Origin of the sequence: Chitinimonas viridis (assembly GCF_030409555.1) — a bacterium.
Lineage (GTDB): Bacteria > Pseudomonadota > Gammaproteobacteria > Burkholderiales > Chitinimonadaceae > Chitinimonas > Chitinimonas viridis.
The window spans coordinates 1-55,460 of sequence record NZ_JAUFPU010000023.1 but is presented as its reverse complement, the minus strand read 5'-3'; the positions used below and the strand labels follow the sequence as shown (position 1 = coordinate 55,460).

Sequence of the window (55,460 nt, the reverse complement as noted above, 5' to 3'; positions counted from 1 at the left end):
CCGGGGGCATGGGCAGGCACAGCAGCCGCCAGCCGTGTCCTTGTCGCTGTAGCCGCAGCGAACTGGCATGTGCTTGCCCCAGCAAGCCTGATGCAGCAGCCAGCGCGACCCGCAAGGCGGTATTCATCTCCGGTGCATGCAGCCTACCATCGACCTGGCTCAGGCCACTGTCGAGGCGGAATACCACGGCGGCTGCCGCATTGCTGTATAGCACCCTGCCATCAATGCTCACTACGGCCAGAGCAGTGTCGGGATGACTGGGTTCGGCGTGGCGCCGGACGATTGGGGGGCGCTGAAGGCGGGTATGCGGCCTGCGCGGTGGGCTTGCGGTATTGGGCAGATACAAGTGGGCTAGTGTCATGCTGGCGCTCCTCCAGTGATGGAAGATAGGCCAGTGTCCGTGCCCGGTAATCACCCGGATGGAGGATAGGGCAGTGCCATTTTTACCATGCCGACAAGCGGTCAGCTTGATTGTGCCGCCAGCCAACCATACAGCCGGCTATTGTCTGCCCAGGCGGCGTTGAAGCGGAAGTGCCGGCTGCTACCGCCGTCCGGCAGGTAGAAACGCCCTGGGGCGAGGGCGATGCCCACGGTGGCGGCCGCTTCGGTCAGGCGGCTGACATCCATCTGTGGCGGTGCCTCTGCCCACAGGAACAGCCCGCCTGCGGGTTGGTGGAAAACCTGCCAGCCCAGTTCAGCCAGGCGGCCGCAGACGCGGGCCTGGGCCTCACCCAGGCGGTCGCGCAGGCGATCGAGATGGGTGCGGTGGTGGCCGTCGGTGAGCATGGACAGGGTAGCGGACTCCATGATGCCAGAGCCGGTCAGCCCCGCCACCATCTTGAGTTGTGTGGCGCGGGTCAGCAGGTCGGCACGGGCCAGCAGAAAGCCCACGCGCAGGGCTGGCGACAAGGTCTTGGAGAAGCTGCCCAGGTAGATGACGCGCTCCAGTCCATCCAGGCTGGCCAGGCTGGGGCTGGGGTGCAATTGCAGGTCGGCAAAGGGGTCGTCTTCCACGATATGGAAATCATGCCGGTCGGCCAGCTTGAGCAACTGATGTGCCGTGGCGGCCGTGGTGCTGGTGCCGGTGGGGTTGTGCAGGGCGCTGTTGGTGAACAGGGCGACCGGCTGGTGCCGGGCTGCTGCTTGCGCCACAGCGGCGACGTCCGGCCCAGCCAGGGTGCGGGGGATGCCGACCAGTTTGGCGCCGTGCAACAGCAGCGCGGCGATCAGGGTGGAGTAGCCGGGGCTGTCGATCAGCACGGTGTCGCCGGGCTTGACCAGCAGCCGCACCGCCAGATCCAGGCCCTGGCTGGCGCCGTGGGTCAGGACGATGCGCTCGGCCGGCGCTTCCAGTCCCCGCAGGGCCAGCCGCCACTGCAGATGGCTGCGCAGTGCAGGCAGGCCTTGCGGATGGCCATAGCGGGTCAGCAGGTCACCCGGTGCCTTGGCCAGATTGCGCAGCGCAGCCCTTACACCGTCCTCGTACAGCCAGTCATGCGGTAGCCAGCCGCCACCGGCCTGCAGCTCTAGTTCAGCGTCCTCATAGACGCGGCGCAGCAGCCAGGCGTCATCCACCGGCGAGCGTACCGGCGCCGCCGGTGGGCGCTGCCGTGTGGCCACGAAGTAGCCGCGTGCCCGCTGCGCCATGATCCAGCCACCGGCTACCAGCCGGTTATAGGCTTCGGCCACGGTAAACGGGCTGACGCCCGTAGCCTGGGCCAAACCACGCACCGATGGCAGTCGGGCGCCTTCACTGAGCAGGCCGCGTTCTATCTTGCCTATCAGGCCCTGCACGATCTGTTCGGTAAGCGGACTGGTGGCGCTGGGGTCGAGTTGCAACATGACTGTACTGGCCTGGGTATCTGTACATCTGGCTGCCGGATGGCAGGGCTTGTATATGGCGGTATAGCTGAATTCTCACCGATACTGGCGGCTAGTGACAAATGGCCGGAGAGTGCAGCGGCCAGTACATGACCAATACAGATCAGCCCCCAGCCACGGAGACCACCATGGGCCACAACGATAGCGAGCAACTGAATCTCAATCCCTACTGGATGCCTTTCAGCCATAACCGCTACTACAAGCAGGATGCGGCCCACCGGGTACATCGCATGCTGGCCCGGGCGGAAGGCAGCTATTACTGGACCACCGAGAACCACAAGCTTTACGACGCGCTGTCCGGCCTGTGGTGCTGTGGCCTGGGCCACCGGCACCCGCGCCTGGTGGAGGCCGTCAAGCAGCAGCTTGATGTGCTGGACTATGGTACGGCTTTCCAGATGGGCACGCCGGGCGTGTTCAAGCTGGCCGAGCGCATTGCCGAGGCGGCGCCGGCAGGCTTCGAGCATGTGTTCTTCTGCAATTCGGGTTCCGAAGCCGTCGATACGGCGCTGAAGATGGCGCTGGCCTATCACCGTGCCCGGGGCGAAGCCCATCGCACCCGCTTTATCGGCCGGGAGAAGGGCTATCACGGTGTTGGTTTTGGCGGCATCTCGGTAGGGGGCATGGTGGCCAACCGCAAGATGTTTGCCGCGGGTATGCTGCCGGGGGTGGATCATCTGCCGCACACCCACAACCTCAAGGAAATGGCATTCAGCCGGGGCGAGCCGCAATGGGGTAGCCACCTGGCCGATGAGCTGGAGCGGCTGGTGGCCTTGCATGATGCCTCTACCATCGCTGCCGTGATCGTGGAGCCCATGCAGGGCTCGGCCGGCGTTATCGTGCCGCCGCAGGGCTATCTCAAGCGCCTGCGTGAGCTGTGCACCAAGCATGGCATCCTGCTGATCTTCGACGAAGTGATCACCGGCTTTGGCCGCATGGGCCAACCCTTCGCCGCCCAGTACTTCGATGTCACCCCCGACCTCATCACCTTCGCCAAGGGCGTGAACAATGGCCTGGTGCCGATGGGCGGCGTCATCGCGACCAAATCGATCTACGACACCTTCATGACCGGCCCGGACCATATGGTGGAGTTCTTCCATGGCTACACCTACTCGGGCCACGCGCTGGCGGTGGCGGCAGCCCATGCCGCACTGGATGTGATCGCCGAGGAGCAGATCTACCCTCGGGTCAATGCACTTAGCAAGACCCTGGAAGAGGCTGTGCATGGCCTCAAGGGCGAGGCCAATGTGATCGATATACGCAACTGCCAGCTGGCAGCGGCGGTGGAGCTGGCGCCCATGGAGGGCAAGCCCGGCCTGCGTGCCATCCGAGTGTTCGAGGAGGCGCTCAAGCGCGGGGTGCTGTTCCGGTTTACCGGCGACATCATTGCCATGGGGCCGACTTTTGTTTCCACGCCCGAAGAGATAGGCCATATGGCCGAAGTCTTGCGGGAGTCGATCCGGGCGGCAGGCTGAGGCGCGCTCGCCATCGGTCATCTAATCCGTTGCCGTCGCCTATGCTGGCGTGACGGCCGCATCTGAATTACCCATACGCAGGGCAGGCATCATGGCAAATACCATACATCACTGGATCAACGGCGCCGAAGTGGCAGGCACTTCCGGCCGCTACAGCGAGGTTTACAACCCGGCACAGGGCGAGGTCAGCGGCCGCGTGCAATTGGCCAGCAGCGAGGAACTGGATCAGGCTGTGGCCGCTGCCAAGGCGGCGTTCCCGGCCTGGGCCGCCACCCCGCCGCTGCGGCGGGCGCGGGTGATGTTCAAGTTCAAGGAGCTGCTGGAGCGGCACGCCGATGAAATCGTGGCGGCCATCTCGCGGGAGCATGGCAAGGTCAGGGCCGATGCCCACGGTGAGCTGGTACGCGGCCTGGAAGTGGTGGAGTTCGCCTGCGGCGCGCCCCACCTGCTCAAGGGCGAGTTTGCCGAGAATGTGGGGACGGCAGTAGACAGCTACAGCCTGCGCCAAGCGCTGGGGGTAGTGGCCGGCATCACCCCGTTCAATTTCCCGGCCATGGTGCCCATGTGGATGTTCCCACTGGCCCTGGTGGCAGGCAATACCTTCCTGCTCAAGCCCAGCGAGCGCGATCCATCCACCGCCCTGATACTGGCCCGCTTGCTGAAGGAGGCGGGCCTGCCTGACGGCGTGTTCAATGTGGTGCAGGGCGACAAGGTGGCGGTGGATGCCATCCTGGCCAATGCCGATGTCCAGGCAGTCAGCTTTGTGGGCTCCACCCCCATTGCCCAGTATATCTATGCCACCGGTACGGCACGCGGCAAGCGAGTACAGGCTTTGGGCGGTGCCAAGAACCATATGGTGGTGATGCCCGATGCCGATCTCGACCAGGCAGTCGATGCCCTGATGGGCGCGGCGTATGGATCGGCGGGGGAGCGCTGCATGGCCATTTCGGTGGCGGTGGCAGTGGGCGACGAGGTGGCGGATGCCCTGGTGGCCAGGCTGGCGCCCAAGGTGCGTGCCCTCAAGATAGGTAGCTGGGATAGCTCGGCCGATGTGGAAATGGGCCCGCTGGTGACACGCGAGCATCGCAACAAGGTAGCAGGGTACATCGATGCCGGCGTGGCCGAAGGGGCCAGCCTGGTGGTGGATGGACGCGGCCATGTGGTGCAGGGCTGCGAAAGCGGCTTCTTCCTGGGGGGCTCGCTGTTTGATGGCGTCACCACCAGCATGAAGATATACCAGGAGGAAATCTTTGGCCCGGTACTCTGCGTGGTGCGTGTCGCCAGCTACGAAGAGGCCATACGGATTACCAACGAGCATGCCTACGGCAATGGCACCGCCATCTTTACTCGCGACGGAGACGCGGCGAGGGACTTTGTCGCCCGGATACAGGTGGGTATGGTGGGGGTAAATGTACCCATACCGGTACCCATGGCGTTCATGAGCTTTGGTGGCTGGAAGCAGTCGCTGTATGGAGATCATCATGCCTATGGTGCCGAAGGCATACGTTTCTATACCCGCCTGAAAACCGTAACTGCGCGCTGGCCGCAATCGATACGCTCGGGCGCCGAGTTCGTGATGCCTACCATGAAGTAGCCTGAGCGATGCCACCGCCTGCCAGGTGGCGCATGCCTGGCAGGTGGGCGATGGGCGGGGCGGCAATCCGCACGGCAAGGGCTAGACTGGGCTTATCTGCAGGCCGACTGCCGACGGAGCACTATCATGGACCAGCAACGCAGAAAGACACTGCGGCTACTGGGCGCCTCGCCCTTGCTGCTGGCTGCGGCCACACCGCCTGAGCGCTTTGTGGTCAGCTACAACGATGACTACGCGCCGTACTCCTATATAGACAGCGCCACCAGTACCAGCCGGGTGCTGGGGATACTGCCCGATGTGCTCGACCCCATTCTGAGCGAGCTGAACGGCCTGGTGCCGTCCAACGTCGGCCTGCCTTGGCGACGGGCACAGATGATGGTGCAGCAGGGGCTGGCGGAAGCCCTCTGTACTTTTGCCTCGGACGAACGCAAGCAGTACGCCCTGTTCCATAGCGTGCCGGTGGTACAGCTGCAGCCACATCTCTTCTTCAATGCCTATCACCTGCGCAGGGCAGAACTGGAGCGCATCAAGACCCGCGATGAACTCAAGGCTTTTTACCTGGTGGACCAGAAGGGTAACCAGTGGGCGGAGCAGGCGCTGAAGGATTTTCCGCATGTGGAGTGGACGCCGGGGCATGACGCCATCTTCAGGATGGTGATGGCTACGCGGGGGGATGTGCATGTTTCCCTGAGCCCCATCGTCACCAAATGGCGCTTGCGCAAGTTGGGCATATTGCAGGAGATCGTCTCCATCCCCGCTCCCTATATAGCGCCCAACGTGCCTTTCCACCTGGGGGTACGCAAGGATCACCCCCGTGCTGCCGAGATACTGGGGCATGTCGACGAGGTGCTGAGGGTGCCCGCCACCCAGCGCCGCATAGAGGATGTCGTGCGGCGCTATGCCTGAACCCTGGCAGGACCTGTAAATATTGACCGGATCGCCCCCGAAAAATGCCGACAGTCAGCTGCTGGCTTGGTGCTATATTGCCGCGCACTGCGAAACTGATGCGCCGCATACGCGGTAACGTAAGAGCCTGTTCACGATCTTTTCGTCCCGGCGCCGGGGTGAAGAAATCGTGAACAGGTTCAAAGACCCTGTTCAATACATTCAAGGTATGCACGTGATAAAAATTTCCCGCCTTACCTCCCTGGCTGCGGCCTGCCTGTTGCTGGCCCAACCCGCTTATGCAAGCGACCAGCCCGCCGTTGATCCCGCTGCACCGCCAGTTGCCGAGCCTGCTGCAAAGAAGACTGACGCGGATATGGCTGCCGAAGCCATGCGCGAGATGCAGGAATCGGAACTGTTCCAGACCTATATGGGCATTGTGGGCGAGCTTAGCCCCCTGGTAAGCAGCGAGTTGGACCTGGAGACCAAGCTGGAGCGTATCGAGAAGTTCGACTTCTCCGAGCCTACCCAGCAGCGCCTGAAGAAGCTGTTTGGCAACGCCAGGCCCTTGCATTTCAGCAAGCAGAAACTGGCCGACGGCGACATTGCCGTGGATTTCAAGCTCGACCCACTCAATTACCACGACGAGCCTGCTGCCAGCCTGATGAACTGGTCCGGCATGGCTGGCCGTGCCCTGGTGAAGTCCGACATGCGTCGGGTCACCATGGCCGCCAGCTCCGATACGCTGGACATGGACAACAAGGAGCTGACGCTGAAAGCCACCGGTCTCACCATGGCGAGCAGCCAGGTGCAAGGGCCGCTGGATTTGTGGTTTGGCAACGGCGAAGCCAAGGTCGAGCAGGTGACCGTCACCCCCAAGCGCTTGCCCATGACGGTTCAGCTGCAATCCTTGCGCTATGGCTTCGATATACAAGCCAAGGGCACGACGGCTGTCATCGGCTATACCGGCTCGATCAAGGCCATCAAATGGGGTGAGGATAGCGTAGAAGATGCCAATCTGGCCGTGCGTATCAGTGGCCTGCAGCTGGAAGCCCTGGCGGCCATGAACAAGGACGCCAAGGTACTGGCTGCGCAGAAGCAGGCGCCGGATGCCCAGCTTAACGCTACCCTGTCCATGGTGATGAAGCATGGTATGGCCATGGTGAAGCAGGGCGTGGTGCTGGATGTTGACGATATCTCCGCCCGCTATCACGGTCACAAGGCCCAGATCAAGGGCCAGGTCAAGCTGGCCAAGCTGACCGACCGCGACCTGCAGAACTTCGACCGTATCATGAAGAAAGTGCAACTGCGTTTTGATGCCAGCGTGCCTCTGGGCATGGTTCGCGAATTATCGCGCACCATGATGGGCAAGCAAGGGGGCGAGGGCGTGGACAAGCAGCAACTGGACGAGGCCAGCGAGCAGATGGTGCGCAGCGGTATAGATACGCTGAAGCAGAACAACTGGGCTCGCCTGGAAGGCGACGTGCTGCGCAGCACCTTGGTGATGAACCAGGGCAAGCTGTTGCTGAATGGCAAGCCGCTGTCGCTGTCTGGTGGCAAGAAATCGGCCAAGCCGAAGAAGACCGCCAAGCGCGCAAAGAGCTAGGCTAGTCTGGCGCCGAGCACCCGCAAAAGGCCGCCGCAAAGCGGCCCTTTGTGTTTTACGGGCCGACAGCAGCTGGGTGGGACGTGCCTTTTACGCGACAGGCATGCGCTTGAGGGCGCTGCCGGACACTCCGCTTGCGTCGCCATGCGGACTTGCTCTCTGGGCATATTTCCCTTGGATATCAAGCCTGTGCCGCGTCGATGTCCAGGCGCGTGCCGTGAGTGGCTTGGTGGTGGAGTTTGCTTGCGGCGCCCTTGCGTGTGCGGGGCCTTAGCCGGCGCTGGCTGGCTATGGCATGCTGCGCCGCTGACCCTAAGACGGAGAATGCCGTGACTGCGCTGACTGTTCGTGTTTCCCTGGTGCTAGGGGCTACTGCCGCCCTGGCTTGCTCGCATGCCGTGTCCGCTGCCGCGCAGCGCAGCCCTGCCGATATCATCAAACAGTCTGCCGCCAGCGATTGGCGCCCTCTGGATGGGCAAAATACCGTGGTGATGGAGCTGAACGGCGGGCAGGTGATCTTTGAACTGGCGCCCCGTTTTGCGCCGCGTCATGCTGCCAATATCCGCAAGCTGGCGCGCAATGGTTATTACGACGGCCTTGCTGTGATACGGGTGCAGGATAACTTTGTCACCCAATGGGGCGACCCGGTGGACGAGGAGAAGGAGCCTGCCAAGGTCAAGCCACTGGGCGATGCCGAGGCCAAGCTGCCGGCGGAGTTCTCCATTGCGTACCGAGGATTGCCGATCGCCCGGCTGAAGGATGCGGATGGCTTTGCGCCGGTCACCGGCTTTAGCGAGGGCATGCCGGTGGCGGCCGACCCGAAGAAGAACCGTGCCTGGATACCACACTGCTACGGCGTGATCGGTGCCGGCCGTGGCAATACGGTGGACAGCAGCAACGGCAGCAGCCTCTACGTCATTATCGGACAGGCGCCGCGTGCACTGGATCTGAACATCACGGTGGTGGGGCGCGTGCTCAAGGGTATGGAGTTGCTTTCCGGCTTGCCGCGTGGCGGCAGCAATATGGGTTTCTATGACAAGCCCGAGCAGCATGTGCCCCTGCAGCGGGTACGCTTGCTGGCCGATATCCCTGCGGCCGAGCGCCCCGCGCTGGAGGTACTGCGTACCGATACGCCCACGTGGCAGGCACTGGTGGAATCGCGCCGCCATGCCAGTGGTGATTGGTATGTGCATAGCGCCGAGCACACCAATGTCTGCAATATCGGCATTCCTACCCGCCCGCTGGTGCCTGCAGCCAGCTGACGGACGCTGGCGGCCCGCAGCACCAATAGGACTACGGTAACTGGGCAGGGCGGTGGCTAGCCAGTTCACGCAAGCCGGCCGCCAGGATGGGGTCGTCGGTATTGCTGGCGGGCTGGGTCAGGTCTACCCGTATCGGTGGCTGAAAGTCCTCGCGCGGCGTGCCACGGACATGGAACAGCCGTTCGGCGGGGACATTGGCGCTGATGCCGCTCTGCGGCAGAGGGATAGTGTAGGTGGCGCCCAGCAGCCCGGCCATGGCAGTGCCGACCACCTGGGCACGGCCCAGGCTGTGCAGGCCTATGGCCAGGCCTTCTCCCATGCTGCCGGTCCAATGGTCCACCAGTACGACCAAGGGGCGGGTGTACTGGAATGGCCCGCGTGGCTGTACCAGCTCCAGCCAGGCTCGGGCTATGCCGGTTTGCTGGGCCTCCAACGGCAGATCGTGCCGTTGATAGGCGGCTTCCACTGCAATAAAGCGGCTCATGATGGCGCGGGCTATCTTGCTGTTGCCGCCGCCAGGGGTGTCGCGCAGATCCAGGATCAACCCCTGGCTGTCGCCTAGCTCGGCCAGGGCTGCATCAAAGGCCGTAATCAGCGCGTCCTTGCCCAGACTGTTGTTGAGCCGGATATAGCCGGTGCTACCGATACGCTTGTGGCTCAGGGGCGTGCTGGCCTGTGTGCTGACACCCGCCAGCGTGACCTCCAGCGGCTTGCCGTCTGCCAACAAGCGCAGCTGGCGTGGCTGGTCACGCCTGCCTGCCAGCAGTGAGCGCAAGGCCCAGTCGCGGGCCCGTTGGCTGGTCTGCGGCGCTACCCGCCCAAGTTTTTGCGCCACGGCTACGGCAATGGGCTGGCCCTGTATATGGGTCATCACCATGCCCGCTTGCAGGCCTGCCTTGGCGGCAGGGCTATCTGGCCGCACCTGGACCAGCCGGGCGGTATCGCCCTGCCAGGCCGCCCACAGATCGGTGCCCGAGGGAACCAGCCGTGGCGAGCTGGGGGTGTTGCGGTTGAGCTGGGTGTGGTCGTCGTGCAGCTCTTCCAGCAATTGTTCCAGCACCGTGATGAAGGCAAGCTGATCGCGGGCCTTGGCGGCCAGGGGGCGGTAGTGCGCCACGGCGGCCTGCCAATGCTGTGGCCCGTCGGTGAAATAGGCGTAGTTGGCCGTGACTTCGGTGGCCAGGGTGTCGAAGTCGGCCAGGTAGTCGCTGGCAGGCGGGGTGGGGGCGGCCTTGCTGCAAAGGGTGCTGAGCAGCAGGCCCAGGGTGCAGAATAACTTTCTCATGCAGATAGGGGCTTGGTGTAGGTGGATGCCACATTCTCGTCCCCATGCGGCGTTGTGCGTAAAAAATTTCTCCTCGCACAGGCCTGCCTGGGCACCGCAAATTCTGGCATGTGTGCTTTGGAGGCGGTGAGGGCGTGGTAGCCGGCAAGCCCGCTACCGAAAATAAGGGGCAAGGTGCCGGTCCAGCTCAGCGATCACATCGTTGGCCAAGGTAATGCCCCGGCCATCGCGATTGACCAGGGTGTCGCTGGCGCAGCCATGCAGGCGGGTGGCCAGGCAGGTGGCCTGCCAGGCAGTGAGGCCTTGTGCCATCAGTGCGGCGATCAGGCCACTCAGCAAGTCGCCTTGGCCCGCATTGGCCAGTGCGGCGCTGCCGCTCTGATTGACCGCCATGAGGGCGCCGTCGACGATGACGGTACCTGCGCCCTTGAGCACGATGGTGGCATGGTAGCGGCGGGCCAGCGCTGCCGCAGCGTCGTAGCGGTGCTGCTGCACCTCGGCTGTACTGCAGGCCAGTAGCCGGGCGGCTTCGGCCGGATGGGGCGTCAACACGGTAGGCGCCTGGCGCGGGCGGGCGGCCTGGGTGAGGCGTGGATCGCTGGCCAGCAGGTTGAGGGCGTCAGCATCCAGTACCAGTGGCTGCTGGCTGCTCAGCGCATGGTGCAACAGATCGGCAGCCGGCGCGCCTTGGCCCAGGCCTGGCCCCAGCAGTATCAGATCGGCCGCATCCATCAGCAGGGTATCGGCCGGACGCAGCATCAGCTCGGGACGAGCTAGGTCTGCACTGGGTACCGGCCCCAGCAGGCCGGTAAAAACCTTGCCGGCGCCTGCCTGCAGTGCCGCCCTGCCGGCCAGCAGGGCGGCACCGGTCATGCCCTCTGCGCCGCCTATGATGCAGATGGTGCCATAGCTGCCCTTGTGGCTGTCGGCCGCACGCGGTATGCGGATGGTTTGGGCCACGGTGGCTGTATCCGGCAGGGCGGCCTGATCCAGCGTGGGGGCGGACAGGCCCAGCTTGTCCAGCAGGCAGAGCCCGGTATAGTCGCAGGCTGCGCCGGTTGCCAGCCCACGTGCCTGACCGATGAAGCTCAGGGTCCAGCGGGCCTGTATGGGGGCGCCCAGCAGTGCGCCGCTGTCGGCGTGTACGCCGCTGGGCACATCGAGCGCCAGTATCGGTTTGCCCAACTGGTTGACTTGGGTAATCAGCGCCTGCCAGTTTGGCTCCAGCGGGCGGTTCAGGCCCAAGCCGAACAGGCCGTCGATGATGACGGTGCAGGTCCCTGTCGGCGCCTGGGTGCTCTCGGTGCCGCCGCAGCGCTGCCAGTCGAGGTAGGCCGTGGCAGCGTCAGCGGGCAGGTTGCCTGGCCCGGCTGGCATGCAGACTGATAGGGTATAGCCCAACTGTCTCAGCAAGGTGGCGGCAACCAGTGCGTCGCCACCATTGTTACCCGGCCCTACCAGCACGCCGATGGGTGCGGCCTTGCCGAAGCGACGCGAGATAAAATCGGCGGCGGCGCGCCCGGCACGTTGCATCAGGGGCAGGCCCAGCTTGCGGGCCTGCTGTTCTATCTGGCGTAGCTGCGATACGGTATGGAACATGGCGGCTGGATACGGTCATAGCAAGAAGGGGCGATGTGTTCTGGATCATAGACTGCCCAGCGCGGCGCTTGTTGATGTAATACCTGCGGCGAGTGTGAGATAGGCAATGAAACAGCTGCTGATACTGCATGCCGGGCAGACCGAGGCCGGCCATACCTATGCGCTGGCGCAATCGGCGCGGACCGGTGCTGCTGCGCTGGCGGACGAGGTGGCAACTGTCATGCTGCCAGCGTTGCAGGCAGATCTACCGGACTTGCTGGCGGCACAGGGCCTGTTGCTGGTGACGCCAGAGAAGTTTGGCTATATGGCGGGCGCGCTGAAGGATTTCTTTGACCGTACCTTCTACCCCGCCCAGGGCAAGATAGCGGGCCTACCCTATGCATTGGTGGTGGTGGGCGGCAATGACGGCAGCGGGGCGGTCATGGCGGTGGAGCGTATTGCCCGGGGCTACCCGCTGAAAGCCATTGCCGAGCCACTGGTGGTCAAGGGCGCGCCCACCAAGGCGCAATTGCAGCAGGCCTGCGAGCTCGGTGAGGCCATGGCGGGCGGCATCGCCATGGGCATATTCTGAAGGAGTGGCAAGTGCCGCAAGGCTGGTGTGTCTATTTACTGCGCTGTGCCGACGATAGCCTCTATTGCGGTATCAGCAATGATCTGGCGGCGCGCATCGATACCCACAATCGTGGACGTGGTGCGCGCTATACGCGGGTGCGCCTGCCCGTGGTGCTGGCCTATGCCGAGGCGTGCGAGGACAGGTCCAGCGCCTCGCGGCGGGAGGCTGCCATCAAGAAACTGGACCGCAAGGCGAAGCTGGCCTTGGTGGCAGCAGGATGCAACTGATTGAAGAAAAAGGACTATGGCGCCGATTGGAAGAATCAATCGGCAGGTGCGCTTGAATTGACAGGAACCGGCCTGAAATTCTTGATTGGTTTACTCGGGTATTTGCTGCCCGGTACAATTGACCCCTATCGCATCAGGATCGCATCATGAACGCACCCCACAAGCCCGCGCCTCTCGAGGACGTGCAAAGCTCGCGCGATGTACGCAACATCGCCATCAACAAGGTCGGCATCAAGTCCCTGCGCCATCCCGTCAAGGTGGCCGACCGGGCCGATGGGGTACAGCATACGGTTGCCGGCTTCGATATGTACGTGTATCTGCCCGAGCACTACAAGGGCACGCATATGTCGCGCTTCGTGCAATTGCTGAACAGCCACGAGCAGGCGATCTCGGTGGCCTCGTTCGAGCAGATGGCGCGCGAGATGGTGGGGAAGCTGGAAGCGGAATCGGGCTATATCGAGATGCGCTTTCCGTTCTTCATGAACAAGACGGCGCCGGTATCAGGCGTGCAAAGCCTGATGGACTACGATGTCAGCCTGATTGGCGAGATACGGCAAGGGGTGTTTACCCAGACCATCAAGGTGGTGGTGGCCGCGACCAGCCTTTGCCCCTGCTCCAAGAAAATCTCCGAATACGGTGCGCATAACCAGCGCTCGCATGTGACCATCACCGCCCAGGTGAATGACAGGGTATGGCTGGAGGAGCTGATACGGGTGGCTGAAGAAGAGGCATCCTGCGAGGTCTACGGCATACTCAAGCGGCCGGACGAGAAGTATGTGACCGAGCAGGCCTATGACAACCCCAAGTTCGTGGAAGATTTTATTCGCGATGTGGCCGCCAGGCTCAATGGCGACCCCCGGATAGACCGCTATGTGGTGGAGGTGGAAAACTTCGAGTCCATCCACAATCACTCTGCCTACGCCTTGATCGAGCACGACAAGCGCACGGCCTGAGCCAGGTAAGCATGAAAAAACCGCCCGAGGGCGGTTTTTTTACGGGCCTGTGATGCTGAGCGGCGCTTACTCGTGCACCGGATAGGGCAGTGGCAAGAAGGTGAGTAGCGGACCCTCTGGGCTGTCGAGGTGGACGCCGTGCTCTACGCTGGCCATCTGTACCACGACCAGCGCTTCCCATAGACCTTCGCCAGCCGGCGCGGCCTGGGCAACCTGGCCGCTGGCCTGGCCGTTCATCTCCGGACTGTAGACAGCCTGCCCAGCCTGCATGGGGGCGGTGGCACTTACCCGGAAGGTACGGCGCTTGAGCTTGCCCAGGTATTGGGTGCGGGCGACGATTTCCTGGCCGGGATAACAGCCCTTTTTGAAGCTGACGGCGCCGATCAGTTCCATATTGGCCATCTGCGCGACAAAGGCCTCTTGGGTTTCGGGCAGTATCCAGGGTATGCCTGCGCGGATGTCCGACAGCGTCCAGGCAGCCGTGCCCGATGCCTGGGCGCCAGCGGCCAGCAGGGCGGGCCAGGCAGCCATGGCGGCGTCGAGCGTCAGGCAGAGCAGCAGGCGATCCTGCCCCAGCCTGGCAAGCAAGCCGCCGGCCAGCTTGATGGTCTGCATGGCTTCGGCCGGTGCCGAGCCGAACACGGCCAGGGCGATGGCGGTGGCTTGCGGGCCATTCAGGCCCAACAGCACGCGCTCATCGCTGGCATCGCTGGCGCGGGTCTTGCTGCGCAATACATACATGCTCAGGCGCTTCTGCACACCTGCCTGCAAGGTGCGTGGCAGCATCAGCAGGATATCGTCAGCTTCACGCAATACCAGGAAGCTGGCCAGCATACGGCCCTTGGGCGTGGAGTAGCAGGAGTATTGGCAACCGTCGGCGGGCATTTTCTTGAGATCGCTGGACACCTGGCCATGCAGGAACGCCAGGGTCTCCTCGCCGCTGAAGCGTATCAGGCCGAACTGCTGCAATGGCACCAGCACGGTGTCTGCTGCCGCAGTGGGAAAGCTGACCTGACCCTGTTCATCGGTGTGTGCGCCCTGGCTTGCCAGGTAAGTGTGCCAATCCATTGCTACTATTGCCTCCAAATGACGATCGCCGACCAGGGGCCGGCGATATCCATACTGATGATTAACTGTCGGCCTAACCGTCGGTTATCACATAGGTTAATGGTTAAAAGATCTGCGTGGTGTTCTCGCTGCTGCCTGGCTTGTAAGCGCCGGCCGAACGCAGCTCGGGGGCATCCAGCGTACCGGCGATGGCCAGCGGCGCGTTGACCACGATGCTGCCGCTGGACAGGCGAGTATTGATACGTCCACCCAGCTTGCGCTCGGGGCTGATGGTCAGGCCACCGCTCGCCGAGAACTTGCCTGAGTTCAGTTGCAGGCTGCGCAGCGAGACCTGGGTGTCCTCCAGCAGGTATTCGCCCGCCAGGGTATCGAAGCGGGTCTGGCCGCCGCGTTGCAGCACCGATGGACTCTGCGACTTGAGTGGTGTGATCAGGTCGAAGTTATGCAGGTTGCCATCGCGCACCGAGAACTTGACCGACACGCGGCGCTTGGAGAACAGGTTCTCGTAGCTGTCGCCACTGAACTCGAAATCGGCAGTGGCTGCCATGCGGCCGGTGGAGCGGGTGGTCGCACTGGCCAGCGAGATCAGCGGTTCAACCTGCATGCTGCGTGTCTGCAGGCTGCCTGTCAGCTTCCAGCCCTCTACCCAGCTCAGCTGTGCCACACCCACGGCAGGTGAGCCGAAGATCAGTGCCTGGACGTCGTCAATCAGAATGCCGTCCTTGTCGGCCACGCCGCGCAGTATCAGCTGGTCAAAGCGTGCATCGGGGTAAGGGCCGGGGGCTACCCAGTTGTTGGCGGTAAAGTCGAGGCCGAACTTGTCGCCCTCAGGCTTGATGGTCAGGGTGGCGCGCTCGTCTGCATCGGACAGGGTAACCAGCTTGAAGGTGCCGTCCTGATTCAGCTGCAAGGTGCCGGACAGCGGGCCGATCTTGCGTTGGGTCAGCTGTATGGTCAGGTCTTTCAGCTTGAGCTTGGCGAAATTGATATCGCGGCCGCCCGGGTTGGGCTTGAGCCGGCCCGGCAGGGAAAGCGCAAAATCCTGCTTGAACTGGGCTTGCTCCAGTACCACGTCGGTCAGCTCGGTACGCAGATTGATCAGGTTGCGCAGGGTAATGGGCACAATGACCTGACCAATTTCTGCCTCGCCCTGCTTGCCCATGGTCAGCTGCTTGAGCGCCAGTTGGGGTTTGGGGTCGTAGCTGAATGCGATATCGCTGATGCTGACAGGAATGTCCAGGCGTGCGCTAACTGCCTGTTCGATATCGGCTTTGTAGCTATCGTAGGGGAATAGCAGCGGGATGGCCGCCACGATGGCAACCAGAACCACAACTATGATCAACAGTTTCTTGAGGGCAGACATGAGGCCTTCTTATAAGTTTGAAATCGAAACGGGTGTTGACACGCCAAGCACAGCCTTTTAGTATAGCGGCTTCTTTAGTTCCTCGATAGCTCAGTCGGTAGAGCGCCGGACTGTTAATCCGTAGGTCCCTGGTTCGAGCCCAGGTCGAGGAGCCAAGTTTCCAAAAGCCGCACAGTCGAAAGATTGTGCGGCTTTTGCTTTTTCCGCAAGGGTGTTTGACGCGAAGAATAGTAATCGCTAAAACACCTAGGTGCCTGCCACGGATTTCTGCGACTGCGTATGCGATTAATCATATGGCATGCAACTGGCTGGCGTCGCCAACGTTAAACCGAGAGGATCGCATGACAATGGCAAATGAACAAGCTGCCAAACTGCCCTTGATGAAGCGATTGATCCTTGCCATGCGTGGCGGCGTGGGCGGAGGGCTGTCTGCCATGCTGGTGGTTTTGCTAGTGGCGCTGGTGATTGCCATCGGTGCGGGCGGTTTTCTGGGCGGCCTGGTGATGGCGACCAAGCGTAATCTGCATGCCGAGCAGAACCTGATTGCCCAGGTGAAAACTGCCAAGCAGGCGCAAGCCAAACTGCTGGCCGAGAAGGCAGGGCTGGAAAAAGAACTGGAAGTGGCCAAGGACGCCAGCAGCATGCTGGGCAAGGATGTGGCTACCCTGAAGGAGCAGTTGGCCGCAGCCCATATCGAGCGCGAAACCATGAATAAGGTGCTGGCTGAAATCAGCGAAAGCCTGCGTAATGGCGGTGCTGCAGCCAATCCCAAGGCCGCCGCAGTGGTGAAGGGCGCCATGCTGAAGTTTGGCGACAAGGAGTGCGAACTGGAGGGCGGCGCCATCAAGAGCAAGGACGATGTGAAATGCCTGAACCTGAAGGATGCCATCGATGCCATGAATAGCGGGCCGGGCGGCTATGGCGCCAAGCCCGCCAAGCCGACAGAGGCGCCTGCGGCCAAACCGGTACAGAAGGGGCATTGAGCGACCGGGCGGTAGGCGCTGAGCGGCATGGCATGCCGCTCAGCCTACAGGGCGCACAGGCTCAAACACGTCAGCGCCTTGGCCGCAAAAAACCGGCGCCATCTCAAGATGGCAGCCGGTTTTTTACAGGCTCAAACAGCCTTACCAGATACGGATGCGATCGGCCTCTGGCTTGAACATGCCGTCACCCGGTTGGGTGTTGAACGCCTGGTGGAAGGCGCTACTGTTCATCGCCGGGCCCAGGGCACGGAAATCATCGGGCGCATGCGAGTCGGCGGTCAGGCGTCGCAGGCGTTCCTGCTCGCGTATCTTGCCGCGCCAGATTTGGCCGAAACCGATGAAGACGCGCTGCTCGCCGGTAAAGCCGTCGAGCGTGGCCGATGGCTTGCCGTTCAGGCTCAGCTGGTAGGCCTTGAAGGCTATCTGCAAGCCCGACAGGTCGGCGATGTTCTCGCCCACGGTCAGTCGGCCGTTGACGAAATGCTTGGGCAGCGCTTCATAGCGGCTGTACTGCGCCACCAGCCTATCGGCCAGCTTGTCGAAGCTTTTGCGATCGACCGGGCGCCACCAGTTGCGCATATTGCCGTCACCGTCGTACTGGCTGCCCAAGTCGTCGAAACCGTGGCTGATCTCATGGGCAATGATGGTGCCGATCGCGCCATAGTTCACGGCGTCATCTGCATCGGCCTTGAAGAATGGCGGTTGCAGCATGGCTGCCGGGAATACGATCTCGTTCAGCGGTGCGTCGTAATAGGCGTTGACGGTTTGCGGTGTCATGCCCCACTCGTCGCGGTCAACCGGCTTGCCCAGGAAGGTCAGCTTGTACCGATAGTTGAACCGATTGGTGCGCAGCACATTGCCCACCAGGTCATTGGCACGGATATCCAGACCGCTGTAATCGCGCCATCTGCTGGGATAGCCGACCTTGACCCGATACTTGGACAGCTTGTCCCTGGCGGCGGCCTTGGTGTCCGGGCTCAGCCAGTCGACATTGTCCAGGCTTTGCTGATAGGCCTTGAGCAGGTTGCCGGCCAGGGTTTCCATCCTGGCCTTGGCTTCGGCGGGGAAGTACTTGGCAACGTATTGTTTGCCCACGCTTTCACCCAGCGAGTTGTTTACCATGCTCACTGCACGCTTCCAGCGTGGGGACATCTGGCTCATACCACTCAGGGCCTTGCCGTGAAAATTGAAACGGGCCTCGGCAAGCGGCTTGCTCAGCAGGTGCGCCGTGCCGTCGAGCACGCGCAGGCGCAGATAGTCACGCCAGACCTCAAGTGGTTCGCTCGCCACCAGTTGGCCCACCACCTTGGCGTAGCTCGGTGTGCGCACATCGACTACCTGGACCTCGCTCATCTCGGCACCGTCGAGGAAGGCTGCCCAATCGAACTTGGGCGCGGCCTTGGTCAGGCCGGCACGGTCGAATTTATTGTGCGACTTGTGCGGGTCGCGTAAAGCCGTACCGTCCCACTGCGATTTGGCTAGCCGGGTTTCCAGTGCCAGCACGGCTTTGGCGCGGCGAGCCGGATCAGCCAAACCGGCCTGGCGAAGCAAGGCTTCCAGATAGTTGAGATAGCTGGCGCGGGTGCTTTTGTAGCTGGCGTCATGCTTGAGGTAGTAGTCACGGTCGGGCATGCCCAGGCCGTGTTGGTCGACCATCACCACATACTGGGAGGGGGCGTTGTCATCGACATTGACATAGGGCCGAAGCGGCCCCTCCATACCCTGCGCAGGCAAACGGCCAAGCAAGCGGGTCAAGCCCTTGCGGTCGGTGATGCCGTCTATCTCGGCCAGTAGGGGCTTGATCGGTGCCATGCCCAGGCGGTCGGCCAAAGCTTCGTCCATAAAGCTTTGATACAGTGCGGCCATTTGTCGGGTCTCAGGGCTGTCGGGGTGGACGACCGCTGCCTCCACAATCTCGCGTACCCGCTTCTGCGACAATTCATACAGCTCGTCAAAGGTACCCCAACTACTTTCGTCCGCAGGGATTTCGGCTTGCTTGATCCACTTGCCATTGACGGCCTGAAACAGATTGTCCTGGATACGGACGCTGGGGTCGAAATGGTCGAGTTCGATGCCGGAGCGCCCGGCGGCGACGGCAGGCAGGGCCAGCATAAGGAGCAGGGCAAGCCGGCTCGGGTGGAGAATCATCCTTCTATTTCCTTGTGTAGGGCGGCAAGAAACGGCGGCCAGGCAAGCATCCGCAGTGTAAACGGCGTAGCAAAGCGATGCCGTGGCGCTACGACAGGGTATCAGGCGCAGAGTGCCGTGAGCGCCAACAAATTGTGCGTCCGACGGACTTTGCGGCGAGTCTGGCCGTCACCAGGACTGCAGGAATCCAGTCGAGCGTAGCCGCACTTGGGTATGCCCAACAGCAAAGAACCCGCCTAGGGGCGGGTTCTTTGCAGGGTACTGCAGTAGCACTAGCCAGCCATCATCACTTCACGCGATTGGCGTACATAAAGCTTTCCAGCCCCGATTCAGCCAAGCTGAACCAGCCTTGCTCGATGCCGCGGAATTTCTTCCATTCGGTGTAGACCTTCTTGAACGAAGCATTCTTGGCGGCTTCTTCCTCGTACAACTCGAAGGTGGCTTTCTGGGCGGCCTTCATGATGTCGGCCGGATACTTGTGCAGCTTCACGCCGGCTTGCAGCAGCCGCACCAGGGCCTGGGGGTTCTTGGCGTCATACTCTGCCTGCATGGAGATGGCGGCTTCGGCAGTGGCCACTTCAAAGGCGGCCTGGTAACTCTTGGGGAGCTTTGCCCACTCGTCCAGGTTCACGTAGAAGGAAATCTGCGGACCCGGCTCCCACCAGCCTGGGTAGAAGTAGTTTTTGGCGACCTTGTAGAAGCCCAGCTTTTCATCGTCGTAGGGGCCTACCCATTCGGCGGCATCAATGGTGCCTTTTTCCAGAGCGGGGTAGATATCACCGCCGGCCAGCGTTTGTGGGACGGCGCCCAGGCGCGACCAGACTTCGCCGCCTATGCCGGGAATACGGATCTTCAGGCCTTTGACGTCGGCCAGCGATTTGACCGGGTTGCGGAACCAGCCGCCCATCTGGGTGCCGGTGTTGCCGCCGTAGAAGCTGATGACCTTGTAGTCGCGCAGGAACTCCCGCATCAGTTGCAGGCCGCCGCCGTAGTACATCCAGGCAGCTTGCTGGCGCGACGACAGACCGAAAGGCACGGCAGTGTCGAAGGCGAAGGTTTTGTTCTTGCCCACATAGTAGTAACCGCAGGTGTGGCAGGCCTGCACCGTGCCGTTCTGTACTGCATCCAGTGCTTGCAGGCCGGGGACGATTTCACCTGCAGCGTGTACCTTGATCTGGAACTTGCCGTCGGTGAGGTCGGACACGCGCTTGGCCAACTGCTCGGCGCCGCCATAGATGGTTTCCAGGCTCTTGGGGAAGCTGGAGGTAATGCGCCATTGAATGCTGGGTTCGGCCGCTGCGATGGCGGGGGCGGATATCCCTGCGGCGGCAACGCCGGCTACGCTGGCCTGTTTGAGAAAACTACGTCTTTCCACGGTCTGCTCCTTCTTCTTGGGTTGGAGTGCGATATGGACCGCACCCATCTACTGAACCAAAACGTAAAGAAACTACGGCGACTTGCCTGCCTCCTCAAGCAGGGCTGCCGCAGGGTCGGGCTCCGGCTCGGCGCCGGCAGGTAGAGTGGCGCCGCTGCCTTCCATCAGAGCTGCACCGCCATCGCCCTCGGTCTGGTCGGGCGCGTCTTGCGGCAGGCTTTGCAGGATTTCTTCGGTGGTCTGCGTGCTTTCCGCCGCCGGGCCATGCAGGGCGTGGGTGACCAGTTTGGGGAAGGCGATCACCAGGGCCACCATCAGGATCTGGATGATGACGAAGGGAATGGCGCCCCAGTAGATATCGGTGGTCTTGATGCTCTTGGGGGCCACGCTGCGCAGGTAGAACAGGGCGAAGCCGAAGGGGGGGTGCATGAAGGAGGTTTGCATGTTCACCCCCAGCATGACGCCAAACCAGACCAGGTCGATGCCCAACTTGGCGGCGATGGGTGCCAGTAGGGGGACGATGATGAAGGCAATCTCGAAAAAATCGAGGAAGAAGGCCAGTACGAAGACCAGGATGTTGACGACCACGAGGAAGCCGACGACGCCCCCCGGCAGGCTGTCGAACAGGTGCTCTACCCAGGCATCGCCATCCACTCCGATGAAGGCGATACGGAAGACCCGGGCGCCGATGAGGATGAAGACGACGAAGGTGGTGAGCTTGAGGGTGGAGTTCATGGCCTGACGAGTCAGGTCCAGATTCAACTTGCCCTTGATCATGGCCAGGATAATGGCGCCGGCAGCACCCATTGCGCCGCCTTCGGTGGGGGTGGCGACCCCCAGGAAGATGGTGCCGAGGACCAGGAAGATCAGCATCAGGGGGGGCACCATGACGAACACCACCCTTTCTGCCGCACGGCTGAGTAGCCCCATCTTGGTGACGCGGTTGACGACAGCGGCGCCAAAGGCGATGGCGATACCGATCAGGGCGGAGACGATAATGCGCTCGTCCATGGGCCTGTCGGTGGCGGCATAGTGGAACTGGTCGTACGCCACGCCGGCCACGATGGAAACGGCCAGTAGTGCCAGTAGTGATGGTGTGCCGCTGGAGCCGTTGTCCTCGCGCAGGGTGCGGGCTTCGGGCGGCAGGGCGGGGGCCGCATTGGGGCGCACTACCGTGACGATGAAGACATAGAGCACATAAAGCAGGACCAGGGTCAGTCCTGGCACCAGCGCGCCGGCATACATGTCACCCACCGAGGTACCCAACTGGTCGGCCAGCACGATCAACACCAGAGAGGGGGGGATGATCTGCGCCAGTGTGCCGGAAGCGGCAATCACACCGGAGGCCACTCTGGCGTCATAGCCATAGCGCATCATGATGGGCAGCGAGATGAGCCCCATGGAGATGACCGAGGCGGCCACAACGCCGGTGGTGGCGGCCAGCAGGGCGCCCACGAAGATGACGGCGTAGGCGAGGCCACCGCGGATGCGCCCAAACAGCTGGCCTATGGTCTCCAGCATGTCCTCGGCCATGCCTGATCGCTCCAATATCAGGCCCATGAAGGTAAAGAAGGGGATGGCCAGCAGGGTGTCGTTGCGCATGATGTCGAACACCTGCTGCGGCAGGGCTTGCAGCAGGGCAGCGGGCATAAAGCCCAGTTCGATGGCAATGACGGCGAACAGCAGGCCGACGGCAGAAAGCGAGAAGGCAACGGGATAGCCGATCAGCAGAAACAGGATCAGCGAGGCGAACATCAACGGCGCCATGAATTCGGGGCTCATGCCTTGTCCTCCTGCTTGCGCTGCGGATCCAGATTCTGGGCGATCACTTCTGCAATCTGGCCGGTGTGCTTCTCCGCCGGATTGGGAATCAGGCCTTGCAGGAAGGCCAGCCGCTTGATGATCTCAGCAACAGCCTGCAGGATCAGCAGGGTAAAGCCGATCGGAATCAGTGCCCAAACGGGCCAGCGGACCAAGCCCCCTGCGTCACTGGAGGTTTCGCCCGAAGTCATCATCTGGGTCATGACCGGCCAGGAGAAATACAGTACGGCGATGGCCATCGGAAGCAGGAAGAGCAGCGTGCCCAGGATATCGACCACGGCTTGCTTGCGCGGTGACAGCCGGCTGAGCAGGATATCGATGCGGATGTGCTCGTTGTGCTTGAGGGTGTAGGCCGCTCCGAGCAGGAACATGGCGGAAAACAAATACCACTGGATTTCGAGGAAGGCGTTTGAGCTGGTATCGAACGCCTTGCGGATCACTGCGTTGCCGGCGCTGATCAATACGCAGATCAGTACCAGCCACTTGGCCATCTGGCCGACACGCTCGTTCAGCGTATCGATCCAGCCGGCCAGACGGAGTAAGGCTTGCATCTTGGATTGTCCCCCTTGTTCTTGGATGCTCCTTCATCCCTGGCCTGCAACCGTTTCGGGGCTGGCTTGGCGGGATTAGAGCATTCGCACCATAGCATAGGGCGAAAGCTGCTGATAAGCGTGCCGAGGGGGTATTTCCGTAAACCCTGATAACTTGGGAGGCCTGTTGGGTACCTAATGGTGCTGACGGTGGTATTTGTGTTGCCTGAAAAGCAAACAAGCCACCCCGCAGGGTGGCTTGTTCGATGCAGCGAGCTGCGATCAGGCCAGGGCGTTGGCGATGCGTGCCAGGGCTTTCTCGAGATTGCCCATGCTGGTGGCAAAGCTGATGCGGAAATAGCCTTCGGCGCCAAAGGCGGAGCCGGGGACCACGGCAACGTCCTGCGCTTCCAACAGGTAGCTGCCCAGAGCCAGATCGTTGGGGGCGGCGATCTTGCCTTCCTTGTACAGATTCTGGATGGCCTCGCGGGCGTCTACAAAGGCGTAGAAGGCACCGCCGGCGGTCAGGCACTTGAGGCCACGGATGCCGTTGAACGTGTTGACCACGAACTCATGGCGCTCGTTGAAGGCCTTGAGCATGGGGGCGAAACACTCGTCCTGCGGGCCGTTGAGCGCGGCCTCGGCGGCCACCTGGGAGATGGAGGTGGGGTTGGAGGTGGATTGCGACTGGATGTTCTCCATGGCCTTGATCAGCCACTCGGGGCCGGCCGCATAACCTATGCGCCAGCCCGTCATGGAATAGGCCTTGGAGACACCATTGAGCAGAATGGTCTGGGGATACAGCTCGGGGCAGGCATTCAGGATATTGGAGAAGGTGGTGCTGCCCAGCATCACGTGCTCGTACATGTCGTCGGAAGCGATCATGACCTTGGGGTGCTTCTTGAGGACTTCACCCAGAGCCTTGAGCTCGTCCAGGGTATAGACGGCGCCGGTGGGGTTGGAGGGCGAATTGATCACCACCAGCTTGGTACGTGGGGTAATGGCAGCGGCCAACTGGGCGGGGCTCAGCTTGTAGCCTTGTTCGATGCCACATTCGACGATGACGGGCTTGCCCTCTGCCAGGATGACCATGTCGGGATAGGACACCCAGTAAGGCGCCGGGATGATGACTTCATCGCCTGCGTTGATATAGGCCTGGCAGAGGTTGTAGAAGCTCTGCTTGCCACCGCAGCTGACCAGGATCTGCTTGGCGGTGTAGTCGAGGCCTTGATCGCGCTTGAACTTGGCGACGATGGCGTTTTTCAGGCCAGGTGTGCCGGAAACCGGGGTGTACTTGGTGAAGCCTTTGTTGATCGCGTCAATCGCGGCGGCCTTGATATGGTCGGGCGTGTCGAAGTCGGGCTCGCCGGCAGCCAGGGCAATGACATCACGGCCATCGGCCTTGAGTTTCTGTGCCTTGGCGGTAATGGCAAGGGTGGGCGATTCCTTGATGGCTTGGACGCGATGCGAGAGTTCCACGACAGGCTCCTGAATTAAGCGGGAAAAAACAGAGGGAGGAAGATTCTATCAGCCGCTGGCTGCTTTGTGCGGTGCAAAAACGCCCGGCGCGCCGAGTGGCGGGCCGGGCGTTCCGGGGGCATGGGGCTGACCATGCGGCGCCTGCTTGCGTTGGCTAGAACAGGTAGGCAAATAGGGAGGAATCGCCCTGCACGACCTGGCCGTTGATGGTGACGGAACCGGTGGTGCTGGCCGCGGTGATCTCGCCTGTGGGAGTGATGTTGAGCACGAACACCAGGTTGTTGAACACCACGTTGTAGGTGGTGCCGGCGTAGGTGTAGACCAGCGGGCCGTTGTAGCTGACGCGGTAGATGCCGTCGGTGTAGTTGTAGTTGAGGCCGAAGGTCAACGAGCCGTTGGCGGTAAAGCCAGGTGCGTTGGGTGGGGCGAAATTGCTGAAAGTGAGGGTGCCATCCCAGGTGAGCAGGGTGGGTGCGGGCACCGGGGTGGTGACGAAGCTGATACAGATCTGCCCGGTCATGGACAGGTGCCCGCCGGAGACCTGGGCAAAGAAGTCGCTGCTGCTGTCGATGACTGTGCATTGTGACGGCAGGTTGGTTGCCTGGGCCGTGGGCGCAAGCAGGACGAGTGCAAGGCCGAATAGCGCGAGTAGTTTCTTCATGGCGAGGTCTCCCAGGGGGCTGGCTTGGAATTCTCAGTCTAGAAAATTGCCAGCCCGGCGCCAGGGGAATCGACGCCATTTATCCGATATTTTTCACCATGATAAAGTCGTCCATAAGGTAGCCGTGGCCGATATCCACGGTAACGCTGTCGCGTACGGTAAAGCCGTTGCGGGTGTAGGCCGCGATGGCTTTTGCGTTGTGCTTGTTGACCGCTAGGACCAAGGTGGTGCATTGCCGTGCCTGGGCTTGCGCCACTACGTGCCGCAGCAACTGGCTGCCCAGGCCCTGGCCGTGCAGATCGGGTAGCAGGTAGAGCTTGTCCAGTTTCATTTCGCCAGGCGCGTTGCAGTAATACTGCGTGAAGCCAATGACCTGTTCGCCAGCCAGGGCCAGATCAAGCCACTGATCGGGGCCGCTGATCTGGTGCAGCAGGGCGGTGGGGTTGTAGCGCTGGGCCAGCATGTAATCTATCTGCGCCATGCTGATGATGGCCGGGTAGTGCTGGCGCCAGATGATATCCGCCAGGGTGGCGATGGTGGGTATGTCGGCAGGGGTGGCGGGGCGGATGGTGACGGGTGTAGGCATGGGCTGATGACTCCAGCGGGTACGCTAGGGAGCGCCCGCCTCTACGGTATCGGCTGCTGCAAGCAGCCTGGGGGATATCAAACCGCCTTGCGGGAAAAATCCCGGGGGCGGAAGCCCAGTGCAGCCAAGGTGGCAAAGTAGACGAGGGCGCCGACGCCGACCAGCAGGGCCAGCTTGCCGGCCTGGAGGGCGTTGGAGCCACCATGCCAGCTGCCCAGCGCTGTCTGTAGCCACCAGAGCAAGGCGGCCATTAAGCTGACGGCCAGGCCCAGCTTGCGGAGGAAGGCGAACCAGCCGGCGGCGGGAGTATAGATATTGCGACGGCGCAGGCCGGCATAGAGCAGGCCGGCATTGAGGCAGGCGGCCAGGCTGATGGAGAGGGCCAGGCCGGCATGGCCCAGGGGGCGATAGAAGGCCAGGTTGAGCAACTGGGTGACGATCAGGGTGACGATGCCTATCTTCATCGGGGTTTTGACATCCTGCTGGGCATAGAAGGCCGGCGCCAGCACTTTGATGGAGATCAGCGCCATCAGGCCGACAGCGTAGGCGCTGAGGGCGTGCTGGGTCATGGCAGTGTCGTGGGCGTCGAACTTGCCGTGCTCGAACAGGGTGGCGATCAGGGGCTCGGCGATCACGGCTAGGGCCACGGTGGCGGGCAGGGCCAGTAGCCAGCACAGGCGCAAACCCCAGTCGAGCATGGCGGAGTAGTCATCGTCCTGCCCCTGGGTCTTGAGTCGCGCCAAGCTGGGCAGCAGGATGGTGCCCAGGGCAACGCCGAGCACACCGGCGGGGAGTTCCATCAACCTGTCTGCGTAGTTGAGCCAGGACATGCTGCCGGCCTGGAGCCAGGAGGCAAACTGGGTATTGAGCAGCAGGCTGATCTGGGCGATGGAGACGCCGAACAAGGCGGGCACCATCTGCTTGAGCACTCGGGTAACGCCGACATCGCCCAGGTTGAGCTTGGGCCGGCTGAGCATGCCTATGCGGGCCAGAAACGGGAGCTGGAAGGCCAGTTGGGCCACACCGCCTACCGCAACGGCGATGGCCAGGGCGAAGATCGGCTCCTCCAGGTGCGGAGAGAGCAGAATGCCGAAGGCGATCATGGAGAGATTGAGCAAGGTGGGCGTGAAGGCCGGGATGCTGAATCGGTTCCAGGTATTCAGGATGCTGCCGACCAACGAGGACAGCGAAATCAGGAGGATATAGGGGAAGGTGATGCGGGTAAGCTGGACGGCCAGGTCGAACTGGCTGCTATCCTTGCTGAAGCCCGAGGCCGACAGCCAGACGATGGCAGGTGCGGCAATCACGCCCAGTACGGTGAACACCAACAGTACGAGGGTGAGCAGGCCGGCGATATCGGCGATGAACTCGCGGGTGGCATCCTCACCACGCTGCGCCTTGTATTCGGCCAGGATGGGGACGAAGGCCTGCGAGAAGGCTCCCTCGGCAAAGATGCGGCGGAACATATTGGGCAGCTTGAAGGCCACCACGAAGGCATCCATGGCGTGATTGGCGCCAAACTGGTGGGTATTCATCACTTCGCGGGCCAGCCCCAGGATGCGTGACAGCATGGTCATGCTGCTGGTGCGGGCAAGGGCTTTGAGCAGATTCATAGGGCCAAGTCATTGACAAAACGATGGCAGTGTACGCGATGATTGCCATCGTGGTGCAGAGTGGGCATAATGCGCGGTTTCGCGATAGTCCTTTTACCGGTTTAAGGAGTTGATTTAATGGCAAATAGCGCACAAGCCCGCAAGCGTGCCCGTCAGGCCGCCAAGGCGCGCCTTCACAACCAATCCCAGCGTTCGGAATTCCGCACTGCCGTCAAGAAGGTGCTGAAGGCCATCGAGGCTGGCGACAAGGCCGCCGCCGCTGAAACCTTCAAAGCTTCGGTCAGCAACATCGACCGCCTGGCCGACAAGGGTGCATACCACAAGAACAAGGCTGCTCGTCACAAGAGCCGTCTGGCTGCTGCCATCAAGGCAATGGCCTAATCGTTTCGTCAGAAACGATAGTCGCAAGACATAGACAAACGAATCGCTGGCCAGCATCGAATGTCCAAGAACCCGCTCCCAGGAGCGGGTTTTTTGTTTTTGTCGTCGCCGTCCTAGCGGCTATCGGTGTCGGCACGACGCAGTGCCAGGAAGGCCGACGGCTCCCAGCTGCGCAGCGCCAGCAACAGGCTGGTGCCTTGCGTGGGAAGGTGGCCCTGATCAAGACAGTCTGCGTGCAGCTCGTCGAACTCCTGCAGCAGTCGCAACAGCCGTTGCTGCAGTTTGACGGCGGCAGCAGGGGAGAGCATGGCGTGCTGAAAACGCAGTAGCTCACCAGAGGCATGGAAGGGTGCATCCAGGAAATCGTCCTGTATCCGCGCACGGAAAAAGCGATGTATGGGGCCGTTGGGCAGCCAGGCAAAATCCCGTGCTACCCGCAGCTTCACCCGGTTTTCGGGCAGGAGCTGTATCAGCCCCAGTTTATCGAGCTGCAACAAGGCGGCGACACCCTCTGCCGGCGTCAGCTGGTATTGCTGGACGATTTGCGTCAGGGGCCAATGATTGAGTGTGCAGACGGCCACCAGCAACAACTTGGGGCTGGCAACCAGATCCGCTTCCTGCGCCTCGCTCAGGTGCTGCAACTGGGGTTGAGCGGCCTCCATCTCGCGCACCAGGTCGCCCAACTCCAGGCCTGCCAGTTGGCAAATGGCATCAAGCGTCTGCAGGCTCAGGCTGCAGTGCGAAAACTGACGTTTGACACTGGCCTCACTCAGCCCCAGATGCGGGGCGACCTGGGCATAGGTGAGCCCCCTGGCCTTGAGGGCGCGCTTGAGTGCACTGACCAGTTGCTGGGTTTGTGACATGTTCTGCCTTTGAGTATCGATTTTCGATACCTTAAAGCCTATTTTCTGATGATCTTAATGGCAAGGTTTATTTGGCGATGCTGTTTGGGCAAAGTGCGGGTCACTTAACCCGGAGCAAGCCTTGATGACCCTCGTACTTTCCCGCGATCTATGTCTGGCCGTAGTGCTGTCTGCCCTGCTGGCCATGGGCTGGCATGGCCCCATAGAACAGGCGGCCACCTATCACCAATTTGCCGATACCCGTGCCTGGTTGAGCCTGCCCCATGCGGCCGATGTGTTGTCCAACCTCGGCTTTCTGGTGGTTGGGCTTGGCGGCATAGGCCATATGCTGAGCCGCGAAACCGGACTGCGGCGTGGTGATCTGGGTTACGGCCTGTTTTTCCTCAGCCTGATGCTGACGGCAGCGGGCTCGGCCTGGTACCACCTGTCGCCCGACAATGCCCGCCTGGTATGGGACAGGCTGCCGATTGCGCTGGCATGTGCCGGTCTGCTGGGGGCAGTATTCTGCCGTTGCCACGAGCAGCTCAGGGAATGGGCCGTGATGGGTGGCTTGGTGGTCGCTGCAGTGTTCAGCGTTGCCTGGTGGCGCTGGACCGACCTGCAAGGCCTGGGCGATTTACGCCCCTACCTGTTGCTGCAATTGCTGCCGCTGGTATTGATACCCCTGCTGCAGGCCGGTAGCGGCACTGGCCGCAAGGAGCGGCTGGGATTTGCTCTCGCCATTGCTTGCTATGTGATCGCCAAAGGCTGTGAACTGGCTGACCATGCCATCCTTGAGGGCCTGGTTGTGGTCAGCGGGCATACCTTGAAACATGTGTTCGCGACGGTTGCGGCAGCGGTGTTGGCGTGGGTTTATGCATCCACTCACAGCGAAGATTCATGAGTGGTTTTGAACCCCAAGGCCTCTCTGGCGCCCGCTCGGCAGTGGTCGCACCACGGCAACCGGGGTTCATAACAGGCTCTAAGAGCCTGTCCAAGGCCTTTTCGCCACGTCGTTCGCAGCTTTGCCGGATGAAGGGCAAGGCGCAAGACGCGCAGCGGTACGGGTACCGTAAGCGGCTTGCAACGCAGCCGTTCGCCGGCAAGGCTGCGAACCCGTAGGGCTGAGCTGGAAAACGACCATTCACTGCGTTGTGGCGCTTGGCAATAACTTGTTATTGCCCGCGCACCACGCCTTGTGCCTGGCCATTTTCCAGATCAGCGACGTAGCGAAAAGACCTTGAACAGGCTCTAAGAGGTACGCATCAACTTGAGATAGTCACCTCGCCCCAGCTCGCAATGGCTGGGGGTGTCCGATTCCTCGGCCGTGGCCTCGACGGCGACTTTGACGTAGCGGCCTAGTTGCCGCCAGATGGCGATGGAGATGTGTTGGGTAAAGGCCGCCTGGTCTTCGCCCTCAGGCAGCTCAGCCTCCATGGCGATCTCCAATAGCCAAGCACCGCGAGCTTGGCGGCGGTTGACCCAGGCCGGGCTAAGCCAGGCTTCTCGTATGGCCGACAACACGCGGGAGGGCTCGCTGCTGCCTAGGGGGTAGACGGACAAGTGGACGTGATGGCGCAAAGGCATGATGGACTCGGAGTCTGTTCACCGACTTGCTGCGCGGCCCTGGTCCTAGTGCTGGGTGTATATGGCAGCCCGACCGCGCTGCATCGGGCAATCACATAGCGGGGCTTGGGCGCTATGCTGAACTGCTGGCACAAGCATCGGGAAGATGAAGCAGTACCAGCGGTGACCATACCTCGTTTTATCAAAACCCCTGCGGCATCGCAATGTGAGTTGATCGACAGGCTGAGTAGACTGGTGATATAGAATGGGGCATCCAGACCAGCCCTTACCTGCGCCATGAGCCAAACTGACATCACTTCCAACATGCCACGCATCCTGGTGGTGGACGACTCCCGTATCGTTCGTGCAACGGTCAAGAAGCATCTTTCCACACAGTTCGACATCGTCGAAGAGGCTGATGGCGAGGCGGGCTGGTCGCGCCTTGAGGCAGACCCCGAGATACTGGTGATGATGACCGATCTCAGCATGCCCAAGCTCGATGGCTTCGGGCTGCTGGGGCGGGTGCGTAAATCCCAGGATGCCCGCATCAAGAATACGCCGGTCATCGTCATCTCGGGAGAGGAAGATCTGGAGGTCAAGCAGCAGGCCCTGGAGCGTGGCGCTAATGACTTCGTGACCAAATCGACCGATCGCGCCGAAATGCTGGCGCGGGTATCGGCCGCGGCCAAGCTGGCCCGCACCGCGCGCGAGCTGCGGGCCACGGAGGAGTCGCAGGCACGTACTGCTACCACCGACGCCCAGACCGGGCTGGCGACCGAGCACATGCTGCATGTCGAGGGCGACAAGGCCATGGCGCATGCGGCCCGCTACCATGGCGAAACCACGCTGGTGCTGTTTGAGCTGGATAAGTTTGACGAGGTGACAGGGGAGCTGGGCGAGGCGGCGGCAGGCCAGTTGATCAATCTGGTAGCCAAGCTGGTGGCGGGCAAGCTGCGCAAGGAAGAGACATTGGCACGCCTGGACGGCCCTTGCTTTGCCGTGATGCTGTACGCCAATTTCAGCGGTGCGACCATTTACGCCGAACGCCTCAAGGAGACGATTGCGGCAGCCAAGGTCAATTTCCGTGGCCAATCACTGCGCATCACTGCCAGTATCGCTCTGGCCAACTCGGTGCAGGACGGCCTGGCCGACTTTGACGGCATGCTGGGGCTGGCCCAGCTCCGGCTGGCTCGCAAGCGGGCAGGTGTGGTTCAGCCCGTGGCAGAAGGCTCGACCCAGCCATCGGACATGACAGTGGCAGAGGCGCTGGCCCTGATAGCGCAAGGCAAGGAGGCGCTGGTGCAGCCACAATTGCCACGGCTGCTGGAGAGCCTGCAGCCGTTGCTGGCCTTGGCGAGCACGCCTACCGCGTAGGCGGTCGCCAGCCAATCGGGAACCGGCCGTCTGTGTCGGTTTTCCCTGATACTGTCGTAGCAGCCCAACATTCTGAGCAGTGTTGTTGCAAATACGTATAGAAGAATTGCCCCGCACGACAACTTGTAAGACGATCATCCCCAATTCCCGGGCTGCTACCCTGTGTTCGCGGCTCGACGGAATAGTGCGTACCAGCACATCAGGATGCTGGCAGCCAGGCCGACAAGAGCGGTCAGGCAGTCGGGATCACACTAACTGACCACTATTGATTCGGGAGATCACTCTAATGAGGATCAAGCAGCTCGCTTATGCGATCGGGATGATTGGTATTGCCACTTCGGTCGGCTTTGCCCATGCCGCAGAAGAAGCCTCGAGTACCGAGAAGATCGAAATCACCGGCTCGAGCATCAAGCGTCGTGCCAACCAAGGTAGCCTGCCTGTTCAGGTGATGACCAAGGAAGAAATTTCTCGTAGTGGCGCCACCAGCACTGAGCAATTGCTGGCGTCGATTTCCGCCATCTCCTCTGCCGGCGGTACGACCAACTCGACGGGCGCAGGTTCCTCGACTTACGGTTTGTCCTCGATCTCTCTGCGTGGTCTTGATAGTGATCGCACCCTGGTGCTGGTTAACGGTCGTCGCGTTGCTGCCTTTGCTGGCGGTGGCGGTGCCACTGTTAACGTGAACTCCATTCCGCTTTCCGCCATTGAGCGCGTGGAAGTGTTGAAGGATGGCGCATCGGGCGTTTATGGCTCGGATGCCATCGCCGGTGTGGTCAACTTCATCCTGTCGAAGAACTTCAAGGGTGTTGAGCTCGGTGCTCAGGCTGGCCAGGCAACGCGTGATGGCGGCGGCGACAGCGAGAAGTACTCGATCGTGGCAGGTTTCGGTAGCCTGGACGATCATGGCTTCAACATCACTGTTGCAGGCTCCTACGAAAAAGAAGATGTACTGAAGGCCAAGGACCGTGAGTTTGCCAAGAGCGGTAACGTCCTGCCCTACTTCACCAACGGTGCCACAGGCCAAGGGAATATCGAAGGTGTATGGGTGAATGGTGATCGCCATCCTACCCTGTGGGGAACCTCGCCAGCTTCGGGTTACGGTAACCCTGCTGCTGTCGGTGGCAAGTGCGCCTCCATTCAGATGTTCAATGCAGGTACCACCAGCAAGGGCGGACCATACTGCGCCTATGACAGCGCGCCTGATGTCGGCCTGGTGCCGGATCGTGAGCTGACCAACTTTGCTGCCAACTTCTCGGCGAAGCTGGGCGAGAACTTGAGCTTCTTCGGCGATGCGCTGTGGTCGGAAAGCGTGGTGAAGCAGAGCTTCCAGGCCAACCCAGTGCGTAACAGCTTCCTGGTAACCGACTCGCTGTTTGCGGCTCAGGGCGTGGATGCTGCGCTGCTGATGAAACCGAGCAACCCCAACTACCACATCGCTGCGGACTACCTGAATTCCATTGGTGCCGGTGCTTTGGTTGGTCAGACGCTGGCTGTGACCTCCCGTACCCTGGGCTTCGGTGGCCGTAAGGGCGAAGATAAGTCTGAGCAGTCGCGCCTGGTGGCGGGTCTGCGCGGCAACTTTGCCAGCCAGGACTTTGAAGTTGCTTACTCGGTTAACAAGAGCGAGACCAATTCGCGCGTTACCGATGGCTACTTCTCGCAAGTGGCGTACGCCAAGATCATCAATGACACCAACTCTTGGAACCCCTGGGCGCCGGATGGTATAGGCAATGCCAGCGTGCTGTCGGCACTGAAGGGTGCTGCCTACGTGGGCCCAAGCCTGAGCGCCGAATCTACCAGCGATGTGTTCGACGGCAAGATCTCGGGTGACCTGTTCGATCTGGGCGATCGTCCGGTGCAGTACGCGGCTGGCTTCCAGCATCGTAAGGAAGAGTACATCACTCGCCCCAGCGCGGCGCTTGAGACTGGTGATATTGCTGGCCTAGGCGGCAGTGTGCCACCGGTGAACCGCGACCGTAATGTGCGCGCATTCTTCGGTGAAGTGGTTGTGCCAGTGCTCTCCAACTTGGAAGCCAACCTGTCGATCCGTAATGACCGATACAACGACGTGGGTTCCGCCAACAATTACAAGGCATCTCTGCGCTGGAATCCGACACGCGCCTTCATGGTCCGTGCTTCGGCCGGTACGGGCTTCCGTGCACCTACCCTGACCGACCTGTGGCGGCCTCAGTCGTTGGGTACCTCCGAGCAGTTCACCTACAAGAACCCCAAGGACGGCAAGGTCTACGAGGATGTGCAGGTCAATTCGCTGACTGGCGGTAATCCCAACCTGCGTCCTGAAGAATCAGACCAGTCGTCGGTCGGTTTCCAGTTCTCGCCGAACTCCAAGTTCACCATCGGTGTGGATCTGTGGAACGTGAAGGTGGAAGATATCCTGTCGACACCGTCGGCACAGGAAACCGTTGCTGGCTTCCTGAAGGGTGATTCTGCCTACGCTGGCAAGGTGACGCTGGATGCCAACGGCGACGTACAGAGCATCGTTCAGACGCTGGCAAACGTCGGTAGCGCCAAGGTTAGCGGCGTTGACCTGGACCTGGCCTACCGTGACAACTTCAGCTTCGGCCGTATCGAAGTGGCGTTGAACGGTACTTATATGTCCAAGTTCGACCAGACCAGCCCTGGCGGTTTCCTGTCGCACAAGGTTGGTACCATTGTTGAGCCGGACGGCAATCCTGTGCTGGATGCTGATCAGGGCGGCGTGGTGCTGCGCTGGAAGCATGTTCTGGCAGCTAACTGGTCGACTGGCCCTTGGGCTGCTGGCATCGCTCAGAATTTCTACAAGCGCTACGAGGCTGGTAACGATCTGAACGGTGACAAAGTCTTCGTGCCTAGCCAAGCTATCTACGACCTGAACCTTGCCTATAGCGGCATCAAGGGTCTGAAGCTGGGCCTGGGTGTGAAGAACCTGTTTGATCGCGATCCACCGATCTTCGTGCCCGTCAGCAACCAGTTCCAATATGGTTATGACATCAGCCTGTACGATCCGCGAGCCCGTTTCGTTTACTTGAACGCCAGCTATAAGTTCTTCTAAGCGAAGTTAAGCTGTAGTTGCTTGTACGCGCGGTAACTTAGCGATAAAAACACCCCGAACATCGTTCGGGGTGTTTTTTATTTGTCCGCCGGTGCTTGCCGTAGGCGTGCGGGTCAGCGCAAGAACCGATTCGTCACCGGATAACGCCAGTCACGCCCAAACCCGCGGGGTGTTATGCGGGCGCCGATGGCGGCCTGGCGGCGCTTATACTCGTTGATCTTGAGTAGTTTCACCACGCGCAATACATCGGCCTCGCTGTAGCCTCGGGCGATGATGTCGGCCATGGACAGGTTTTCTTCCACATAGAGCGCCATGATGGCATCCAGGATGTCATAGGGCGGCAGGCTGTCCTGGTCTACCTGGTTGTCGCGCAGCTCGGCCGAAGGGGGGCGGGTAATGATGCGGTCGGGGATGATGTCGGACACGCTGTTGCGGTACTGGCTGAGGCGATAGACCAGCGTCTTGGCGATATCCTTGAGCACAGCATAACCGCCGGCCATATCGCCGTAGAGGGTGGCGTAACCGGTGGTCATCTCCGACTTGTTACCGGTCGTTAGGACCAGCCTGCCGGTCTTGTTCGATAGCGCCATCAGCAGCACGCCGCGTATGCGGCTCTGCAGGTTTTCCTCGGTCGTATCTGGCGCCAAGCCGGCGAACTGCGGCGCCAGGGCGGTGCTGAAGGCTTCATACATGGGCTCTATGCTGATCTCGTCATACTGCACGCCCAGTCGCCGTATCATTTCGCGGGAGTCGTCCAGGCTGATCTGGGCGGTGTAGCGGGAGGGCATCATCACCGCCCGCACCTTGTCGGCACCTAGCGCATCCACGGCGATGGCCAGGGTCAGGGCGGAGTCGATGCCGCCCGAGAGGCCGATGATGGCGCCGGGGAAGCCGTTCTTGACGATGTAATCGCGGGTGGCGACGACCAGCGCCTGATAGACCGTGGCCGCTTCGCTGCCTGTCGGGGCGATGTCGCCGGGTTCGATATCGCCGTCGCTGAAGCTCAGCATGGCAGTGGCCGATTCAAAGCGCGGTAGCTGCGCCACCAGTTCGCCGGCCCGGTTCATGGCGAAGCTGGCGCCGTCGAATACCAGTTCATCCTGGCCACCCACCCAGTTGCAATAGACGATGGGCAGGCCGGTTTCCTCTATGCGCTGGCGCACAATCTGCTGGCGTACATCGTCCTTGCCCACGTGGTAAGGCGAGGCATTGGGCACCAGCAGAATCTGTGCCCCCATGTCGGCGGCTTCCGAGGCCGGCTCCACATGCCAGATATCTTCGCAGATGGGTACACCCACCATGACCACGCTGCCGTCGTGGCAGCTTTGCTCATAAACGCAGGGCAGGGCGCCGGGCGTGAAGTAGCGGCATTCATCGAACACTTCGTTATTGGGCAGTACCATCTTCTGGCCACGGGCCAGGAAGTTGCCGTCGCGCATCACCGTGACACCATTGAAGCGCTCCTGCCCCAGCATGACCGGGTGGCCCACGATCAGCGTGACGTCATCGGCGGCATCCAGCAGTCTGTCCAACTGCTCGTTGCAGGCCTGGTAAAAGCTGGGCCGCAGCAGCAGATCCTCGGGCGGGTAGCCGGCGATGGCCAGTTCGGGTACCAGCAAGACATCGGCACGGGCTGCGCGGGCCTCGCTGATCAGGCGCAGGATCTGGTCGGTATTGCCGGCGAGATCGCCCACGGTGGCGTTGAATTGGGCGACGGCGATTTTCATGGTCATGGTGAGTCTTTGCAGTGGTGCGGGCGCAGCTTAGTCGTAGGTGGCAGCAGGCTCAAAACGGCAGAGCTTGGCCACCAGCACGGCGGGAAACTGGGCTATGTCGAGGTTGTAGAGGCGGACGGCGGCATCGTGAGTATTGAGCCTATCCGCCCAGGTGTTGCCATCAAAGGTTGTGGGGTCGCTCTCTCTGCGCAGGGTCATGCTATCCAGCTCGGCGCGCAGGGCTGCGATGACGTGTCGGGCAGCGACCAGGCGGTTGTAGCAGAGTGCTAGGTAGACCACACAGGTCAGCATCAGCAGGGTCAGGATCAGGAGTGGCATGGCTATCCTTTATTTACAGCGCGGCTGACAACAAACCGCGTGGCGGTTCTGGCTAGGTACGTGGGCGCAGGCGTGCATGTCGCCACGGTAGGCTTGCGCAGCCATGCCAGCAGGGTTTTGTCTGCGGCATTCACCTAGCGACCAGCATAAAGTACGAACATGGCCGGTCTTTTCTTCAGGTCTGGCCTGACCTGTGACTTCCAGCTGCTGAGTGTTTGCGACACGATGAGTTCATCATTGCAGCTCAAGTCGCGTGCCACGGTCAGTTGCGTGGCCGGTTTGCATGCTTGCAGTATGGCATCCACCATGGCGTCGTTGCGGTAGGGCGTTTCAATAAACAGCTGGGCTTCGTCGAACCTGCTTGAATCTCGCTCCAGCTCGCGTAGTCGCTCCTGCCTGGGGCCGGTCTCAACCGGTAGGTAGCCATGGAAGCGGAAGCGCTGGCCGCTGGCGCCTGCTGCCATCAGGGCCAGCAGTATGGAGGATGGCCCCACCAGCGGCACAACCCGTATACCGCGCCTATGTGCTAGCCTGACCAGGTTGGCGCCTGGGTCTGCCACGCCGGGGCAGCCGGCTTCCGAGATGACACCCACGTCATGGCCGGCTTCCAGCGGGGCAAGCAGGGCAGCCAGCTCGCTCTCCTTGCTGTGCTCATTCAGCTCCATCATCTTCAGCTCGGCTATGACGCGCTCGGGGCCGTACAGCTTGAGGAAGCGGCGTGCCGTCTTGGCGTTTTCCACCACCCAGTGGTCTATGCGATTGGCCAGGGTCCGCACGTCCTGCGGCAGGATGGCCTCCAGCGTGCCTTCTCCCAGTGGTGCCGGTACCAGATAGAGTGTGCCCTTCATAGCAGTGGATAGCCTTCCTCGCGCAGCATGTGGCACAACGCTATCAGCGGCAGGCCGATGATGGCAGCAGGGTCGCTGCCTTCCATGCGGTCTATCATGGCGACGCCCAGGCCTTCAGTCTTTGCGCTGCCGGCGCAGTCATAGGGCTGTTCGCGCTCCAGATAGCGGGTGATCTCGGCATCACTATAATCGCGCATGCTGACTTGCCAGGGGACGACGATCTCCTGGGTGCGGCCGCTGGCGCTATTGTGCAGGGCCAGGGCGGTATGGAACACCAGGGTCTGGCCGCGCATGGCACTCAGCTGCACGAAGGCGCGTTCAAAATTGCCGGGCTTGCCCAGCTGTTCGCCATGCAGCAGCGCAACCTGATCCGAACCGATGATAAGGGCATTGGGATAGCGGCCGGTCAGCGATTGCGCCTTGATTCTGGCCAGGCGGGTCGCTGTTTCGGCGGCAGTCTCACCGGCAAGGGGGGTTTCGTCGCAATCCGGTGCGGCGACTTCGAATGGCAGGCCCAGGCGGCTGAGCAGCTCGCGCCTATAGCGCGAGGTGGAGCCGAGTACGAGTGTTGGTGTGCTCATGATGGAGGCGGTTCCAGCGGGTTGACTTGATCTTGCGCCCTGCGGCGGCCTGCCTGAGCCTTGTCTGGCCGGCAGATTTGCTGGGGCCAGGAAGGGGCGGGTGGACTGTGCCTGCACCGCACGGCAAAGGCTAGATTTTTTTGACGTTTGAAGGACTTGGAGTATATCATCCACCGTTTATGTCCGACCTCACCTTCGACAACGGCGAATTTGCCAGACGTGAACGCACCCTGCAGGGGGAATTGGCCTTGGCCGATCTGCCCCGTGTGGCGGCCGACGTGCTGGGCGGTAGTGCCATACAATTTGCCCTGGCCGGCAACGCAGACAAGTACAAGCGCCTGACGCTGGACTTGCGTGTAGGCGGCCAGCTTGAGTTGAAATGCCAGCGCTGCCTCAAGTCCTTGCCGTTCGAGATAGACGTAGCGACACGCTTCACCCTGTTTGCCGACGAGGCCAAGCTGGATGAGGCGGAAGCGGAAGATGAGGACATGGAAGGTTTGCTGTTTGAGCAAGAGTTCAGCCTGCTAAACCTGATTGAGGACGAGATTTTGCTGTCGCTACCCTATGCTCCGGCACACGATGCGTGTGTTGCCGAGGTGGGTGTGGCGCCAGATGCGGACGTAGTGCCGCAAAAGCCGAACCCGTTTGCCGTGCTGGCGGATCTTAAAGGCAAGTTGCAGCGCGGCGAACACTAAGTTTTTGTCATTTTCGAGTTTGATCCAGGAGTTAGAACCATGGCCGTTCAACAGAACAAAAAATCCCCTTCCAAGCGCGGCATGCATCGCGCCCACGATTTCCTGACCGCTCCTGCGCTGGCTGTTGAGCCCAGCACTGGCGAGGCTCACCTGCGTCACCACATCAGCCCCAACGGCTTCTACCGTGGTCGTCGCGTGGTCAAGGCCAAGGGCGAGTAATTGTCCTTTGCTTCGGCAAGCAATACCAAGGCGCGCTTCCTACGAAGCGCGCCTTTTTGTTTGTACTGTTTCAAGCTAGCGCTTGGCGAACATCGCGCTAGCCCGTAATCTCCCGCCCATGGAAATCACAGTCTCTATCGATGCAATGGGCGGCGACCACGGTGTGCATGTCACCGTGCCCGCCGCACTCAAGTTTCTCAAGGCACATCCCGACGTCAATGTGGTCCTGGTGGGTTTGCAGGATGCCATTGAGGCCGAGCTGAAGGCGCGTCACGCCACGGTTGGCCCGCGTCTGCGCATCCATCACGCCAGCGAAGTCGTAGCCATGGACGAGCCGCCCCAGTTGGCCCTCAAGAACAAGAAAGACTCGTCCATGCGGGTGTCCATCAACCTAGTGAAGTCCGGCGAGGCGCATGCCTGCGTGTCGGCAGGCAACACCGGTGCGCTGATGGCCACGGCCCGTTTTGTACTCAAGACCCTGGCAGGCATAGATCGCCCTGCCATCGCCAAGATGCTGCCCACCATGCACGGCACCAGCTGCGTGCTGGATCTGGGGGCTAATGTCGACTGTACGCCCGAGCAGCTGTATCAGTTCGGCGTGATGGGGGCGGCGCTCAGCAGTGCGCTCAATCACCAGGACAGACCCACGGTCGGCCTGCTCAATATTGGCTCGGAGGACATCAAGGGTAACGAGGTGGTCAAGGAGGCGGCCGAGTTGCTGAAGGCGTCCAGTCTCAACTTCCGTGGCAATGTGGAAGGCAATGACATCTACAAGGGTACGGTGGATGTGGTGGTCTGCGACGGCTTTACCGGCAATGTGGCTTTAAAGGCCTCGGAAGGGCTGGCCAAGATGCTGACCGAGATACTGAAGGACGAGTTCTCCCGCAGTTGGTGGCGCAAGCTGATTGCCTTGGTGGCCATGCCGGTGTTGCTGAGTTTTCGCCACCGCATGGATACCAGGCGCTTCAATGGCGCCAGCCTGTTGGGCCTGCGCGGTATTGTGGTGAAGAGTCACGGCGGTGCAGACAGGCTGGGTTTCTACTATGCGCTGGAGCAGGCCTTGGAAGAAGCACGCTCCGGCGTGCTGCACAAGATTACCGAAACCATGGCAGACCATGTGGTGGCCAGCAAGGCGGCGGCCGAGCGAGCTTAGCGAAGCTGGATATGGCACTGCTTGCTTGGCGCACTGTGTGCTCGGGTAGGGCAGGGGTGCGATCAAGCGTACTTAGGGTGGCCTGGGCTGGATAGCCGGGCCGATAGCCTGCACAGGCAGCGTTGCTGTGCGAACAAAGAGGGGGTTGTGGGCAGGCCCCGGTATTTTCTGACCCGTGCGACTATGTCTCGTGCGGGCATTACCCCAGCGTACCGCTGCCCACGAGGCGGCGGATGGAGAGACCGAAGTGCAGTATTCCCGCATTGCCGGCACGGGCAGCTATTTGCCCGCGCGCGTACTGGCCAACGCCGAGTTGGCCCAGCAGGTTGATACCAGTGACGAATGGATAGTGACGCGTACGGGCATCCGTGAGCGTCGTATCGCCGCTGCAGACGAGCTGACCAGTGATCTGGCGCTCAAGGCCAGCCTGGCGGCGATGGAGGCGGCGGGCGTTACCGCGGCCGATATCGACCTGATCATCGTCGCCACCACCACCCCTGATGTCGTGTTCCCCAGCACCGCTTGCATATTGCAGGACAAGTTGGGTGTGCATGGTTTTCCGGCCTTCGATGTGCAAGCCGTTTGTGCCGGTTTTGTCTATGCCCTGGCGACGGCAGACCAGTTTGTTCGTGGTGGCATGGCCAAGACGGCGCTGGTGGTAGGGGCGGAAGTGTTCTCTCGCATACTGGATTGGGATGATCGCAGTACCTGTGTGCTGTTTGGCGATGGTGCTGGTGCGGTGGTGCTGAAAGCCACGGACCAGCCGGGCATTCTGGTCACCAAGCTCAAGGCGGACGGCCGCTACCGTGACATCCTGACTACCCCGGCAAGCATCATGCACGGCGATGTCAGCGGCAAGCCCTTCCTGCATATGGACGGCCCGGCGGTATTCAAGTTTGCGGTCAAGGCGCTGGCCGAGCTGGCTACCGAAACGCTGGCTGCGGCGGGCTTGCCGCAGTCCGAGCTGAGCTGGCTGGTGCCGCATCAGGCCAATCTGCGCATTATCGAATCCACCGCCAAGCACTTGGGGCTGAGCATGGACAAGGTGGTGGTCACCCTGGATAGGCACGGCAATACCTCGGCGGCGTCCATCCCGCTGGCCCTGGATGAGGCGGCCCGAGCTGGTCGTTTCAAGCCGGGTGAGCTGCTGCTGCTGGAGGGGATTGGTGGCGGATTTGCCTGGGGATCGGCCCTGCTGCGCTGGTAGGCGGCGGGCGGCGGCGCATCAAACAAGCGCCTGCTTGCTAGCGGTTTGACCGCTTGAAGGGTAGTATCTGCGCTTATTTTCTGGAAACGTCGTCGAAAAACAAGGGTGATAACGTGTTCAGGCTCTATGGTTCAGCATTCTCGAACTACTCCAACAAGGTCAAGCTGACCCTGCTGGAGAAGGGTATCGCCTTCGAGGAGATCGCGACAGGCCCCTCGCAAGAGGCAGATTTTTTGGCGCGCTGCCCCACAGGCAAGGTGCCTTACTTTGAGGTGGATGGTACTCGCTTTTGCGAGAGCCAGGCTGCATTGGAGTATCTGGAAGAACGCTATCCTGATGTGGCCTTGCTGCCCAAGGACTTGCTGGCACGTGCCAAGGTGCGTGAGCTGATACAGATACTGGAGCAGGATGTGGAGCTGGTGGCCCGTCGTTTGCTGCCGCACGCCTTGTTTGGCGCGCCAGTGGCCGATGGTGTCAAGGATGAGGTGGCGCGCCAGTTGGACCGAGGGGTGCAGGCGTTTGGCCGGGTGGCCCGCTTTTCACCCTATCTGGCGGGCGAGATGTTTACCCTGGCGGACTGTGCCGCTGCCGTCCATTTCCCCTTGATCAGTCGGATTACCGACAATGTCTACGGTCGCGACTGGTTTGCCGGGCTGCCGGTGGCGACTTATCTCGAACACATGAAGCAACGCCCTGCCTATGCGAGGGTGCTGGCCGATATGGCGGCAGCCCGCGCAGCGCGGGGATAGGGAAGCGCGATAGATGAAACTTGCATTTGTTTTTCCTGGCCAGGGTTCGCAAGCCATAGGCATGTTGAATGCCTTCGCTGATAGCGATGTGGTGCGGCAGACGCTGGCAGAAGCGAGCGAGGCGCTCGGTTTTGACCTGGCGGCCATGATAGCGGGCGGCCCGGACGAGGCGCTCAACGCGACCGTCAATACCCAGCCGGCAATGCTGGCGGCAGGCGTGGCGGTATACCGAGCCTGGCTGGCGGCTGGTGGGCGCAAGCCGGACTATCTCGCCGGCCACAGCCTGGGTGAGTACTCGGCCCTGGTGGCGGCCGATGCGCTGGATTTCAAGGATGCGGTGCGCCTGGTACGCCTGCGGGCAGAGGCCATGCAGGCCGCGGTGCCGGCTGGGCAGGGTGGCATGGCTGCCATTCTGGGCCTGGACGACGACGCCATCCGTGCCGCCTGTGCCGAGGCGGCGCAAGGCGAGGTCGTCGAGGCGGTAAACTTCAATACCCCTGGTCAGGTGGTGATTGCGGGCAGTAAGGCCGCCGTGGACCGGGCCTGTGAGGCCTGTACGGCGCGCGGCGCCAAGCGGGCCTTGCCGCTGCCGGTATCGGTGCCTTCGCATTGCGCGCTGATGAAGCCGGCGGCCGTGCAACTGGAATCGGCCATGGCGGGCATCATGCTGCGCGCGCCCGCCATCCCGGTGATTCATAACGCAGATGTCACTGCCTGGTCACATGACCATGAGATCAAAGGGGCCTTGGCGCGCCAGCTCTATAGCCCGGTGCGCTGGGTAGAGACCGTGCAACTGCTGGCCCAGTACGGTGTGACCGTGGTGGCTGAATGCGGCCCAGGCAAGGTGCTGGCAGGTATGACCAAGCGTATCAACGGCGAACTGAGCGGCATGGCACTGACCGAGCCGGCCAGTTTCGACAAGCTGAAGGCGGCCCTGTGAACCGGGTGGTGGAGGCATTCCGCCGCATGCGCTGGATAGACAGGGTGTTTATCCCCCTGGCACTGCTGCTGGGGGTGACGCGCGTGCATGACGGCCTGGTCAATGGTGTGGCCTGGTCACTGGCTGCCGGTGCGGGTTTCTTCCTGTATGCGGCCGGCAAGCTGGGGCAGTACATGAGCGGTGATGATGCCAGGCCCAGCGGCAAGGCCTTGATCATGCAGGTGGCGGGTGTCGGTCTTTGGCTGGCCTCGATGATCTGGCGCCTGACGAACAATTGACGATTGAGCAAGTGAGCGAGGAAGACGACGCATGTCCCTAACAGGCAAAGTAGCACTGGTTACCGGTGCATCCCGCGGCATAGGCCGGGCTATCGCCGAGACCCTGGGCAAAGAGGGTGCCATCGTGATAGGCACGGCAACCAGCGACACGGGTGCGCAGGCCATATCGGACTATCTGGCTGCTGCCGGCTATCCGGGCCAGGGTCTGGCGCTCGACGTGAACGACAGTGCCGCCCTGGATGCCGCGCTGGAACAGGTCGAGAAAACCCATGGCACCATTGCCGTGCTGGTGAACAACGCGGGTATTACCCGTGACCAATTGCTGATGCGGATGAAGGAAGAGGACTGGGATGCCGTCATGGATACCAATCTGCGTTCCGTATATCGGCTCTCCAAGGCCGTATTGCGTGGCATGATGAAGGCTCGCTGGGGGCGCATCATCAGCATTGCTTCGGTAGTGGGTGCATCCGGCTCTGCCGGCCAGACCAACTACGCCGCCGCCAAGGCGGGCATGATGGGTTTTACGCGGTCGCTTGCACGTGAGGTAGGCAGCCGCAATATCACGGTCAACTGCGTGGCCCCCGGTTTTATCGATACGGATATGACAGCCAGCCTGGCGGATGACTACAAGCAGAAGCTGCTGGCGCAGATTCCGCTGGAGCGTTTGGGGCAGCCGCAGGAGATTGCCGATGCCGTGGGCTTCCTTGCATCGGACCGAGCCGCTTACGTAACGGGTACTACCCTGCATGTAAACGGCGGTATGTACATGAATTAATTGGAGTTTTCACTCCGTTTTTTGGCGTCGCCGTTTTTTGATAGAATGCGGGCGCTTTTGACCATCCAACACGAAAGGTTTGGGTTCAAGAATGGAAAATATCGAACAACGCGTGAAGAAGATCGTCGCCGAACAGCTGGGCGTCAACGAAGCCGATATCAAGATCGACTCGTCCTTCGTTGAAGACCTCGGTGCCGACTCGCTCGACACCGTTGAACTCGTGATGGCGCTGGAAGAAGAATTCGAGTGCGAAATTCCGGACGAAGAAGCCGAAAAGATCACCAACGTTCAGCAAGCCATCGATTACGTCAAGAGCCATCAGGGCAAGTAATCCAGCTGTGAGCCAGACCTTGACCGGCTTGGCTGCAGGGTGTGCAAGACCCCGACGCGTTTGCTCGCGGCGGGGTCTTGTCACATTTGCTGTTCAATTTGATCGGTCGCTTGTTTGACCGTGGTGTATTGTCATGCGAGTCATGTAGAGTGATGCGCAGCTGTTCTCGATAGGAAGTTCCAATGTCCAAACGCAGAGTTGTCGTTACTGGCCTGGGCCATGTTTCTCCTGTAGGCAATGATGTCGCTTCAGGATGGGCCAATTTGCTGGCCGGCAAGAGCGGTATCGGCACCATCACCCGTTTTGATGCCAGCGATATGGCCTGCCAGATCGCCGGGGAAGTGCGTGGCTTCGATGTCACCCAATACATTTCGCCCAAAGAGGCGCGCCGCATGGATACCTTTATCCATTACGGCATTGCCGCTGCGCTGGATGCCATCAAGGATGCCGGCCTGGACGATATTGCTGGTCTGGACAAGACCCGTGTCGGCGTCAATATCGGCTCGGGTATCGGCGGTCTGCCCCTGATCGAGGAAACCGGCGTGGACCTGATGCAGGGCGGTCCCCGCAAGATCGGTCCTTTCTTTATTCCTGGTTCGCTGATCAACCTGATCGCGGGCCACGTCAGCATCATCAAGGGCTATCAAGGCCCTTCCTACGGCATCGTGTCGGCGTGTACCACTGGCGCACACTGCATAGGGGATGCTGGCCGCATGATCCAGTATGGCGACGCCGACATCATGGTAGCCGGCGGGGCCGAATGTGCCATCGCCCGCTTGGGCATAGGCGGTTTTGCCTCCATGAAGGCACTGTCTACCCGCAATGACGATCCGACCACGGCTTCGCGCCCCTGGGACAAGGGTCGTGACGGCTTTGTCATGGGCGAGGGGGCAGGGGTGTTGGTACTGGAGGAGTACGAGCACGCGGTCAAGCGCGGCGCCACCATCTATGCGGAGCTGGCCGGTTTTGGGATGAGCTCGGACGCCCACCACATCACCGCGCCGAATGCCGAGGGCCCGGCCCGTGGCGTGCAGAATGCGTTGCGGGATGCCGGCGTCAATCCTGACGAGGTCGACTACGTCAACGCCCACGGTACCTCTACGCCGCTGGGTGATGCCAACGAGACCAATGCACTCAAGATTGCTTTTGGTGACCATGCGCGCAAGCTGGCCATCAACTCTACCAAGTCCATGACGGGTCACTTGCTGGGTGGCGCGGGCGGGGTGGAGGCGGTGTATTCCATCCTGGCGTTGCACCACCAGAAGAGCCCGCCCACCATCAACCTGTTCGAGCAGGATATCGAGGGTGGCTGTGATCTGGATTACGTGGCCAATACGGCCCGTGACATGACTATCCGGGTGGCGATCTCCAACTCCTTCGGGTTTGGCGGAACCAATGGCACGCTGGTGTTCAAGCGGGTCTAGCCAGGGCGCGAGAGGCGTTGCGCGCTAGCACGGCGTAGCGTACTGCCCTGTGGCGGCAGGCCTCCTGGCGGAATACTCGCCAAGCGGCTTGCCAAACAGAATGCCGCGCGGGAGACTGCGCGGCGTTTTCATTGATTTGCTGCGCGATGCCAACCTTATCGCTAGACACCACGCCTGATCTGCTGGCGCTGGCTGCGGCCCATCCGGCTGCCTTCCCCTATCTGTTGCAGTCTGCTGGCGACGCCGGCTGGGACATCCTGTTCGCCCTGCCTATGTCGGTGCGTGTCTATGCCGGGCACGAGGGGCAGGCGCTGTACGACGACCTTGCCCGTATCGCCGTGGCGCCCCAGATGGCGGCGGGGGAGCTGCCCTTTAGTGGTGGCTGGTTCACCTATCTGGGCTATGAGTGGCTGGAGACACTGGAACCCACGGTGCCGGCGCGACAGGACAGGGACTTCCCATTGGGGCTGCTGGCCAGGGTGCCGGCTGCCATATTGGTAAGACGAGGCCAGGTTGGGGCGGTGCTGGTAGCGGAGACCGAGGCGCAACTGGCCAGTCTGCAGGCATTGCTGGCTGCCGTGCCGGTCTTTGCGCCGCAGGCTATTGCCTTGCAGCAACTGGGTGAGGACGAGCCGGCGGCGTTCCTGGCGGGGACCTTGCGCTGCAAGGACTATATCCGCGAGGGCGATGTTTTCCAGGTCAATCTGTCGCGCGGCTGGGATGCCAGGCTGGCCGATGGCGCCGGGCCGCTGGATCTGTTCGCCCAGTTGCGCCGTGCCAATCCTGCGCCCTTCTCGGCCTATGTGGATCTGGGGGGCGGCCAGGCTATCGTCAGTTCATCGCCCGAGCGTTTGGTGAGGATAGACAGGCAGGGCCGGGTGGAGACGCGCCCCATCGCGGGCACGCATCCGCGTTCCGCCGATCCGCAAGAGGACGCTGCGCAGAAGGCCCGGTTGCTGGCTTCGACCAAGGAGCGGGCTGAGCACATCATGTTGATTGACCTTGAGCGCAACGATCTTGGGCGTATTGCCGTGCCGGGTACGGTAAAGGTTGATGCCTTGATGGAGGTGACCAGCTATACCTATGTCCACCATATCGAGTCTACCGTCAGCTGTACCCTGAGCGCAGGGCAGCATGTGGCGGGGGTATTGCGGGCCTTGTTCCCCGGCGGCACGATTACCGGCTGCCCCAAGGTGCGCTGCATGCAGATCATCAGGGAGCTGGAGGACAGGCCGCGTCGCGCCTATACCGGCAGCCTGGGCTATATCAATCAAGATGGCTCGCTGGACCTGAATATCCTGATCCGTACCTTTATGCAGGATGGCGATGCCTTGTACTTCCGCGCTGGTGCTGGCATCGTGGCCGACAGTGATCCCGAGCGGGAATTGAATGAGACGCGCGCCAAGGCCAGGGGCTTGCTGCGCGCCCTGGGGGTGCAGCATTAGTGCGGTGGTCGCATCAGCTAGGTGAGGGAAAGGGTGAGGCGTGACCGAGCAAACCGCCTTGATCAATGGCGAGATCGATGCCGTAATCTCTCCGCGGGATCGTGGACTGGCCTATGGCGACGGGGTGTTCCGTACCCTGCGCTGCCAGGCCGGACGGGTGCTGGCCTGGCCCAGGCAGTATGCGAGGCTGCAGGCCGATTGTGATCGGTTGGGCATGGCGTGCCCGGATGAAGCCCTATGGTTGGCCGATCTGGCAAGACTGGCGCCCTGGGACGCCAGCATCAAGTTGATGGTGACGCGTGGGGTGGCCGCCAGGGGCTATGCCTGTGCACCGGATGCACCGCTTACTAGGCTGGTATTGGTCGGCCCCTTGCCTGCCTATCCTGACGCGCTTTACCGCGATGGCGCAGCCATCAGGCTGTGCGACTGGTTGTTGCCGATACAGCCCGGATTGGCCGGGGTCAAGCATCTCAACCGGCTGGATCAGGTGATGGCCAGGCGGGAGTGGAGCGACCCGGCGATATTTGAAGGCCTGATGCGTAATGCGCGTGGCGAGCTGGTAGAGGGGGTGATGAGTAATCTCTATCTGCTGCAGGATGGTTGCTTGCTGACACACCCGCTGACGGATTGTGGTGTGGCCGGTGTAATGCGCGAGATGGTGTTGCGGCTTGCGACCGAGTTGGGCTTGCCAACCGTGTTGCGGTCTTTCGATGCGGATGTCATGCTAAGCGCAGAGGCCGTGTTGCTGAGCAATAGTCTGGCTGGCGTGGTGCCGGTGGGGCGTTGTGGTCAGCGCCTATGGCAGGATTTCAGCTTGGCTGCGCAACTTAATCACCGTATCAACTCATTGTGTCTTGAAGAGAGCCGTCTATGCTTGCCCGTTTGATCTTACCCTTGCTGCTGTTGGTGCCCGCGCAGGCAGCAGGTCCAACATTGCCGGACAAGTACTCCCCCATCTTCTACGAGCATCTGCCGGGGAAGGAGAAAGCCCGTTGCGAGAAGTACGTCAACGAGTTGGTGTTGATAGAGAAGCGCAAAAAAATGGGCGCCAAGCCCTGGGATCTGGAGAAGATGGCGGCCAAGCAGGCCAAGATAGAGGCAGACTACGATAAGTACTGCCTGCGTCTGCAGAAGTAACCGTTACGGTGAACAGTCTTCGCAGTAAACAGTAGGCCGGCTGATTGCCGGCTTTTTTACATCTGTACTTGCCATAATTGGCAGGAATGTTTAAATTTCCAGAAAATACTGGAATTTGAACATGAACCTGACTCCGCTGGCTGAACGCTTTGTGCTGCACTTTGGTGAAATGGGCTCCCGCTGGGGTGTCAATCGCACTGTGGGGCAGATTTATGCCTTGCTCTACATCAGTGGCAAGCCACTATGCGCCGACGAAATAGGCGAGACGCTGGCGTTTTCCCGCTCCAATGTCGGCATAGGCATCAAGGAGCTGCAGGCCTGGCGTCTGGTCAAGCTGGTACACCTGCCTGGTGACCGGCGCGACTTCTTTGAGCCGCCCAAGGATGTCTGGGACATCTTCCGGGTGTTGATGGAGGAGCGCCGTCGCCGCGAGATAGAACCTACCCTCAGCATGCTGCGCGAAGCGTTGCTGGAACGCCCCGATAGCGAGGCGGACCAGATTGCCCAGGATCGCATGCGCGAGATGCACGGGCTGATCGAGCTGACCACGGGCTGGCTGGACGAAGTTCAGCGGCTCTCGCCCGAGACGGTGATACGGCTGATGCAACTGGGTGCGAAGGTACAGAAGGTGCTGGAGTTCGCCGACAAGCTCAAGTTCGGTGGCCGTGATGGCGGCGAGGCTTGACCGCCATGACTGACCCCGACCCTGGCACCAGACCTGCCCTTACCACGCGCCGGCCGCGCTTGTGGCTGGAGTTGAGCGTGATCGTGGCGGTCAAGCTCACCCTCTTCTTTACCGCCAAGCACCTCTGGTTCAGCGAACCACTGGCCCGCCACATGACCGTACCCCAGCCGCAGGTGGAGCAGCAACTGCTCGGCACGGCGGCCAAGCCTGTACCCCCTGTATCCCCGACTCGCGGAGCTTCCCATGATCTCACCCGATGACGTGGTCACCCTGTCACGCCTGCAGTTTGCGTTGACGGCCATGTTCCACTTCCTGTTTGTGCCATTGACTCTGGGACTCTCCTGGATACTGGTGATCTGCGAGGCGGCCTATGTCATGACCGGCCGGCAGGTGTATCAAGACATGACCCGTTTCTGGGGCAAGCTGTTCGGCATCAACTTCGCCATGGGGGTGGCCACCGGGCTGACGCTGGAGTTCCAGTTCGGAACCAACTGGGCCTATTACTCCCACTATGTGGGCGATATCTTCGGCGTGCCCTTGGCGATAGAAGGCATGATGGCTTTCTTTCTGGAGTCCACCTTCATCGGCTTGTTTTTCTTTGGCTGGAACCGCCTGAGCCCGGTCAAGCACCTGATGGTGACCACCTTGCTGGCGCTGGGCACCAATCTCTCGGCATTGTGGATCTTGATCGCCAATGGCTGGATGCAGAACCCGGTGGGCGCAGAATTCAACTACCACACCATGCGCATGGAGCTGGTGAGTCTGTCGGAAGTGTTCTTCAACCCGGTGGCGCAGGCCAAGTTCGTGCACACGGTGGCCGCAGGCTATGTCACGGGTGCCATGTTCGTGCTGGGCATATCGGCGTTCTATCTGCTGCGCGCCCGTGATACCGGCTTTGCCATACGCTCGTTTGCCATTGCGGCGGGCTTTGGCCTGGCCGCCAGCCTGTCGGTCATCGTGCTGGGCGACGAATCGGGTTACACCACGGGCGAGGTGCAAAAGGTGAAGCTGGCAGCGATCGAGGCGGAGTGGGAAACCCATCCGGCACCAGCAGGGCTGACCCTGTTTGGCCTGCCCAACCAGGCCGAGGAGCGTACCGACTATGCGGTGAAGGTGCCCTACGCACTGGGCCTGATTGCTACCCGCTCGGTCGACGAGCCGGTAATAGGCATCAAGGATCTGAAGCGCAACCATGATCTGCGCATACGCCGTGGCATGAAGGCCTATGAGGCACTGGTGAAGCTGAAGGCGGGCGATAGGTCCGATGCTGTGCTGTTGCAGTTCGAGCAGCACAAGGCCGACCTGGGGTTTGGCCTGCTGCTGAAGAAATACACGCCCAGGGTGGTGGATGCGACCGAAGCGCAGATTGCCCAGGCGGTGAGCGACACCATTCCGCAGGTGGCACCGCTGTTCTGGGCCTTCCGTGGCATGGTGGGGCTGGGTTTTCTGTTCCTGTTCATCTTTGGCGCCAGCTTCTGGTATCTGGCCCGCAAGCAGCTGGCGCCCCGGCGCTGGTTGCTGCGCCTGTGTGTGGTCGCCATCCCCTTGCCTTGGGTAGCGGCAGAGCTGGGCTGGTTTGTGGCGGAGTATGGCCGGCAGCCATGGACCATCTCGGGCATCCTGCCTACCCATCTGTCGGTCTCCAGCATTGAGGCCAGCCAGGTGTGGACCAGTCTGCTGGGTATAGGAGCCATCTACCTGGGCCTGTTCGTGGTGGAGATGTATCTGATGCTCAAATACATACGGCTGGGGCCGGCCAGCCTCGGTACGGGCCGCTATCACGGCGAAGCCACTACTGCTTAGAAGGAGCGCCACATGCTGGATTACGACACACTGAAATTGATCTGGTGGGGGCTGCTGGCAACCCTGCTGATCGGCTTTGCCTTGATGGATGGCTTTGACATGGGGGTGGCCATGCTGCTGCCCTATGTGGGCCGTACCGATGAAGAACGCCGGGTGGCCATCAATGTGGTGGGGCCAACCTGGGAAGGAAACCAGGTCTGGCTGGTGCTGGCCGGTGGTGCCATCTTTGCGGCCTGGCCGCTGGTGTATGCGGCGGGCTTCTCGGTGTTCTACTACGCCTTGGTGCTGGCGCTATGTGCCCTGTTCCTGCGCCCGGTGGGTTTCGACTACCGCAGCAAGTTGGCCCACCCGCATTGGCGCAGCTTCTGGGACTGGGGGCTATTTGTTGGCGGTCTGGTGCCGGCGCTGGTGTTCGGGATCGCGATTGGCAATCTGTTTGTCGGCCTGCCCTTTCGTTTCGATGACACCATGCGGGTCAGTTATGGCGGTGGCCTGCTGGACCAGCTGAACCCGTTTGGCCTGTATTGCGGCTTGGTATCGGCCTGCCTGCTGGCATTGCATGGCGCTACCTTGTTGCTGTTGCGCACCGAGGCTGCGGTCGGCTTGCGTGCGCAGCGGGCTGCCATGGTGTTGGGCTGCCTGCTGGCGCTGCTGTTCATCCTGGGTGGTGTGTGGCTGGCGGGCATGGCGGGTTTAAGCCTGCAAAGCCAGGGCGCAGTGGCCAAGGCACTGACGCCATTTGAGAAGACAGTCACCCGCGTAGCGGGCGGCTGGCTGCTCAACTATGGTCGCTGGGATTGGTTATGGCTGCTGCCTGTCAGCGGCGTGGTGGCAGCCTTGCTGGCCAGTTTGTCGGCCTGGCGTGGCTGGCGCTGGGCGGCATTCCTGGCCAGCGCTGCGGCGATAGTCGCCATTCTGCTGACAGCGGGCTTGTCGCTGTTTCCGTTTGTGCTGCCTTCGAGCATGGATGTCCAGAGCAGCCTTACCCTGTGGGATGCCAGCTCCAGCCATAAAACCCTGTGGGCCATGCTGCTGGTGACTGCCATCCTGCTGCCCATCGTGCTGCTCTATACCAGTTGGGTCTACCGGGTACTGCGCGGGCCGGTGACGGTAGAGGCCATCCGGCGTGACAGTCATACCGCTTATTAAGAGAGGACAAGCAATGTGGTATTTCGCCTGGATACTGGGTTTGGGGCTGGCACTGGCCTTTGGCGTAGTCAATGTGATGTGGCTGGAGGCTAACTATGCCTTTGGCCAGCGTGACGAAGACGAAACCAGGCGCCGCTTCGAGGCGCACAAGGAGTAATGCTTGCGGGCCGGCCAGCCCATTGCCCGGCCTAGTTGGATGAGGCAGGTCGCGATGTGGGCATGCCGACCACTGGGGCGCCTATATATATGTTTGCTGGGTGGTGTTCAGCCATCCACCGGTTGCTGGGGTGTAGGCAGTAGCAACTGGTAGAACGCCAGATCCAGCCAGCGGCCAAACTTGAAGCCTGCCTGCCGGATGGTACCGGCGTGGCTGAAGCCCAGCTGCAGATGCAGGGCGATACTGCCAGCATTGTCGGCATCGATGCCACCCACCAGGGTATGTACTCCGCGCGCCTGTGCTTCGACTATCAGTGCCTCCAGCAGTTTGCGGCCCAGGCCGGCGCCGCGCTGGTCTTTGTGGACATAGACGGAGTGCTCGACCGAATACTTGAAGGCCGGCCAGGCGCGGAAGGTGCCATAGCTGGCAAAGCCCAGCAGGGTGCCTTGATCGTCCTCGAAGCCGATGACGGGAAAGCCATTGGCCCGCTTGGTCTCGAACCAGCCCATCATGCTGGCGGCCGGCCTGGGGTGGTAGTCATACAATGCGGTGGAATTGACGATAGCGTCATTGAAGATGGCCAGTATGGCCTCAGCGTGGCGGGCTTCGGTACAGTGAACAAGACGCATGGTATTCCTGGATGGCGGGTGCTGACCCGCCATGTTATCCAAAGGCCCCAGGCGCGGTAAGTAGGTAGCCTCGCCACTGCCTGGGGTATTGCCGTGTCGCCCTGTCGCCCGACAGCCTGCGTGTCACACGGTGCAGCTGGCGGTGTCGCAGGCCAGTTGCTGTGGTGGCTGGGACGCGTTGGCCGCCTTTGCCAGCCTGTCGCGCAACCATGCTTGCCACGCTGCAGGTTTGCCCAGGTAGCTGTCCAGTGGCAGGATTTCCTGCTGTGTACCATCGAACAGAACCAGGGTAGGGAAGCCACGCGCCCCCAACTGTGCCATCTGCGCCCGGCTGCTGGCGATATGGCTGGCGGTTTCTGCGCCTTGCAGCTTTTCGTAGGCCTTGGCGTAGGCTTGGGCATCGAGCCCCAGATCATCGGCCAGTTGATGCAGGACCGCAGGGTTGGCAATCTGTTGGCCCGAAACATAGTGGGCTTGCTGCATGCGGTGCAGCATGGCCAGGCCCATGCCGGCGGCTGACTCGGCCGCCAGGATGGCACTGATGGGCGGTGCCGAATCCAGCATGGCCGTGCTATCGCGCAGCAGTCCGTCGCGATAGCCAGTGCCAAAGGGCTGGCCACTGAGTTCGGCGATACGTTGATCGTGTGGCAATACATAGTCTCGCCAGGCCGGGCTGATGGGGCGGCGTTGATCGCCCGCCAGCATACCGCCGGCATGCAGGTGCAGGGCGACGCCGGGCAGGCTTGCTGCGATGGCAATCAAGGGGGCGGCGCCGTAGCACCAGCCACACAAGGGGTCGTAGTAATAGTGCAGGGTGGGGCTTACCACTTCATGTCTCCCATACGCACCTTGGCGCCAATATCAAGAGCAATGCCCAGGCCGGCCTCGGGGTAGGCGTGTTGCATGGCGGCTATCAGTTCGTCACTGGTCTTGGCTTGCTGGCTGGCAGCGTCAAAGCGCAGCAGGTAGTCACGGGTGTATTGGATGGCGCTGGCGTCAAGTACGCCGCCTGTCGCCATATGGCCGGGGATCACCATGGCCGGCTGCAGTGCCTGCATCTCCTCCAGTTGGCTCAGCCAGGCCTTGCGCTCAATCTCTCGCTGCGTATCGGCGGTCCAGACGTGCAGCTTGCTGAAGACGGCGACATTACCCGCGATGGTGCGCAAGGAGGGAATCCAGACATAGGGACGATGCGCCAAGGCGCCATGGGTGCCACGCAACTCGATGGTGGCGCCATCCAGCAGCAGGGTATTGCTGGAGAGAGGCCGCGGCAGTACGGACTGCATGGGAGCGTTGGCGCCCATCTTGGGGCCCCAATAAGCCAGCTTGGCGGGCTGCTTGGCCTTGATCTTCTCCGCCACGGCGGGGCTGGCGACAATGTCTGCCTGGGGGAACAGGTTCTTGAGCGTTGCCGCGCCGAAGTAATAGTCAGGGTCGGCATTGCTGATCAATATGGTCTTGAGCGTCTTGCCGCTATCGAGGACGTGGGCGGCAATGCGATAGGCATCTGCCCGGGTGAAGCCGGCGTCGATGACCATGGCTTCGCTGCTGCCGGTGATCAACACCGAAGTGGCGTGAAAGCTGCCCGCATCGGCATTGTAGAGTTTGAGCTGCAGGGGCTGGGCCGCCTGGGTGGTGGCGGCCAAGCTGAACAGGGCGGTTGCAAGCAGGGTGGGGCGCAGCATGGTGTAACTCCTTGGTGGTGACGACAACGGGCCTAATCCCGCGTCGTTTTCAGTGAGGTGCACTTTAGTGGCTTAATTCGTTCGGATAAATCGGCTAATCTGTTCATATTTGTTGCGTATATCGAGCAAGTGATATGGATAGATTGTTGGCGATGCGTGTGTTTACCGATGTGGCCCAGACCGGCAGCTTTACCGCCAGTGCCGAGCGCCTGGATATGTCGCGCGCCATGGTGACCCGCTATGTGGCTGAGATGGAGCAATGGCTGGGCGCCCGCCTGTTGCAGCGCACTACCCGGCGTGTGACGCTGACAGATGCCGGCGAGCAATGCCTGCGGCGCAGCCAGCAGATGCTGGCGTTGGTCGAGGAGGTGGAGGCGGAGATATCTCCGCCCGACGGGTTGCTGCGAGGGCAGTTGAGGTTGACCTGCAGCATGTCGTTTGCCTACGGCCACCTGGCGGCGGCCATCAGTGACTTTCTGACCATCCATCCGTTATTGAAGATAGACCTTGATGTGGGGGATAGGGCCGTGAACCTGGTCGAGTCGCGCATCGACCTGGCAGTACGCATCAGTGCCGACCCGGACCCTGCGCTGATTGCCCGGCCATTGGCGCCTTGCGATTCCGTGCTGGTGGCAGCGCCAGCCTATCTTGCGGCTCACGGTTATCCGCAGCACCCGGTGGAGCTGAGCCAGCATCGTTGCCTGGGCTATGCCAATTTTGGCCGCAGCACCTGGCGCTTCAGCCAGGGTGGGGTGTGGCAGGAGGTCAGCGTCACCCCGCGCTTTACGGCCAATGAGGCAACGGTGCTGTTGCAGGCAGCGCTGGCAGGGGGAGGTATCGCGCTACAGCCCACCTATCTGGCCAACCGTTTGCTGGCTGGTGGTGAGCTGGTGGCCGTGTTGCCAGCCTGGCAGCCGCCGCAGATGACTATCTATGGCTTATATCCATCGCGCCGGCAGCTATCCCCAGCCATACGGGCGCTGCTGGATTTCCTGGTTGTACGATTTGCTGATCGGCGTTGGTAATTGCCGGCGTGGCGAATACCTGCCCCTGAGCATGGCCTTTAGGGCCGTCAGATCAGGCTGAACGGGCCTTCTGGCAGCCTGGCCTGGTATGGGATATTCGCGCTGCCGATAAGAATTTTGCGAATAGGTGTTGACGCGATTATCTGTGGGACGTATAGTTCGCCTCCTTGCTGCTGACGCAGACAAAAACGAAGCGAAACGAATGAGTTTAGCGGAGTGGGTCTGAAGAAGCAAACGCTCTTTAACAAGATACAACCGATAAGCGTAGGCAT

56 protein-coding genes and 1 tRNA gene (1 of these 57 running past the window's edge) are annotated in these 55,460 nt (G+C 61.4%); 34 read left to right on the top strand and 23 right to left on the bottom strand.

Features of this window, described 5'->3' with window-relative positions; all coding sequences use genetic code 11:
- Both QWZ03_RS20685 and QWZ03_RS20680 read right to left on the bottom strand, forming a co-directional pair.
- Positions 1-361, bottom strand: partial view of a hypothetical protein gene (locus QWZ03_RS20685; RefSeq protein WP_290334501.1) — the 5' portion only. Its footprint begins 278 nt before the window's first position; the window shows 361 of its 639 coding nt (coding positions 1-361); its start codon is at positions 359-361; its stop codon lies off the left edge, out of view.
- Between the two features lie 101 nt (positions 362-462).
- On the bottom strand, positions 463-1,842 hold the full coding sequence (locus QWZ03_RS20680; protein ID WP_290334500.1) for an aminotransferase-like domain-containing protein: 1,380 nt from the start codon (positions 1,840-1,842) through the stop codon (positions 463-465).
- Between the two features lie 167 nt (positions 1,843-2,009).
- Between QWZ03_RS20680 and aptA the strand changes: the two genes are divergently transcribed.
- The 5 genes from aptA to QWZ03_RS20655 all read left to right on the top strand — a co-directional run bounded on the left by aptA (position 2,010) and on the right by QWZ03_RS20655 (position 8,700).
- On the top strand, positions 2,010-3,353 hold the full coding sequence (gene aptA, locus QWZ03_RS20675) for an omega-aminotransferase AptA (RefSeq protein ID WP_290334499.1): 1,344 nt from the start codon (positions 2,010-2,012) through the stop codon (positions 3,351-3,353).
- A 91-nt stretch (positions 3,354-3,444) separates the two neighbouring features.
- Positions 3,445-4,947, top strand: a complete 1,503-nt coding sequence (locus QWZ03_RS20670) for a CoA-acylating methylmalonate-semialdehyde dehydrogenase (protein ID WP_290334498.1) — start codon at positions 3,445-3,447, stop codon at positions 4,945-4,947.
- Positions 4,948-5,073: 126 nt separating this feature from the next.
- Positions 5,074-5,853 (top strand): substrate-binding periplasmic protein, encoded by a 780-nt coding sequence (locus QWZ03_RS20665; RefSeq protein ID WP_290334497.1) that lies wholly within the window; start codon positions 5,074-5,076, stop codon positions 5,851-5,853.
- 214 nt (positions 5,854-6,067) lie between these two features.
- A complete protein-coding gene (locus QWZ03_RS20660; RefSeq protein ID WP_290334496.1) occupies positions 6,068-7,438 on the top strand; it encodes a DUF945 family protein in 1,371 nt (456 codons plus the stop codon).
- 329 nt (positions 7,439-7,767) lie between these two features.
- Positions 7,768-8,700, top strand: a complete 933-nt coding sequence (locus QWZ03_RS20655) for a peptidylprolyl isomerase (RefSeq protein ID WP_290334495.1) — start codon at positions 7,768-7,770, stop codon at positions 8,698-8,700.
- 31 nt (positions 8,701-8,731) lie between these two features.
- Here QWZ03_RS20655 and QWZ03_RS20650 read toward each other — a convergent pair whose 3' ends face one another.
- A complete protein-coding gene (locus QWZ03_RS20650) occupies positions 8,732-9,985 on the bottom strand; it encodes a S41 family peptidase (RefSeq protein WP_290334494.1) in 1,254 nt (417 codons plus the stop codon).
- Between the two features lie 153 nt (positions 9,986-10,138).
- On the bottom strand, positions 10,139-11,584 hold the full coding sequence (locus QWZ03_RS20645) for an NAD(P)H-hydrate dehydratase (protein WP_290334493.1): 1,446 nt from the start codon (positions 11,582-11,584) through the stop codon (positions 10,139-10,141).
- A gap of 106 nt (positions 11,585-11,690) precedes the next feature.
- On the opposite strand from QWZ03_RS20645, the gene QWZ03_RS20640 reads away from it, so the two are divergent.
- Genes QWZ03_RS20640 through folE2 form a run of 4 tightly spaced genes read left to right on the top strand, consistent with a single transcriptional unit; the run spans position 11,691 to position 13,377 of the window.
- Entirely contained in the window at positions 11,691-12,155 is a 465-nt protein-coding gene (locus QWZ03_RS20640; protein WP_290334492.1) for a flavodoxin family protein, read from the top strand.
- An 11-nt stretch (positions 12,156-12,166) separates the two neighbouring features.
- Positions 12,167-12,424, top strand: a complete 258-nt coding sequence (locus tag QWZ03_RS20635) for a GIY-YIG nuclease family protein (protein WP_284198392.1) — start codon at positions 12,167-12,169, stop codon at positions 12,422-12,424.
- Positions 12,425-12,574, top strand: coding sequence for a hypothetical protein (locus QWZ03_RS20630; protein ID WP_284198393.1), 150 nt, complete (start codon positions 12,425-12,427; stop codon positions 12,572-12,574). It begins immediately after the preceding gene.
- On the top strand, positions 12,571-13,377 hold the full coding sequence (gene folE2, locus QWZ03_RS20625; protein WP_290334491.1) for a GTP cyclohydrolase FolE2: 807 nt from the start codon (positions 12,571-12,573) through the stop codon (positions 13,375-13,377). The genes QWZ03_RS20630 and folE2 overlap by 4 nt, the downstream gene beginning before the upstream one ends.
- A gap of 66 nt (positions 13,378-13,443) precedes the next feature.
- Here folE2 and ygfZ read toward each other — a convergent pair whose 3' ends face one another.
- Both ygfZ and QWZ03_RS20615 read right to left on the bottom strand, forming a co-directional pair.
- Positions 13,444-14,445, bottom strand: coding sequence for a CAF17-like 4Fe-4S cluster assembly/insertion protein YgfZ (gene ygfZ, locus QWZ03_RS20620; protein WP_290334490.1), 1,002 nt, complete (start codon positions 14,443-14,445; stop codon positions 13,444-13,446).
- A 103-nt stretch (positions 14,446-14,548) separates the two neighbouring features.
- Positions 14,549-15,808, bottom strand: a complete 1,260-nt coding sequence (locus QWZ03_RS20615; RefSeq protein WP_290334489.1) for an AsmA family protein — start codon at positions 15,806-15,808, stop codon at positions 14,549-14,551.
- 79 nt (positions 15,809-15,887) lie between these two features.
- Here QWZ03_RS20615 and QWZ03_RS20610 point away from each other — a divergent pair.
- Together QWZ03_RS20610 and QWZ03_RS20605 are read left to right on the top strand one after the other, a co-directional pair.
- Positions 15,888-15,963 (top strand) — tRNA-Asn (locus QWZ03_RS20610).
- Between the two features lie 192 nt (positions 15,964-16,155).
- The gene (locus tag QWZ03_RS20605) at positions 16,156-16,791 is read left to right on the top strand and encodes a hypothetical protein (protein WP_290334488.1); all 636 of its coding nucleotides are present in this window, start codon (positions 16,156-16,158) and stop codon (positions 16,789-16,791) included.
- 141 nt (positions 16,792-16,932) lie between these two features.
- On the opposite strand, the gene QWZ03_RS20600 is transcribed toward QWZ03_RS20605, so the two are convergent.
- The 8 genes from QWZ03_RS20600 to murJ all read right to left on the bottom strand — a co-directional run bounded on the left by QWZ03_RS20600 (position 16,933) and on the right by murJ (position 27,004).
- Entirely contained in the window at positions 16,933-18,939 is a 2,007-nt protein-coding gene (locus QWZ03_RS20600) for a M13 family metallopeptidase (protein WP_290334487.1), read from the bottom strand.
- A gap of 286 nt (positions 18,940-19,225) precedes the next feature.
- Positions 19,226-20,314: a TRAP transporter substrate-binding protein gene (locus tag QWZ03_RS20595; protein ID WP_290334484.1), complete on the bottom strand. Its 1,089-nt coding sequence runs from the start codon at positions 20,312-20,314 to the stop codon at positions 19,226-19,228.
- Positions 20,315-20,386: 72 nt separating this feature from the next.
- Positions 20,387-22,096 carry a TRAP transporter large permease gene (locus QWZ03_RS20590; protein WP_290334483.1) on the bottom strand — a complete coding sequence of 570 codons (1,710 nt, stop codon included), beginning with the start codon at positions 22,094-22,096 and terminating at the stop codon, positions 20,387-20,389.
- Complete coding sequence (locus QWZ03_RS20585) at positions 22,093-22,686, bottom strand: TRAP transporter small permease subunit (RefSeq protein WP_290334482.1); 594 nt, start codon at positions 22,684-22,686, stop codon at positions 22,093-22,095. Before QWZ03_RS20585 ends, QWZ03_RS20590 begins: the two co-directional genes overlap by 4 nt.
- A gap of 261 nt (positions 22,687-22,947) precedes the next feature.
- On the bottom strand, positions 22,948-24,144 hold the full coding sequence (locus QWZ03_RS20580) for a pyridoxal phosphate-dependent aminotransferase (protein ID WP_290334481.1): 1,197 nt from the start codon (positions 24,142-24,144) through the stop codon (positions 22,948-22,950).
- 154 nt (positions 24,145-24,298) lie between these two features.
- Positions 24,299-24,805, bottom strand: coding sequence for a hypothetical protein (locus QWZ03_RS20575; protein WP_290334480.1), 507 nt, complete (start codon positions 24,803-24,805; stop codon positions 24,299-24,301).
- 79 nt (positions 24,806-24,884) lie between these two features.
- Positions 24,885-25,391 (bottom strand): GNAT family N-acetyltransferase, encoded by a 507-nt coding sequence (locus tag QWZ03_RS20570; protein WP_290334479.1) that lies wholly within the window; start codon positions 25,389-25,391, stop codon positions 24,885-24,887.
- 77 nt (positions 25,392-25,468) lie between these two features.
- A complete protein-coding gene (gene murJ, locus QWZ03_RS20565) occupies positions 25,469-27,004 on the bottom strand; it encodes a murein biosynthesis integral membrane protein MurJ (RefSeq protein WP_290334478.1) in 1,536 nt (511 codons plus the stop codon).
- 117 nt (positions 27,005-27,121) lie between these two features.
- Between murJ and rpsT the strand changes: the two genes are divergently transcribed.
- Positions 27,122-27,385: a 30S ribosomal protein S20 gene (rpsT, locus tag QWZ03_RS20560; protein ID WP_284198405.1), complete on the top strand. Its 264-nt coding sequence runs from the start codon at positions 27,122-27,124 to the stop codon at positions 27,383-27,385.
- 113 nt (positions 27,386-27,498) lie between these two features.
- Here the strand turns inward: rpsT and QWZ03_RS20555 are convergent, their stop codons facing one another.
- A complete protein-coding gene (locus QWZ03_RS20555) occupies positions 27,499-28,248 on the bottom strand; it encodes a helix-turn-helix domain-containing protein (RefSeq protein WP_290334477.1) in 750 nt (249 codons plus the stop codon).
- 124 nt (positions 28,249-28,372) lie between these two features.
- Here QWZ03_RS20555 and QWZ03_RS20550 point away from each other — a divergent pair, with 124 nt between their 5' ends.
- Entirely contained in the window at positions 28,373-29,131 is a 759-nt protein-coding gene (locus QWZ03_RS20550) for a hypothetical protein (protein ID WP_290334476.1), read from the top strand.
- Between the two features lie 347 nt (positions 29,132-29,478).
- Here the strand turns inward: QWZ03_RS20550 and QWZ03_RS20545 are convergent, their stop codons facing one another.
- Positions 29,479-29,814: a hypothetical protein gene (locus QWZ03_RS20545; RefSeq protein ID WP_290334475.1), complete on the bottom strand. Its 336-nt coding sequence runs from the start codon at positions 29,812-29,814 to the stop codon at positions 29,479-29,481.
- A 303-nt stretch (positions 29,815-30,117) separates the two neighbouring features.
- Between QWZ03_RS20545 and QWZ03_RS20540 the strand changes: the two genes are divergently transcribed.
- Together QWZ03_RS20540 and QWZ03_RS20535 are read left to right on the top strand one after the other, a co-directional pair.
- A complete protein-coding gene (locus QWZ03_RS20540; RefSeq protein ID WP_290334474.1) occupies positions 30,118-31,167 on the top strand; it encodes a GGDEF domain-containing response regulator in 1,050 nt (349 codons plus the stop codon).
- Between the two features lie 265 nt (positions 31,168-31,432).
- Positions 31,433-34,219, top strand: a complete 2,787-nt coding sequence (locus QWZ03_RS20535; RefSeq protein WP_290334473.1) for a TonB-dependent receptor — start codon at positions 31,433-31,435, stop codon at positions 34,217-34,219.
- A 113-nt stretch (positions 34,220-34,332) separates the two neighbouring features.
- Here the strand turns inward: QWZ03_RS20535 and QWZ03_RS20530 are convergent, their stop codons facing one another.
- From QWZ03_RS20530 to QWZ03_RS20515, 4 genes are all read right to left on the bottom strand, one after another.
- A complete protein-coding gene (locus tag QWZ03_RS20530) occupies positions 34,333-35,952 on the bottom strand; it encodes an NAD+ synthase (protein ID WP_290334472.1) in 1,620 nt (539 codons plus the stop codon).
- 30 nt (positions 35,953-35,982) lie between these two features.
- The gene (locus QWZ03_RS20525; RefSeq protein WP_290334471.1) at positions 35,983-36,273 is read right to left on the bottom strand and encodes a LemA family protein; all 291 of its coding nucleotides are present in this window, start codon (positions 36,271-36,273) and stop codon (positions 35,983-35,985) included.
- 134 nt (positions 36,274-36,407) lie between these two features.
- The gene (locus QWZ03_RS20520; protein ID WP_290334470.1) at positions 36,408-37,121 is read right to left on the bottom strand and encodes an SAM-dependent methyltransferase; all 714 of its coding nucleotides are present in this window, start codon (positions 37,119-37,121) and stop codon (positions 36,408-36,410) included.
- A complete protein-coding gene (locus tag QWZ03_RS20515) occupies positions 37,118-37,702 on the bottom strand; it encodes a Maf family nucleotide pyrophosphatase (protein ID WP_290334469.1) in 585 nt (194 codons plus the stop codon). The genes QWZ03_RS20520 and QWZ03_RS20515 overlap by 4 nt, the downstream gene beginning before the upstream one ends.
- Before the next feature lie 179 nt (positions 37,703-37,881).
- Between QWZ03_RS20515 and QWZ03_RS20510 the strand changes: the two genes are divergently transcribed.
- The 18 genes from QWZ03_RS20510 (at position 37,882) to cydX (ending at position 51,849) form a co-directional block, all read left to right on the top strand.
- On the top strand, positions 37,882-38,397 hold the full coding sequence (locus QWZ03_RS20510) for a YceD family protein (protein WP_284198416.1): 516 nt from the start codon (positions 37,882-37,884) through the stop codon (positions 38,395-38,397).
- A gap of 39 nt (positions 38,398-38,436) precedes the next feature.
- A complete protein-coding gene (gene rpmF, locus QWZ03_RS20505; RefSeq protein WP_099405109.1) occupies positions 38,437-38,616 on the top strand; it encodes a 50S ribosomal protein L32 in 180 nt (59 codons plus the stop codon).
- A 118-nt stretch (positions 38,617-38,734) separates the two neighbouring features.
- Entirely contained in the window at positions 38,735-39,769 is a 1,035-nt protein-coding gene (gene plsX / locus QWZ03_RS20500; protein WP_290334467.1) for a phosphate acyltransferase PlsX, read from the top strand.
- Positions 39,770-40,016: 247 nt separating this feature from the next.
- A complete protein-coding gene (locus QWZ03_RS20495) occupies positions 40,017-40,976 on the top strand; it encodes a beta-ketoacyl-ACP synthase III (protein WP_284198436.1) in 960 nt (319 codons plus the stop codon).
- Between the two features lie 113 nt (positions 40,977-41,089).
- Positions 41,090-41,725: a glutathione S-transferase family protein gene (locus QWZ03_RS20490; protein WP_290334466.1), complete on the top strand. Its 636-nt coding sequence runs from the start codon at positions 41,090-41,092 to the stop codon at positions 41,723-41,725.
- A 13-nt stretch (positions 41,726-41,738) separates the two neighbouring features.
- A complete protein-coding gene (gene fabD, locus QWZ03_RS20485; RefSeq protein ID WP_290334465.1) occupies positions 41,739-42,665 on the top strand; it encodes an ACP S-malonyltransferase in 927 nt (308 codons plus the stop codon).
- Entirely contained in the window at positions 42,662-42,943 is a 282-nt protein-coding gene (locus QWZ03_RS20480) for a hypothetical protein (RefSeq protein WP_290334464.1), read from the top strand. The genes fabD and QWZ03_RS20480 overlap by 4 nt, the downstream gene beginning before the upstream one ends.
- Before the next feature lie 31 nt (positions 42,944-42,974).
- On the top strand, positions 42,975-43,718 hold the full coding sequence (fabG, locus tag QWZ03_RS20475) for a 3-oxoacyl-ACP reductase FabG (protein WP_284198421.1): 744 nt from the start codon (positions 42,975-42,977) through the stop codon (positions 43,716-43,718).
- A 91-nt stretch (positions 43,719-43,809) separates the two neighbouring features.
- Positions 43,810-44,049: an acyl carrier protein gene (gene acpP / locus QWZ03_RS20470; RefSeq protein WP_284198422.1), complete on the top strand. Its 240-nt coding sequence runs from the start codon at positions 43,810-43,812 to the stop codon at positions 44,047-44,049.
- A 182-nt stretch (positions 44,050-44,231) separates the two neighbouring features.
- The gene (fabF, locus tag QWZ03_RS20465; RefSeq protein ID WP_290334463.1) at positions 44,232-45,473 is read left to right on the top strand and encodes a beta-ketoacyl-ACP synthase II; all 1,242 of its coding nucleotides are present in this window, start codon (positions 44,232-44,234) and stop codon (positions 45,471-45,473) included.
- Positions 45,474-45,619: 146 nt separating this feature from the next.
- Complete coding sequence (locus QWZ03_RS20460; protein WP_290334462.1) at positions 45,620-46,918, top strand: aminodeoxychorismate synthase component I; 1,299 nt, start codon at positions 45,620-45,622, stop codon at positions 46,916-46,918.
- Between the two features lie 40 nt (positions 46,919-46,958).
- Complete coding sequence (gene pabC / locus QWZ03_RS20455; protein WP_290334461.1) at positions 46,959-47,804, top strand: aminodeoxychorismate lyase; 846 nt, start codon at positions 46,959-46,961, stop codon at positions 47,802-47,804.
- A complete protein-coding gene (locus QWZ03_RS20450) occupies positions 47,789-48,055 on the top strand; it encodes a hypothetical protein (RefSeq protein WP_290334460.1) in 267 nt (88 codons plus the stop codon). The genes pabC and QWZ03_RS20450 overlap by 16 nt, the downstream gene beginning before the upstream one ends.
- 121 nt (positions 48,056-48,176) lie before the next feature.
- A complete protein-coding gene (locus tag QWZ03_RS20445) occupies positions 48,177-48,740 on the top strand; it encodes a GbsR/MarR family transcriptional regulator (protein ID WP_284198427.1) in 564 nt (187 codons plus the stop codon).
- A gap of 5 nt (positions 48,741-48,745) precedes the next feature.
- Positions 48,746-49,000, top strand: a complete 255-nt coding sequence (gene cydP, locus QWZ03_RS20440; RefSeq protein ID WP_290334459.1) for a cytochrome oxidase putative small subunit CydP — start codon at positions 48,746-48,748, stop codon at positions 48,998-49,000.
- Positions 48,984-50,543: a cytochrome ubiquinol oxidase subunit I gene (locus QWZ03_RS20435; protein ID WP_290334458.1), complete on the top strand. Its 1,560-nt coding sequence runs from the start codon at positions 48,984-48,986 to the stop codon at positions 50,541-50,543. Before cydP ends, QWZ03_RS20435 begins: the two co-directional genes overlap by 17 nt.
- 12 nt (positions 50,544-50,555) lie before the next feature.
- Entirely contained in the window at positions 50,556-51,692 is a 1,137-nt protein-coding gene (gene cydB / locus QWZ03_RS20430) for a cytochrome d ubiquinol oxidase subunit II (RefSeq protein WP_308447590.1), read from the top strand.
- A 13-nt stretch (positions 51,693-51,705) separates the two neighbouring features.
- Entirely contained in the window at positions 51,706-51,849 is a 144-nt protein-coding gene (cydX, locus tag QWZ03_RS20425; protein ID WP_284198430.1) for a cytochrome bd-I oxidase subunit CydX, read from the top strand.
- A gap of 107 nt (positions 51,850-51,956) precedes the next feature.
- On the opposite strand, the gene QWZ03_RS20420 is transcribed toward cydX, so the two are convergent.
- The 3 genes from QWZ03_RS20420 to QWZ03_RS20410 all read right to left on the bottom strand — a co-directional run bounded on the left by QWZ03_RS20420 (position 51,957) and on the right by QWZ03_RS20410 (position 54,163).
- The gene (locus tag QWZ03_RS20420; protein WP_290334457.1) at positions 51,957-52,478 is read right to left on the bottom strand and encodes a GNAT family N-acetyltransferase; all 522 of its coding nucleotides are present in this window, start codon (positions 52,476-52,478) and stop codon (positions 51,957-51,959) included.
- A 123-nt stretch (positions 52,479-52,601) separates the two neighbouring features.
- Positions 52,602-53,306, bottom strand: coding sequence for a DsbA family protein (locus QWZ03_RS20415; RefSeq protein WP_290334455.1), 705 nt, complete (start codon positions 53,304-53,306; stop codon positions 52,602-52,604).
- Positions 53,300-54,163: an MBL fold metallo-hydrolase gene (locus QWZ03_RS20410; protein WP_290334454.1), complete on the bottom strand. Its 864-nt coding sequence runs from the start codon at positions 54,161-54,163 to the stop codon at positions 53,300-53,302. Before QWZ03_RS20410 ends, QWZ03_RS20415 begins: the two co-directional genes overlap by 7 nt.
- 134 nt (positions 54,164-54,297) lie before the next feature.
- Between QWZ03_RS20410 and QWZ03_RS20405 the strand changes: the two genes are divergently transcribed.
- Positions 54,298-55,188 (top strand): LysR family transcriptional regulator, encoded by an 891-nt coding sequence (locus QWZ03_RS20405; protein WP_290334453.1) that lies wholly within the window; start codon positions 54,298-54,300, stop codon positions 55,186-55,188.
- The last annotated feature ends 272 nt before the right edge of the window (positions 55,189-55,460 follow it).

Bases quoted from the DNA above. Each gene is read 5' to 3' on its own strand.
- QWZ03_RS20680 (WP_290334500.1), bottom strand. From the start codon at position 1,842: ATGTTGCAACTCGACCCCAGCGCCACCAGTCCGCTTACCGAACAGATC.
- aptA (WP_290334499.1), top strand. From the start codon at position 2,010: ATGGGCCACAACGATAGCGAGCAACTGAATCTCAATCCCTACTGGATG.
- QWZ03_RS20670 (WP_290334498.1), top strand. From the start codon at position 3,445: ATGGCAAATACCATACATCACTGGATCAACGGCGCCGAAGTGGCAGGC.
- QWZ03_RS20665 (WP_290334497.1), top strand. From the start codon at position 5,074: ATGGACCAGCAACGCAGAAAGACACTGCGGCTACTGGGCGCCTCGCCC.
- QWZ03_RS20650 (WP_290334494.1), bottom strand. From the start codon at position 9,985: ATGAGAAAGTTATTCTGCACCCTGGGCCTGCTGCTCAGCACCCTTTGC.
- QWZ03_RS20645 (WP_290334493.1), bottom strand. From the start codon at position 11,584: ATGTTCCATACCGTATCGCAGCTACGCCAGATAGAACAGCAGGCCCGC.
- QWZ03_RS20640 (WP_290334492.1), top strand. From the start codon at position 11,691: ATGAAACAGCTGCTGATACTGCATGCCGGGCAGACCGAGGCCGGCCAT.
- folE2 (WP_290334491.1), top strand. From the start codon at position 12,571: ATGAACGCACCCCACAAGCCCGCGCCTCTCGAGGACGTGCAAAGCTCG.
- ygfZ (WP_290334490.1), bottom strand. From the start codon at position 14,445: ATGGATTGGCACACTTACCTGGCAAGCCAGGGCGCACACACCGATGAA.
- QWZ03_RS20615 (WP_290334489.1), bottom strand. From the start codon at position 15,808: ATGTCTGCCCTCAAGAAACTGTTGATCATAGTTGTGGTTCTGGTTGCC.
- QWZ03_RS20605 (WP_290334488.1), top strand. From the start codon at position 16,156: ATGGCAAATGAACAAGCTGCCAAACTGCCCTTGATGAAGCGATTGATC.
- QWZ03_RS20600 (WP_290334487.1), bottom strand. From the start codon at position 18,939: ATGATTCTCCACCCGAGCCGGCTTGCCCTGCTCCTTATGCTGGCCCTG.
- QWZ03_RS20590 (WP_290334483.1), bottom strand. From the start codon at position 22,096: ATGAGCCCCGAATTCATGGCGCCGTTGATGTTCGCCTCGCTGATCCTG.
- QWZ03_RS20585 (WP_290334482.1), bottom strand. From the start codon at position 22,686: ATGCAAGCCTTACTCCGTCTGGCCGGCTGGATCGATACGCTGAACGAG.
- QWZ03_RS20575 (WP_290334480.1), bottom strand. From the start codon at position 24,805: ATGAAGAAACTACTCGCGCTATTCGGCCTTGCACTCGTCCTGCTTGCG.
- QWZ03_RS20570 (WP_290334479.1), bottom strand. From the start codon at position 25,391: ATGCCTACACCCGTCACCATCCGCCCCGCCACCCCTGCCGACATACCC.
- murJ (WP_290334478.1), bottom strand. From the start codon at position 27,004: ATGAATCTGCTCAAAGCCCTTGCCCGCACCAGCAGCATGACCATGCTG.
- rpsT (WP_284198405.1), top strand. From the start codon at position 27,122: ATGGCAAATAGCGCACAAGCCCGCAAGCGTGCCCGTCAGGCCGCCAAG.
- QWZ03_RS20555 (WP_290334477.1), bottom strand. From the start codon at position 28,248: ATGTCACAAACCCAGCAACTGGTCAGTGCACTCAAGCGCGCCCTCAAG.
- QWZ03_RS20550 (WP_290334476.1), top strand. From the start codon at position 28,373: ATGACCCTCGTACTTTCCCGCGATCTATGTCTGGCCGTAGTGCTGTCT.
- QWZ03_RS20545 (WP_290334475.1), bottom strand. From the start codon at position 29,814: ATGCCTTTGCGCCATCACGTCCACTTGTCCGTCTACCCCCTAGGCAGC.
- QWZ03_RS20540 (WP_290334474.1), top strand. From the start codon at position 30,118: ATGCCACGCATCCTGGTGGTGGACGACTCCCGTATCGTTCGTGCAACG.
- QWZ03_RS20530 (WP_290334472.1), bottom strand. From the start codon at position 35,952: ATGACCATGAAAATCGCCGTCGCCCAATTCAACGCCACCGTGGGCGAT.
- QWZ03_RS20525 (WP_290334471.1), bottom strand. From the start codon at position 36,273: ATGCCACTCCTGATCCTGACCCTGCTGATGCTGACCTGTGTGGTCTAC.
- QWZ03_RS20520 (WP_290334470.1), bottom strand. From the start codon at position 37,121: ATGAAGGGCACACTCTATCTGGTACCGGCACCACTGGGAGAAGGCACG.
- QWZ03_RS20515 (WP_290334469.1), bottom strand. From the start codon at position 37,702: ATGAGCACACCAACACTCGTACTCGGCTCCACCTCGCGCTATAGGCGC.
- QWZ03_RS20510 (WP_284198416.1), top strand. From the start codon at position 37,882: ATGTCCGACCTCACCTTCGACAACGGCGAATTTGCCAGACGTGAACGC.
- rpmF (WP_099405109.1), top strand. From the start codon at position 38,437: ATGGCCGTTCAACAGAACAAAAAATCCCCTTCCAAGCGCGGCATGCAT.
- plsX (WP_290334467.1), top strand. From the start codon at position 38,735: ATGGAAATCACAGTCTCTATCGATGCAATGGGCGGCGACCACGGTGTG.
- fabD (WP_290334465.1), top strand. From the start codon at position 41,739: ATGAAACTTGCATTTGTTTTTCCTGGCCAGGGTTCGCAAGCCATAGGC.
- fabG (WP_284198421.1), top strand. From the start codon at position 42,975: ATGTCCCTAACAGGCAAAGTAGCACTGGTTACCGGTGCATCCCGCGGC.
- acpP (WP_284198422.1), top strand. From the start codon at position 43,810: ATGGAAAATATCGAACAACGCGTGAAGAAGATCGTCGCCGAACAGCTG.
- fabF (WP_290334463.1), top strand. From the start codon at position 44,232: ATGTCCAAACGCAGAGTTGTCGTTACTGGCCTGGGCCATGTTTCTCCT.
- QWZ03_RS20460 (WP_290334462.1), top strand. From the start codon at position 45,620: ATGCCAACCTTATCGCTAGACACCACGCCTGATCTGCTGGCGCTGGCT.
- QWZ03_RS20450 (WP_290334460.1), top strand. From the start codon at position 47,789: ATGCTTGCCCGTTTGATCTTACCCTTGCTGCTGTTGGTGCCCGCGCAG.
- QWZ03_RS20445 (WP_284198427.1), top strand. From the start codon at position 48,177: ATGAACCTGACTCCGCTGGCTGAACGCTTTGTGCTGCACTTTGGTGAA.
- cydP (WP_290334459.1), top strand. From the start codon at position 48,746: ATGACTGACCCCGACCCTGGCACCAGACCTGCCCTTACCACGCGCCGG.
- QWZ03_RS20435 (WP_290334458.1), top strand. From the start codon at position 48,984: ATGATCTCACCCGATGACGTGGTCACCCTGTCACGCCTGCAGTTTGCG.
- cydB (WP_308447590.1), top strand. From the start codon at position 50,556: ATGCTGGATTACGACACACTGAAATTGATCTGGTGGGGGCTGCTGGCA.
- cydX (WP_284198430.1), top strand. From the start codon at position 51,706: ATGTGGTATTTCGCCTGGATACTGGGTTTGGGGCTGGCACTGGCCTTT.
- QWZ03_RS20420 (WP_290334457.1), bottom strand. From the start codon at position 52,478: ATGCGTCTTGTTCACTGTACCGAAGCCCGCCACGCTGAGGCCATACTG.
- QWZ03_RS20410 (WP_290334454.1), bottom strand. From the start codon at position 54,163: ATGCTGCGCCCCACCCTGCTTGCAACCGCCCTGTTCAGCTTGGCCGCC.
- QWZ03_RS20405 (WP_290334453.1), top strand. From the start codon at position 54,298: ATGGATAGATTGTTGGCGATGCGTGTGTTTACCGATGTGGCCCAGACC.